We start from the raw sequence: 57,671 nt of genomic DNA, 5'->3' as shown, positions 1-57,671 counted from the left end.
TCCGGTCGTGGAAGCTCCTGCGTTCGAGTGCCTGCTCGATGTCGGTGACGACCCGGGAGAGCGGATAGGGGAGCTCCGCCTCGAGGTCGGCGAGGGCGGCCTCGGTGGCCCGCCACTCCGCCGCCAGGCGGCCGATGACGGCGCGGGCCTGGTCGGTGAGCGTCACCTTCTTGCTGCGCGCGTCGTCGCCCGCGACGGTCTCGACCCAGCCGGCCTCGCGCATCGCGGCCACCTTCTGGCTGAGCGCCGAATGCGTCCGGTTGACCGACTCGGCCAGCTCGGTGATGGTCATCGGTCCGCGGGCGTGCAGGCGGAGCAGCTCCATCACGTAGCTCGGCTTGAGCCCGTCGATCCGCTCCGCGGCGTAGATGCGGGCGATGTCGGCGTCCATCGACGCCTGGAGAAGCCGCAGCGGGCGCCAGAGGCTCTGATGGCTGGGGTCGATCTCATGGGGGTCGGCCATGAAGCCAATCGTAACAGCACTTATATAAGCACTGTTAAATGTCAGGCGCGCCGGGGCACGCGCTCGTACGCGCACCTGGCCGATCGGCCGCTTCTGGAGCGACGGCGGGTCACGGCCGGGCCGCAGCAAGGTGGCACGAACACCGGCGCGGTGCGAGGCGGACGGCTCCGCCGGGACAGATATCGCCCCACGTTGGTCCGCAGGATGACGGTGCCGGCCAGCACCACCAAGGCGATGAGGAAGGCGCTTTCAGCCACTTTCTCGCCTCCTTACAGCGACTGCGCTCTGCACGACACTCGACGCAGGAGCTATATATCCGCCACAGGGTCGCTACAGAGCTCAGGCCGCCGGCCAGTTTCTGAGCAGGACGTCCAGCGCGTCCAGGGCCCTGGACCACGACACGTCCGCGCTGCGCGGATGGGTCGCGAACCGGCCCGTCGTCTCCAGGGACACGTATCCATGGAAAGCGCCGCCCAGCAGCCGGATCGCGTCGGTCTGGTCGGGGTCCGACAGGCCATAGCCGCGCAGGAGCGCCCGCGTCAGCTCCGCGTGCCGGCCTGCCGCCCTGGTGGCCGCCGCCTCCGGGGGCAGCTCGAGCTGCGCCGCGGCGTACCTGCCGGGGTGCTCCTTCGCGTAGTCGCGGTAGGCGTTGGCGAAGGCCACCAGCGCCTCCTTGCCCGCCCGGCCGGCCAGCGCGGCGGCGACCCTGTCGGCCAGCTCCCCCAGGGCCAGCTCCCGCACCCTGATCCGCAGGTCCTGCGCGTCCTTGACGTGCGCGTACAGGGCCGCGGGCTTGACGCCGAACCCGCGCGCGAGCGCCGAGACGGTCACGTTCTGGAAGCCGATCTCGTCGGCCAGCTCCGCCGCCGCGCTGGTCAGACGCTCCGGGGTCACTCCAGCCCGCGCCATGCGCCCACCTTTCTTACAGCCTTTAAGTATTTGCATAATACCCTTAAGGAGAGCTAGCCTCGCCGCCCATGAGACCAGTCACCGAGCGGGACCTCCGCACATCGTTCATCAACTGCTCCAAGGGGGAGACCCAGCGCCTCAGCCCGCCCAAGGACCTCGCACAGAGCCCCTGGGAAGACCTCGACTTCCTCGGGTGGCGAGATCCGGGCGCGCCCGAACGCGCGTACCTGGTGGCCGAACGCGACGGCTCCCTCGTCGGGATCGCGCTGCGGGTGACGTCCGGCACGTCGCGCGGCTTCACCTCGCGCAGCATGTGCTCGCTGTGCCTGACCATGCACACCAGCGGCGGCGTCGCGCTGATGACCGCGCGCCGGACCGGCGAGGCCGGGCGTCAGGGCAACTCGGTCGGGCAGTATCTGTGCACCGATCTCGACTGCTCCCTGTACGTACGCGGGAAGAAGAAGGCCGCGGGCGACGGGGCCATCGACGAGTCACTCACCCTGCCGGAGAAGGTCGCCCGCACCCGGGCCAACCTGTTCGCCTTCCTGGCCAAGGTGTGACCGGCGGTCGGTGTGCGCGGAGTGGACGGCGGGCCAGTCCCCGGAGGGGGCGGGCTCGTGGCACAGGCCGTTGAGGGTGGCGCGGATGACGCGTTCGGCCTGGAGGTCGAAGGCCCGGGCGTCGTCGACGCGGATCAGGCCGTCGATGAGCAGGACCGCGAGACCGTGAATGGGCGCCCAGACGACGAACTCCGCCCCCGGGCGCGAGGCCGCCGGGAGGGCGCCGAGGTCGGCGAGGCGGTCGAGTTCGGCCGCCAGCACGTCGTGCGGATGGGGCGAGACGCGGGAGTCCGGGCCGGTGGCGCCCGCGCCGAAGACGAGGCGGGCCACGGCCGGGTCCTCGATCGCCCAGTGCAGGTAGCCGCGACCGAGGGCGATCAGGCGACGGTGGGGGTCGGCGGTCTCGCGGGCGACTCGTTCGCAGGCGCCCGGGTCAGCGGTCTCGCGGGCGGCTCGCTCGCAGGCGGCCGCCAGGAGGCCGCCGAGTCGGGAGAGGACCCGTTCGGACAGGGCGCGGACGAGCGTGTCGCGTGAGGCGAAGTGGTGGTAGGCGGCGCTGGGGCTGACGCCGACCCGGGCGGAGGCTTCGCGTAGCGACCAGCCATCGGCCCCGCGTTCGCGCACGAGCCCCTCTGCGGCGTCCAGAAGTGCGGCGCGCAGGTCGCCGTGGTGATACCGCCCTTTGGCCATGAGCCGATCTTAACACCGATCAGATCCGTGTTACGCTGCGCGAAAAGCCATCTCAACACTGTTCAGATTGGAGTGGGTCATGTGCCCCACCGCGTCTTCGCCGTCCGCCGGAAAGGCCGTCGTCCCGGAGGTCCGGCCGGGCCCGCCGCCGATCGTGCGGGGCGAGCCGGTCGAGGTGGCCGACGGCGTGTACGTCATCCCGGACGGCCGCGTCGAGCTCGTCCCCAACGTGGGCATCGTCGTCGGTGAGCGGGCCGCGCTGGTGATCGACACCGGCATGGGACCCCGCAACGGCGCCCACGTCCTGGAACGGGCCCGCCTCCTGGCCGGCGACCGGCGCCTGTACCTGACCGTCACCCACTTCCACCCCGAGCACGGTTTCGGCGCGCAGGCCTTCAAGGGAGCCGCGACGATCGTCTACAACGCCGCCCAGCGCGCCGAGCTGCACCGCAAGGGCGCGGCCTACCTCGACATGTTCAAGAAACTGAGCCCCGCCGTCGCGGCCGAGCTCCAGGACGTCACCCTCGTCGACCCCGACCTCGTCTACGACGGCGAGGCGGAGCTCGACCTCGGCGGCCGGACCGCGATCCTGCGCACCGCCGGCCCGGCGCACACCGCCTCCGACCAGATCGTCCTGGTCGACGACCGCGTCCTCTTCGGCGGCGACCTGTTCGAGACCCGCATCTTCCCGATCACGCCGTACTTCCCGCCCTATGACGTCGACGTCGACGGCGCGCGCTGGATCGACCTGCTCGACCGCCTCATCGCCCTCTCCCCCGAGGTCGTCGTCCCCGGCCACGGCGAGGTGAGCGACGTCTCCCTGCTCCACGACGTCCGCGACTACCTCGTCTACGTCCGCGCCGAGGTCGCCCGCCTGCGTGCCTGCGGCGCCTCCGAGGACGAGACCGCGGCGGCGATCGACCAGGCCGCCCGAGCCCGCTGGACCACCTGGGAACGCCCCGAGTGGATCGGCTTCGCCGCCCGCGCCTTCTTCCACGAGGCCGCCTCATAGCGCCTGGACCTGCGGCGACGCCGAGCACGGAGCACAGGCCGTACCGGCCGAGGTAGCGCAGGCTGTACCTCGGTTGGGGCGTACGTGGGAAAGACTCGCAGGTCCGGTGGCTGGTGTGCTGATCACCCAGCACCCGCCGCCACCGGATCCCCACGAGGTCGTCCATCATGCCTGCCCTCAGCCGCGACTCCAGGGAGCCCGGACGGCACCGTCTCCCCCAGCGGGACCGCCTGCACGAGATCGACGCGCTGCGCATCACCGCGGCCGTCGCGGTGATGGTCTATCACTACATGTTCTCCGGGCCGGTGGGCGGATCGAGCCCGCTGCGGTTCCCCGCGGCCGGCGAGATCGCCAGATTCGGCTATCTGGGCGTGGACCTGTTCTTCGTGATCAGCGGGTTCGTGGTGCTGCTGAACGCCTGGGACCGCGGCCCGGGCGCGTTCCTGGTCTCCCGGATCGTCCGCCTCTATCCGGCCTTCTGGATCGCGGTCACGATCACGACCGTGGTCTCGGTCACGCTCGGCCTGGGCCGCTATCCGGTCACGTTCGCGCAGTATCTCGCCAACCTGACGATGTTCAACTCGTTACCCGACATCCCGAACATCGACGTCGTCTACTGGACCCTGTGGGCCGAGATCAGGTTCTACGCGCTCATCTTCGCCCTGACCTGGATCGGCGTCACGCGGGCGCGGGTGACCGCGATGTCGTGGGGCTGGCTGGCCCTGACCTTCCTGCTGCAGAGCGGGGTGCTCCCGCCCTCCGCGCACACCGTCGCCGACCTGGTGGTGCAGTCGCAGTTCTCGCACTACTTCATCGCGGGCATGGCGCTGTGCGTCGTCCACCGGTACGGCCCCACCTGGCAGCTCGGCGCGATCCTCGCGCTCTGCCTCGGCAACGCCGTCCACCGCGGCGTCGAGTTCGCCGGCAAGGTCGCCTCCCGCTACCACGCCGAGATCGCGCCAGGTGTCGTGGTGGCCGCCATCATCGCGATCTTCATCGTGATGACCCTGATCGCGCTGCGCGTCACCCGCGGCCTGGGCCGGCCCTGGTTCGCGATCGCCGGCGCCCTGACCTATCCGCTCTACCTGGTCCACGCCCACATCGGCTTCATCGTCCTCACCAGGCTCGGCGACCGGGTGCCGCCGTACGTCCTGCTGATCGCCACGATGACGCTGATGGCCGCCCTCGCGTACGCCGTCCACACCCTTGTCGAACGCCCCTTGGCCCCCGTGCTGAAGCGAGCCCTGACCGCCCGGGGCAATGGCGCGGCAATCCCCGCGAATAATGGTCGGCGCAACCGCCATAAAATCGCTACATTACCGCCATATAAATCCCGGGAGGCATCATCCGATCTTCACCGGAGAACCGATAAGGTCGCCATAAATTCACCAGGGAAGTCCGTCTGACCTGGAGATTCGCGAGAGCCTACGGCGCCCGGAAATGCGGTTCGCGGTACGCGTCACCGCTTACCGAAGGGCGCGAAAGGTGTGACTCCGAACGCGATTTGAGCACCGATTTGAATGGCTGTCCAGACCCTTGTGGAGTGAATTCCGATCATCTACTGTCCAGGTGATCAAATCACTCACGCCCGCACACGGGAGGCCCCATTGCGCCGATTAACGACCGCCGTCGCTCTTTCGGCGGTGCTGATCCCCTTCCTCTCCCCCGACGCCTCCGCCTCCGCCGCGGTCACCGACGAGCCGCCCCCGGCCGAGGTTCAGGAGGTCGGCCCCGGCCAATACTTCTCCGACTCCTCCACCTTCAAGATCGCCGAAACGGACGTGTCCTTCGCCGGGATCGGCCGCCGGCACGGCGTGGCCGCCGCCAACGGCGACCTGGCCCGACCGCAGTCGGCCCCCGCCACCCGCCCCGAACTGGCCGTCTTCGGGCCCGGCTGGCAAGGGGAGTTCCTCGGCGGGGCGATCAACCGGAAGCTGGAGGTCCAGAACGGCGCCGTCGTCGTCACGAACCTGGAAGAGGGAAGTTCGACCCGCTACGACCTGAAGAGCAGCGTCTCGCTGCCGGGCGGCGGCGGTATCAACACCTACGAGGACGCCACCGGCGCCAAGCTCACCGAAACGACCAAGTGGGACGCGACCGCCGGAGCGATGCGTACCACGATGTCCGAGGCGATCTCGGTGGATCCGGCCACCCAGGACGCCGGTGACGACACCTTCACCGACGCGAGCGGCAACCCCGTCAGCGCGGCCGACCTCAAGTTCGCCTACACCTGGGCGCAGCCGGCGGGCCTGCAGAGCACCGACACCTGGCGGGTGACGAGCGTCGGCACCACCGCGTACGGCAAATCGACGGTTGGTTACGACACCCAGGGCCGCATCAGCACCATCAAGGAACCGGCCGCGGGCGAGGCTCCCGAGACCACCCTCGCGTTCACCTACGCCACGTCGACCACGGCCGGCACCTCCTCGCTCGGCGACTTCACGGGCCGGCTCAAGGAGGTCACGGTCACCGTCGGCACCGAGGCGCCGCAGACGGCGGCCCGCTACGCGTACGACCTGTCCGGGCTGCTGCGCACGGTGAGCGACCCCAGCGACGGCACCACCCAGGCGACCTACGCCTACGACGGGATCGGCCGCCTGACGTCGATCGACTCGCGCAGCAACGGCGCGTGGCAGCTGAGCTTCCCCGCGGGCAGCGCGGTCCCCCAGGTGACCTCCGCCGACGCCGACCGGCCGACCGCCGGCACGCCGATCGAGGGTTCGGGAGGGATCCCCAGCCCCGTGACCCCGGAGCCGCCGCCGGGCGACTTCATCCCGGGCGGCATCGACGGCACGCAGGCCTATCCGAAGTACTGCCCCACGGCCAAGGACTGGATGTGGTGGACCAAGATCGGCTGCGTCTCCTACGCGGCGCACTACGGCTGGCACAGCCCGAGCTGGAAGCGGACCGCCAGCGGCTTCAAGGTCATGGGCATCAACCACGACCACTGCACGCAGGCTCCGGACCGTCCCAGCGGCTTCGACTACCGGCCGGCTTGTGACTCGCACGACTACGGGTACGGGCTGATCGGCAACACGTACAAGAAGTACAAGTACTACCTCGACCGCAGCCGCAAGGCCGACGTGGACAACAGGTTCTACATCACGCTGCGCGACAAGGTGTGCGGCGGCTACTTCATCCTGGTCCGCGGGACCTGCAAGCGGATCGCCCTCGTCTACTGGGCCGCCGTCCGGGTCAAGGGCAATCCCAAGAACGGCGCGAACGCGACGTAATCCCACCCTGTGACCCCACGGGCCGGACGGCGGGATCGACCGCCGTCCGGCCACCCCCTCATGTCGGCGTCGTCACCATGGAACTCTTCACGTAAGGCGCGATATGTCATGAAATTTCCGGTCTTATCCTGCGTCATTGTGGCATTGGCGGCCACCGCGTTCGTGAGCGTGCCGGCCCACGCGGCCTCGGCGAATCTGGAGCAACAGACTGCCCAGCAGACCACGGGAACGGCGCCGACGGTGGAGCCCGAAGTGCGCACCAAGCTTGCCGCCGGCGGCAAGCTCCGGGTGAACGTGGTCACCAAGTCCCGGAACGACCTGCCCGACGCCGCCAGCAGCGGCCAGGTCCTGCGGACCTCCTCCCGCTTCCCCCTGGTCACCCTGCGCGTGGACGCGGCGGCCGTGGACCGGCTGGCCAAGCTCCCCAACGTGGTCAGCGTCACCGAGGACAAGCCCGTACCCCCGGTGCTGGCCCAGAGCATCCCCCTGATCGGCGGGGACCGCACCCGCGCCGCGGGCATGACCGGCGCCGGCAGCGTCGTCGCCATCCTGGACACCGGCGTCGCCGTCAACCACCCCTTCCTGGGCAGCCGCGTCCTCGACGAGGCCTGCTTCTCCCCCATCGACCCCGACTACGGCTCCACCAGCCTGTGCCCCGACGGCACCGCCGAGCAGGAAGGGCCCGGCGCGGCCGACAGCGACACCGGCCCCTGCGCCGACGCCGCCCTCGACTGCGACCACGGCACCCACGTGGCCGGCATCGCCGTCGGCAACGGCCAGAACCTCACCGGAGCACCACCGGCCGGCGTCGCCCCCGGCGCCGAACTCGTCGCCATCCAGATCTTCAGCAGGTTCAGCTCCGAGGACTTCTGCGGCGCCGGCGCGGCCCCCTGCGTGATGAGTTTCACCAGCGCCCAGATCGCCGGTCTGGAGAAGGTCCTGGAGCTGCGGGAGAGCGGCATCCCCATCGTGGCCGCCAACCTCAGCCTCGGCAACGGCCACTACCCCGCCGCCTGCGACGACGACCTCCGCAAAGCCCCCATCGACGCCCTCCTGGCCGCCGGCGTGGCCACCGTCATCGCCTCCGGCAACAACGGCTTCGGCGACGCCGTCAGCGCGCCGGCCTGCATCTCCTCGGCCATCGCCGTCGGCAGCACCACCGACCAGGGCACCCCGTCCACCTTCAGCAACCGCGGCCCCCTGCTGGACCTGTTCGCCCCGGGCACCGACATCGTCTCCTCCGTACCGGGCAACAAGTACGCCTCCATGAGCGGCACCTCCATGGCCGCCCCCCACGTCACCGGCGCCCTGGCCGTGATGCGCCAGGCCCAGCCCACCACCGCCGTCTCCCAACTGGTGACCGCCCTGAAGACCACCGGCAAGGTCATCACCTACACCGGCGCCACCACCCCGCGCATCCAGCTCGACACCGCCGTACTCGGCAGCACCAACCCCACCCCGGACCCCGACGCGGACCCCTGGCCGCTGCCCAACTACACCAACGGGACCGACTACGCCATCCCCGACCACGGCTACGTCGAATCGAAGATCGTGGTCAACGACCTCATCGGCAGCGCGCCCGCCTCCATCGAGGTCTACATCGACATCCACCACACCTGGCGCGGCGAGGTGAAGGCCGACCTGATCGCCCCGGACGGCAAGGTCTACCCGCTGCGGGCCCCCGCACCCAACGACAGCGCCGACATCATCCACGAGACCTATCACGTCAACGCCAGCGCCTCCCCGGTGAAGGGCACCTGGAAACTGCGCGCCCAGGACGTCGAATGGCTCGACACCGGCTACATCGACAGCTGGACCATCAGGCTGCCCTGCTTCGGCGCCTGGGACGACATCCCCATCCCCGACCCCGGCAGCACGGACTCCCAGATCGTGGTCGGCTGGATCTCCGGCAACGCCCCCTCCAACGTGACCGTCTACGTCGAGATCAACCACACCTGGCGCGGTGACCTGAAGCTCGACCTGGTCGCCCCGGACGGCAAGGTCTATCCGCTACGGGCCCCGGCACCCAAGGACGACGCCGACGTCCTGAACGAGACCTATCACGTCAACGCCAGCGCCTCACCAGCCAGCGGCAGCTGGAAACTACGCGTCGAAGACGTCGCCTCCGGCGACAAGGGCTACATCAACGGATGGACCCTGACGCTCTGAGCAGAGCGCGGCGGCTCGAGACAGGGAGCTACGTACCGAGCCGCCGCGCCCCCTCGACCAGTTCGGCGAGGTCGGCGGCCGCCGCGAAGCCGAGCCGAAGGTAGCCGCCGGGAGCCTCCGCGGCGAAGTAGTCGCGGCCCGCGCTGATGACCACGCCCCGCGCCCGCGCCGCCTCGACGGCGGCGTGGTCGTGGCCCGCGCTCATCCGCACCCACAGGTGCAGCCCTCCGGTGGGGATCTGCTCCGGCACCCAGCCGGGGACCTCGCGCGCCAGCGCGGTGACCAGCGCGGCGCAGCGTTCGCGCAACGCGTGGGCCAGAGCACGCAGGTGCCGGTCCCAGGCCGGCGTGCTGAGCAGCTCGACGGCCGCCTCCTGGAGGGGGCGCGCGATGAAGAAGTCGTCGACCCGCCGCATCGCGCGCAGCCGTTCCATCACCGGGCCCCTGGCGATGACCGCGCCGATGCGCAGGCTGGGCGAGGCGGGCTTGGTCAGGGAGGTCACGCAGACCACGGTGCCGTCGCGGTCGTCGGCGACGAGCGCGCGAGGCACCGGCGCGCCGTGCCCGAGGTGGCGCGCGAAGTCGTCCTCGACCAGGAAGGCGCCGGCCGCGCGGGCCACGTCGACCACCTGCCGGCGACGCTCGGGCGACAGGACGGCGCCGGTCGGGTTGTGGAAGGTCGGCTGGCAGTACAGCAGCCGGGCCCCGGTCGTGGCGAAGGCGTCGGCCAGCAGGTCGGGCCGGATGCCAGCGCCGTCCAGGGGCACGGGCACGGGGCGCAGCCCCGCCGCGCGGGCGGCCGACAGCGCACCCGGATAGCTGGGTGATTCGACCAGGATCGGGCTGCCGGGCGCGGCGACGGCACGGAACACCATGGAAAGGGCGCTCTGCCCGCCGCTGGTGATCAGCACGTCGTCGGAGCCGACGTCGCCGCCGGCCTGCCTGGCGAAGATCGTACGCAACGGCGCCAGGCCGGCCACCGGCGCTCGATCCCAGGCGTCCGGGCGGCGGGCCGCGCGGGCGAGAGCGGCGGCCAGCGCCTTGGCCGGCTGCAGGGAGCTGTGCAGGTAGCCGCCGGCCATCGTGATGGCGCCGGGCGGCGGATCCAGCAGGTCGCCCGCCGTCAGCGCGGGCATGCTGCGGTCCGCGAGCACGACCGTCTGCCAGGAGGTGTCCCCCACGCCGCCGGGGGACCGGTCGCGGCGCGTCGCCACGAAGGTGCCGCTGCCCGGCCGGGTCACCACCGCCCCCTCGGCGGCCAGCAGGGCGAAGGCACGCGTCACCGTCACCGGGCTCACCCCGTGCCGGCGCACCAGGTCGCGGGCGCTGGGCAGCCGGTCGCCCGCGGCCAGCCCGGCGATCTCCGCCCGCAGGCTCGTGACGAGAGCCTCAGTAGTGTTACTCTCGGACATGACATACAAGAATAACGCTTTCCCCTTTACTGCGGAAACGCTTCAGACCCTTCGCGACGACACCCCGGGCTGCGCATCGGTGGTGCACTTCAACAACGCCGGCTGCGGCCTGCTGGCCAGGCCGGTGCTGGAGGCGATGCTCGCCCACCTGCGGCTCGAAGCGGCCATCGGCGGATACGAGGCGGCCGCGGCGCGGCAGGCGGAGGTCCGCGACTTCTACGCCGCGACGGCCGGGCTCATCAACTGCTCCCCCGACAACATCGCCTTCGCCGGGAGCGCGACCGACGCCTACACCAGGGCACTGTCCGCCATCCCGTTCGAGCCCGGCGACGTCATCCTCACCACGCGCAACGACTTCATCTCCAACCAGATCGCCTTCCTGTCCCTGCGCAAGAGGTTCGGCGTCGAGATCGTGCACGCGCCGGACCACGCCGACGGCAGCGGCGTCGACGTCGAGGCGATGGCGGCGCTCATGCGCTCGCGGCGGCCCCGGCTGGTCGCCGTGACCCACGTGCCCACGAACTCCGGCCTGGTCCAGCCGGTCGCCGAGATCGGCCGCCACTGCCGCGAGCTGGAGCTGCTGTATCTCGTGGACGCCTGCCAGACGGTCGGCCAGTACGAGATCGACGTCGAGGAGATCGGCTGCGACCTGCTCACCGCCACGTGCCGCAAGTTCCTGCGCGGGCCGCGCGGCTCAGGCTTCCTGTACGTCTCCGACCGGGTCCTGCGCGCCGGCTACGAGCCGCTGTTCATCGACATGTACGGCGCCCGCTGGGTCGCGCCGGAGCGCTACCGCCCGGTCGAGACCGCCGCGCGCTTCGAGGACTGGGAGTTCCCCTACTCGGCCGTGATCGGCAGCGCGGTGGCCACCAGGTACGCCCTCCAGGTCGGCCTGCCCCGCATCGCCGAGCGCACGCCCGCGCTCGCGGCCCGGCTGCGTGACCGGCTGGCCGCCGTCCCCGGCGTCCGGCTCCTCGATCGCGGCCCGCGGCCGGCGGCCCTGGTCACCTTCGAGATCGAAGGCTGGCAGCCGCAACCGTTCAAGGAGGCCATGGACGCGCAGAGGATCAACTCCGCCCTCAGCTTCCGCGAGTTCGCCCAGTACGACTTCGGCGACAAGGACGTGGAGTGGGCCCTTCGCCTGTCACCGCACTACTACAACACCGAGGAGGAGGTGGACCGGGTCGCCGCCGCCGTCGCCGAGCTCAGCCTCGCCGCCGCCCGGCGGTGAGGGGCGGCGGGCCCGCGCTCAGAAGCAGGGTTGCCCATCCAGATCTAGACGTTTAATATCCAGGATTATGCGGATGAGCGAGGGGGTGGAGTGGGCCCTGCACAGCTGCCTGAACCTGACGTGGGTGAAGCAGGGTGAGGCCATGACCGCCGCCCGGCTGGCGGCGTTCTACGAGCTGCCCACGGCGTACCTGAACAAGCAGCTCCAGGCGCTGGCACGGGCCGGCATCGTCACCTCCACCCCTGGCCCCCGCGGCGGGTTCCGGCTGGCCCGGCCACCGGAGCGCATCACGTTGCTCGACGTGGTCACCGCGATCGAAGGGCCGGGCGAGGCCTTCCGCTGCGAGGAGGTGCTGCGGAAGGGGCCGTCCGGCTGGCCGGACGTCGACTACCGCAAGGCATGCTTCGTCTCGCAGGCCATGCGGCGGGCCGAGCTCGCCTGGCGCAAGGAGCTGGCCGGCCAGACGCTGGCCGACATCAAGGCGACGGTGGAGCGCCACTCCCCCGGCACGCCCGCCGCCACGCGCGACTGGTTCGCGAACCGTCGCCCCTGAGCGACCCCACCCCTGAGCGGCCCTGCCGCTTGGCCTAATTCTGGATATCAAATATCCAGACCATCCAGAAAAGAGGAGATGCAGCAATGCGCATGAACATTCGCAAGCCCGCCGCCGACGGCCTGAAGGCGATGTACGCGCTGGAGGCGTACATCAACTCCTCCCCCGTCCCCCGCGCCACGCTCGACCTGCTGCGGCTGCGCGTCAGCCAGATCAACGGCTGCGGCTTCTGCGTGGACATGCACGCCCGCGAGGCCCGGGAGGCGGGCGTGCCGGGGCGGCGGGTCGACGCGGTCGCGGCCTGGCGGGACACCCCGTTCTTCTCCGACGAGGAACGCGCCGCCCTCGCGCTCGCGGAGGCGGCCACGCGGGTCGCCGACAACCCCGACGGCGTCCCCGACGCGGTGTGGCAGGCGGCCGCGGAGCACTACGACGAGGAGGAGCTGGCCGCCCTGGTCATGACGATCTCCGCGATCAACGCCTGGAACCGCATCAACATCACCCTCCGCAACGCCCCGGCGTAGCGGCTTGCTATCAAGCAAACGCTTGGTAAAGTCGGTGCGTGCTGCTGGATGACAAGGTCGCGGTCGTCACCGGGGCGGGCCCCGGGCTGGGGCGGACCCTGGCGCGCCTGCTGAGCGAGGAGGGCGCCAGGGTCGTCGTGGCCGCCCGCACCGCGGCCACCGTCGAGCGGACCGCCGCCGAGGTGCCGGGCGTGCTGGCCGTGCCCGCCGACATGACCAGGACGAGGGACGTACGGCGGCTCGCCGGCACCGTGATCGACCGGTTCGGCCGGGTGGACGTGCTGGTCAACGCCGCCTTCCCCGGATCGCACCGCAGGAACGTGCTCGACATGTCCGACGGCGACCTCGAGGCCTGGCGCGCGGCCGTCGAGACGGGCGGCTACGGCACCCTGCTGGCCTGCAGGTTCATCGCGCCGCACATGGTGGCCCGGCGCTCCGGCTCGATCGTCAACATCACCTCCATGTCCTCCCGCAAGGGCTACGCGGGGCGCAGCGACTACGCCGCGGGCAAGGCCGCCGCGCACCTGTTGTCGCACTGCCTCGCCGACGAACTCGGCCCGTACGGGGTGCGGGTGAACTGCGTCGCCCCCGGCTGGATCGCCGGCGACGCGCTCGACGACTGGATGCGCACGCGGGCCGCGGCGGAAGGCGTGACGTTCGAGGAGATCCTCGCCCGCGACGTCTCGGCCATGGCGCTGCGCCGCGTCGCCACCGAGGAGGACGTGGCCCGCGCCGTCATCTACCTCGCCTCCGACCACGCCAGGGCCCTCACCGGCGCCACCATCGACGTCAACGGCGGCCAGCTGTTCACCTGAAAATGTGATCTTGTCTGCGGCCCTGGAAGTGATCACACTTCGGTTCGAAGCTCGGGCGTCGAACGAGGAGAACCTCAGTGGCCAATGCCTGGATGACCACCCCTTTGACCTGGCTCGTACGGATAGGCGCCGCGTGCGTCCTAGCCGCCCCCTCGCTGTCCCCCGCCGCCGCGTCGGCCCTGGCCACGGCCCCGGCGCCGCTCCAACCCCTGAGCCTGACGGGCCTCGGCGTGCGCGCCGGCTCCGACCCGTACACCGTGCCGCTCACGGCGGAGTACGAGCAGGTGGGCATCGGCGGGGCGCTCAGCGGGACCGACCGCGTCGCGCTGCCCGGCAACGAGGACCCGGACTGCGCCGCCCGGGCGGCCTACCTGCCGCGGGTGCCGGTCCGCTCCTGGTTCTGCTGGAACGCCGCCGCCCAGGGCGACAAGGAGGACCTCCCGCACTCCCCCTGGGTGCCGCAGGGGATGGCCACCTCGGGCGAGGCCCAGCTCGGCGGCACCCCGATCGGCAGCGATCATCGGGCGCTCATCACCAGCTGGGTCTGGCTGAACTCCCCCGACCCGGCCAACCCCGACTACCGCACCAACTCCGTGAACCTGTCGGTGGTCGACCTCGACGACCGCCGCTACCGCAACGTCCTGCCCGTGTGGGTCGACGGGCAGGGGAAACTGCGGCGCGTCTACGGCCACGGCGGCGGCCTGGCCTGGTACGGCCCCTACCTGTTCATGACCTCCAGCACCAACTGGAACGGCTACTCGGGGCCCAGCTCGACGTACAACACCATCCGGGTGTTCGACACCCGCAAGATCTACCGCAAGCGGGACGGCAGCGGCGGCGACTACAAGTACGTCATCCCCGAGGTGCGCCACTACATCACCCCCATCCGCCTGGACTACGTCTCCCTGGACCGCCACAGCTCCGGCGGCGCCAGCCTGATCGCGGGAACCTACAAGGCCTCCAGCGGCTCGACCGGCTCCCCGGCCGGCACCAAGCTGGTCCGCTACCGGTTCCAGCCTCCCCCGGACGGCGACTACCGCCTCATCAACGCGCCGGTGCAGGCCTGGGTGTCCACCGTCCCGGCCGATCCGGCCGACGCCATCAGCGACGTGCAAGGCGTCCAGTCCGACGGGGACCTCCTCTACATCAACATGGCGGCCGGCTCGCACCCCGGCCCCAACCCGAGGAGGCGCTTCGCCACCGTGAACGTCGCCACCACGCCCCGGACGATCAGCGCCCACACGAGCTGGGCGTACCGGCCGGAGGACCTGTCCCAGTGGTACGCCACCGGGGAGCTGTGGGGGCTCACCGAGGGCGAGGAGGAACGGGTCGTCTTCTCCGTCGCCATCGCCGACGTCGATCCCGCCTGAAGCCCCCTTTCGACGCCGGCGTCCTGCCCGGCGAAATCTTGATGGTCCCGGATTAACGACATCGCCATTCGCCGGGCGTCCCGGTGGAGGAACCGTCGCGCGTCTGCTGGGGTGAGGTCCGGGAGGTGACCGATGCCCCAGGACAGACCGATTCTCGTCACGGGCGCCGCTGGCAGCGTCGGAGCGGTCGGCCGGACCGTCGTGGAGACGCTGCGGCGTCAGGGGCTGCCGGTCCGGGCGCTGGTCCATCGCGAGGACGAGCGCGCCGAGGCGCTGCGGGCCACGGGCGCCGAGGTCGTCGTCGCCGACATGACGCGCGCCGCCGACGTCGTGCCCGCCCTGCGCGGCGTCGGCCGGGTGTTCTTCAGCATGAGCGTCTCGCCGTCGTACCTGGAGGCCGCCGTCACCATGGCGACGGTGGCCCGCCAGACCACCGGCATCGGGGCGTTCGTCAACCTCTCGCAGAAGACCGTCTCCGGGATGACCACCACGAGCACGGAGGAGTCGCGCCAGCAGCGCCTGCACTGGCTCGCCGAGCAGGCGCTCACCTGGTCCGGGCTGCCGCTGGTCGTCGTGCGGCCCACGGTCTTCCTCGAACACCCCTTCTTCACCCTCTTCGCCGCCGCCTCCATAGCCGAGCGGGGCGAGATCCGCCTGCCGTTCGGGGGCGCCCATACCTCGCCGGTGGCGGCGGGCGACGTGGCGGAGGTGGTCGCGACCATCCTGGCCGCCCCGTCGCCGCACGTCGGGAAGGTGTACGAGCTCACCGGACCGCGCTCGGAGGACATGAACGCCGTGGCGGCGGAGTACTCCGAGGCCCTGGGGCGGCGCATCACGTACGCGGACATGCCGCTGAAGGAGTGGATCGAACAGGACCTGCGCAAGGCGAAGCTGCCGGACCACCTGGCCGAGCACATCACCACCATGGCGCGGCTGCACGCGCGGGGCCGCTACGCCCGCCTCACCCACGACGTCGAGACCGTCACCGGACGGCCGGCGACGAGTGTCAAGAGCTTCGTCGCCGGCCACGCGGCCCTCTTCGGCGGCCCCCGGCTCGGCTCGGGGGGCCGCCGGTAGGCATCATCGAAGGATGCCGAGAAGTGCGCTGGACCGGGCGCGTGACCTGTGGGCCGCCCTGACCGGCGTCCCTGTCGCTTTTCCCGCGAGCGGGGACGTGAACGTCGTGGTGTCGCCCAGGTCGTCGTTGTGCCCGCCGGGCTGGACGGGCGTCGTCGCGCTGGACGGGGCGATCCTGGCCACCGTGCCGGACGCCGGCCTGGTCGAGCCGGTGCGGAGCGCGCTACTGGAGCTCGGTGACGCCGGCCTCGCCCGGCTTCCTGAGCGCCTGCCGGTCCTGGACGTCCTGGGGCCGGCGACACTGGCCTACCTCGACGCCGGTGACTTCGTCGCCGCGCCGGCCACCGCCGGGGTCGAACGCCTGCCGGCCGATCACCCGGCGATCCGGGCCCTGCTGGCCTCGGTGCCGCAGGAGGAGGCGGACGAGTCCGGCCTGGAGGAGATCGCCTCGGCCGCCCACGCCGTCCGCGAGGGCGGGGACGTCGTCGCGGCCGCCGGCTTCCGGCCCTGGCTGGACACGGCCGCGCACGTGAGCGTCCTGACCGCGCCGCGGCACCGCGGCCGCGGCCTGGCCCGCCTGGCGGCCTCCGCGGCGGTCGCCGGCGCGCTGGCGACCGGACTGCTGCCGCAGTGGCGGGCACGTCCGGAGCCGTCGCGGCGCGTCGCCCGCGCGCTCGGCTTCCGGGAGCACGGCGCGCAGCTCAGCATCCGGCTCTAGGACCGGTCGCAGGCCGGCGAGCCGGCCGGCACGGGCGTTTATACCTCGCGGATATACCCTCAGAGTATAGTCTCTGGCCATGAGCGTTCCCCTTGCGCTGCTCGGCCTCCTGGAGCGGGAGCCGAGCCATGGCTACGACCTGAAACGCGACTACGACACCTACTTCGGCGGGGGCAAATCCCTGCCGTTCGGCCAGGTGTACTCCACGCTCGCCCGCCTGGCCAGGGACGGCAAGATCGCCGCCGGGCAGAGCGAGCCGGGCGACGGCCCCGACCGCAAGCGCTATGCCATCACCCCGATCGGCCGGAACGAGGTCGAGCAGTGGCTGGCCGAGCCGGTCGCGGCCGAGCCGTACCTGCAGACGGTGTTGTTCACGAAGGTCGTGCTGGCGCTGATGCTGGGCCGCGACGCGGCGGGCTACCTCGACGCCCAGCGCGCCACGCATCTGCGGCGCATGCGGGAGCTCTCCGAGATCAAGCGCGGCGGCGCGCTGATCGACACGCTCCTCGCCGACCATGCCCTGTTCCGGCTGGAAGCCGATCTGCGGTGGATCGACGTCACCCAGGCCAGGCTGGGGGCGCTGGCGGAAACGGTGCGCGAACGATGATCGTCAACGCACTGCTGCGGGCCGAGGGCATCAGCCGCTCCTTCGGCAGCACGCCCGCGCTGCGGGAGGCCGGCCTGTCGGTGGCCGCGGGCGAGGTCCTGGCCATCATGGGGCCCAGCGGCTCCGGTAAGTCGACGCTGCTGCACTGCCTGGCCGGGATCTTCACCCCGGACACCGGCGAGGTGTGGTTCGACGGGCGGCGGCTCGACACGCTGGACGACGCCCGCCGCAGTGAGCTGCGGCGCACCGCCTTCGGGTTCGTCTTCCAGTTCGGCCAGCTCGTGCCCGAGCTGACGGTGGCCGACAACGTGGCGCTGCCGCTGCTGCTCGGCCGCACCAGGCGCAAGCACGCCTACGCGCGGGCCACGTCCTGGCTGGAGCGGCTGGAGCTGGGCGGGCTCGGCGGCCGGCGTACCGGTGAGCTGTCGGGCGGGCAGGCGCAGCGGGTGGCCATCGCCCGCGCGCTGGTGACGAAGCCGCGCGTCGTCTTCGCCGACGAGCCGACCGGCGCGCTCGACTCGCTCACCGGCGAGCACGTGATGGACCTGCTGGTGGGCCTGGCCCGCGAGGAGGGCGCCACCGTGATCGTGGTGACGCACGACCCCCGCGTGGCCGCCTGCGCCGACCGCGAGGTCGTGGTGCGCGACGGCAAGGTCACCGACCCGTACGCCGGCGGGGTCCTGCGATGATCCTGCTGGGGCTGCGGCTGTCGCTGCGCAGCGGCCGGGAGACGGCGGCCCGGCTGGCGCTGATCGTGGCCGGGGTGGCGGTCGGCGTCTCGGTGCTGCTGGCGACGTTGTCGCTGTTCAACGCCTTCCAGGCCACGGGCGACCGGCCCTGCTGGGAGTGCACGCGCGGCACGGCGCCCAGCGGCTGGGCCCTGGACGCCACCGGCGACGGCGCCCTGTGGAACTTCCGCGAGGACTTCTACGCGGGCCGGACGATCACCCGGCTCGACGCCGCCGCGCTCGGCGACCGCGCGCCGGTCATTCCCGGCCTGTCCCGCATGCCCGGCCCCGGCCAGTACTACGCCTCGCCCGCGCTGGCCGGGCTGCTGGACTCGGCGCCGCGCGAGCAGCTCGCCGCCCGCTTCCCCGGGACGCGGGCGGGCCTGATCGGCAGCGCCGCACTGTCCGGGCCCGACGAGCTGGTCATCGTGGTGGGTGGGACGCCGCAGCAGGTCGCCGCCATGATCGGCACCCGGCGGGTCGACACGGTCGCCACCGAGCCGGCGGTCGACCAGAGCGCGGACGTCTACCGGTTCGGGTTCGGCATCGCCGCCGTCGGGCTGGTCGTCCCGCTGCTGGTGCTGGTGGGCACCGCCACCCGGCTGGCCGCCGCCCGCCGCGAGACGCGCTTCGCGGCGATCCGGCTGGTCGGCGCCACCTCCCGGCAGATCAACGTCCTCGCCGCGGTGGACGCCGCGCTGGGCGCGCTGCTCGGCGCGCTGGCCGGCGCCGTGCTCTTCCAGCTGGTACGGCCGCTCGTGGCCGGGATCCGGGTCACCGGTTCGCGCTTCTTCCCCGAGCTGGCGGTCCCGAGCCCCTGGCAGTACGCGGCCGTGCTCGCCTGCGTGCCCCTCGTCGCGGCCGGCGCCGCCCTGTGGTCGCTGCGCCGGGTGCGGATCTCGCCGCTCGGCGTGGCCAGGAAGGCCGCCCCGCCGCCGCCGAGAGCCTGGCGGGTGATCCCGCTCCTCGCCGGGCTGGGGCTGTTCGCGGGCCCGGCGTTCCAGGACGGCAAACCCGACACCCTGCTGGCCAACGCGGGGATCGCGCTCGTCATGGCCGGCCTCGTGCTGGCCGGGCCGTGGCTGACGATGCTCGGCGCGCGCCTGGCCGCCCGCCTGACCCGCGGGGCGGCGACGCTGCTGGCGGCGCAGCGCCTGGCCGCCGACCCGAAGACCGCTTTCAGGTCGGTGAGCGGGCTGGTGCTGGCGGTGTTCATCGGGACGACGATCGCGGCCCTCGTGCCCACGGTGGTCACGGGCCAGCAGGCCGTGGCCGGCGGCACGCTCAACAACGTGCTGGGCGCCGTGCTCTGGCGGCCGGGCATCGCGAGCCTGTCACCGCGCGCGGCGGCGGACCTGCTCGCCCAGGTGCGCGCCCAGCCCGGCGTGGACGTGCTGCCGATCTACGCCAGGGCGGATCTGGAGCACCTGCGCCCGCCGCCCGACGGCTCGCCGCCCGCGACCTCCGTCGTGGAGTGCTCAAGCCTGGCCCGCTTCCCCGTGCTCGGCCGGTGCCCCGCGGGCGCGAAGGCCGTGCTGGGCCGGTTCGACCGCGTCGTCGGCGCCGACAACCCCCTCACCATCGACAGGCTCCTCCCGCTGGCCGGCCCCGCCAGCGAGTCCGCCTCCGCCGCCGGGCTCGATCTGATGGCCGTCATGATCCGTACGGGCGACGCGGCGACGCTGGAGCGGCTGCGTACTTTGGTGGCCGGCTACACCGCGCAGGCGCCGATGACCTTCGCCGAGGTCGCCCAGGTCAGGGCCGATCTGTACGCCAGAGCGGAGAGCATCGCGCTGGCCATGGTCGCGCTCACCCTGGTCGCGGGCGCCTGCAGCCTCGTGGTGGCGGTCGGCGGCGGCCTGGTGGAGCGCAGGCAGCCGTTCACGCTGCTGCGGCTGGCCGGCACGCCCACGCGGACCCTGGCCACGGTGGTGCTGCTGGAGTCGGCGCTGCCGCTCGTCCTGGCCGCCGTGCTCGCCGCCGGCGCCGGCTTCGGCGTGGCCGAGCCGGTCATCGGCCAGCTCGCGATGAAGGGCGCCTCGCCGGCGATGCCCGGGCCGGCCTACTTCGCGTCTCTCGGCGGCGGCCTGGCCGCCTCCCTCCTGGTGATCCTCACCACCCTCCCGCTGCTCAGACGCATGACCGCGCCCGACAACGCGCGTTTCGAATAGGAGTTGCGATGAAGCTGAGATCGGCCGCGCTGATCGCGCTGGCCCTGGTCGCCGCCGTGGTGGTGGCGGTGCGTGCCGACGCGCCGGCCCTGGCGGACGACGGCCGCTACTCCGCCGAGATCCGGCGCACCGAGTACGGCATCCCCCACGTGTCCGCCAAGGACTACGGCGGGCTCGGATTCGGGTACGGCTACGCCTTCGCCCAGGACAACCTCTGCGTGCTGGCCTCCTGGGTGGTGACGTTGAGGGGCGAGCGGTCCAGGCACTTCGGCCCCGAGGCCGAGTCGGACGACCCGGTCCGCCCGGTCGCCAACCTGGTCAGCGACGTCTACTACAAGAGCGTCGCCGACTCCGGCGTGGTGGCGCGGCTGCTGGCCCGGCGAGCGCCGCTGGGCCCGAGCGACGAGCTGCGCCGGCTCGTCGCCGGCTACGTCGCCGGGTACAACCGCTACCTGGAGCAGACCGGCGTGGCGAACCTGCCGGATCCCACCTGCCGGGGCAAGTCCTGGGTCGGGCCCATCACCGCGACCGACATGTGGAACAACCTCCTCGACCTCAGCCGGATGGTCGGCATCGCCGGGATGAAGGAGTACGTCGTCGGGGAATCCGAGGCCGAGGGGCCGGAGCGCAGACCCGCCGCGGGCAGCAACGCCTGGGCGCTCGGCCGCCGGGCGACCCGCGACGGCCACGGCATGGTGCTGGCCGACCCGCACTTCCCCTGGAACGGGATCCGCCGCTTCTACCAGGTGCAGCTGACCATCCCCGGCGTGCTCGACGTCTCCGGCGGCAGCCTGTACGGCACGCCGGTCGTCCAGATCGGTCACAACGCGACTGTGGCCTGGACCCACACGGTCTCCCACGCCCAGCGCTTCAACCTCTACCGGCTCGACCTCGTGGACCGCACCAGCTACCGGGTGGACGGCCGGGCCGAGCCGATGGGCCGTCAGGAGGTGCAGGTGACCCTGCAGGACGGCACCGTCGTGGGCCACACCCTCTACACCTCGCGCTACGGCCCGGTGCTGGCCGCCGGCCAGACCGGCAAGGTCGCCTACGCGCTGGCCGACGTCAACGCCGGCAACCTGCGCGCGGCCGACGAGTGGCTGGCGATGGGCAGGGCGCGCGACCTCACCCAGCTGCGCGCCACCCAGAGCGCGTATCAGGGCATGCCGTTCGTCCACACGCTCGCCACCGACGTCGGCGGGAGCGCCTACTTCGCCGACACCTCGATGGTCCCCCATGTCACCGACGCCCAGGCGGAGCGCTGCGGCAAGCCCTCCCCCATCCCCGGCCTGGAGGAGTACGTCCTGGACGGCTCCACCTCCGCGTGCCTGTGGGGCAGGGACCGCGACGCCGTCGTGCCCGGCATCTTCGGGCCCGGCAGCCAGCCGAGGCTGACCCGCGCCGACTACGTGGCCAACTCCAACAACACCTTCTGGATGCCGAACCCGTCGGCGCCGCTGACCGGCTACCCGCGCGTGTGGGGCAAGGCGCGTACCGAGCTGGAGCCGCGCCCCCGCGTCAGCCTGGACATGATCGCCCAGCGGCTGTCCGGAGCCGACGGGCTCGGCGCACCCGGCTTCACCCTGGAGACGCTGCAGGCCAGCGTGCAGGGCAAGCGCAACTACACCTTCGAGCTCATGCGCCCTGACCTGCCGAAGCTCTGCCGCAACAGCGCCCTGACCACGTCCGACGGCAAGCGGGTGGACGTGCGCGAGGCCTGCCGGACGCTGCGCGAGTGGAACGGGCGGGCCACGCTGGACGGCCAGGGGGCCATCCTGTGGCGCGAGTTCTTCCAGCGGCTGGGACGCCCCACCAAGCCGGGAGACCCCGTCTACAGCCCGTGGCGGGTGCCGTTCGATCCCGAGCGCCCGCTGGCCACCCCTCGGGGTCTCAAGAGCGACGACCCGGTCGTACGGCTGGCCCTGGCCGACGCCGTGGCCGCCTTCCAGGCCGGCGACATCCCCCTCACCCTCACCCCGGGCCAGGCGCAGCACTACTCCTCGGTCCCGATTCCCGGCTGCACCGAAGGGGAGGGCTGCTTCGACAGGGTGCGCATGCGCGGCAGGCTCGGCGCGGACGGGCGCTACCCGGAGGTGGACACCGGATCGGCCTTCATGATGGCCGTCGAGCTCACCCCGGCCGGGCCCCGTACGCGCACCATCCTCACCTATTCGCTGTCCGCCGACCCCAGCTCGCCGCACCACACCGACCAGACGGTCCTGTTCTCGCGTGGCCAGTGGGTCACCGAGCGTTTCACGGAGGCCGAGATCGCCGCCGACCCGCGGCTGAGGACGTCCACCGTGAGCGGGTGACGACCTGAGCCGTCAGCGGTCCCCGGTGAGGCCGAGGCGGGCGGCGAGCTCGGTCCGTACCGGATCGTCGCCGGGCCGGTCGATCTCGTCGAGGATGTCCAGCGCGGTCCGCCACTCCTTGCGGGCCGCCGCTTCGTCACCGGCGGACCGGTGGATGTCGCCGAGGTGGAGCAGGCACACCGTCTGCTCCACGCGGTCCCCCGCCTCCTGGAAGAGCCGCAGAGCGTGCCGGTAGCGGCTGATGGCCTGGTCGTGGTCGCCGGCGCGGTGGTAGGCGTGGCCCAGGCTGTCCAGGGCGGCCGCCAGGCCGTACGGGTCGCCGAGCGACTCGAACAGGGCGACGGCCTGCTCGCAGTGGTCGATGGCCTCGCGGTGGTGCCCGAGTTCGGCGTGCTCCCAGCCGACGGAGTTGAGAATGTCGGCGGTGCTGCTCTTGTCGCCCAGATCGCGGTACAGCTCGAGCGCCCGCTGAGCATGCGCGAGCGCCTCGCTGTGCTGCTCCTGAGCGCTGAACACCATGGTGAGGCTGTGGTTCGCCCGAGCCTGGAGCGCCAGGTCACCGAGCCGGGTGGACAGGTCGAGCGCGTGATCGAGATGCACGCGGGCGTCGTCGTACCGGCCGAGCCGCAGATGGGTGCGGGCGATGATCTGGTGCGCCCGGCACTGTGCGACGAGGTCGTCGTGGTCCCGGGCGGCCTCCAGGGCGGCCTGCTGCGTGGTGAGGATGTCCTGCCAGCGCCCCTGGCGGTTGAGGAAGTCGGCCAGCGACCAGGCCAGCTGCCAGGCGTGCGTGGTCAGCCCGGCGTCGGCGGCCCGCTTGACCGCCCAGAGCAGCACCTGGTTCTCGCGGGCGAGCCAGTCGGCCGCCTGCTGCTGGTCGCGCAGGACGACCGGGACGGCGCCGGGCGCGAGAGGCTCGGTAAGCTCGATCGCCCGCCGGTTCGGGTAGAACAGCAGGGCCGCGGCGTGCGCGGTGTGCAGGTAGTGGTCGAGCAGGCGGCGCAGCGCCGCGTCGCGCTCGGCCTCGGTGTCCTCGGCGTACGCCCGTTCGCTCGCGTAGTCGCGCAGCAGGTCGTGGAGGGCGAAGCGGCCCGGAGCGTGCTCGGTGACCAGGTGCGCGCGGACCAGTCCGGCCATGGGCCGCCGGGCGTCCACGCCCATGAGACTGGCCGCGGCGGGCGGCGGGATGTCCGGTCCCGGGTGCAGTGACAGTAACCGGAACAGCCGGGCCGCCTGCGGCTCCAGCGCGCGGTACGAGGCGGCGAACACGGTCCGCAGATCGGCCGACAGCTCGCCGGCGTCCAGCGCGTCGAGCCGGGTGGACTCCGCGCGCAGTTCCTCGGCCAGGGACGCGAGCGGGAGCCACGGGCTCATCAGGGCGCGGGCCGCGATGATGCTCAGCGCCAGCGGGAGCCCGGCGCAGCGCTCCACCAGGGCGGCCACCGCCTCCGGCTCGGCCTCGACCCGCTCGGATCCCAGGTGGTGCAGCAGCAGCCGGCGGGCTTCGGCGGGGTCGAGCACGTCCAGCGGCACGTGGCGGGCGTCGTGGCCGGCGATCAGCCCGGGAAGCTGGTTGCGGCTGGTGACCAGCACGGTGCAGGAGGGCGTGCCCGGCAGCAGCGGGACGACCTGAGCGGTGTCGCGGACGTTGTCGAGCACGATCAGCAGGCGTTTGCGGGCCGTCAGGCTGCGGTAGAGCGCCGTCTGCTCCTCCGGCCGCTGCGGGACGGCGGCGGGATCCGCGCCGAGCGCGCCCAGCAGCAGGCGCAGGGCCGTCTCCACCGGCATCGGCGCGTTCCCGGCGTCGAATCCGCGCAGGTCCAGGTAGATCTGCCCGTCCGGGAAGCGGTCCACGTGGTGGTGCGCCCAGTACAGGGCCAGCCAGGTCTTGCCGATGCCGCCGTACCCGCCGATGGCGGAGATCATCGCCACCCGGTCCGTGCCGTCGCCGGTCAGCGCGTCGTCCAGGGTGGCCAGCTCGCGCGGGCGTCCGACGAACACCGACGGCGGCGCGGGCAACTGGCGCGGCACCACGACGGCCTCGACGGGCGCGGCGGACGCGGGCGTGGTGGCCGCCGGCGGCGTCGGGGGCGTCGGGGCGGATTCGGCGGGGGCGGGGGCCACTGCGGCGGTGAGCATCTGGTGATGCAGGAGCCGCAGGTCGGGGCCGGGTTCCACGCCGAGGTCGGCGGCCAGCCGCTTGCGGATGCGCTCGTACTGCTGGAAGGCCTCGCCCTGGCGGCCGCTGCGGTACAGGGCGAGGATCAGCTGGGCGGCCGGCCGTTCGTCCAGCGGGTGTTCGGCCGCCAGGGACTCCAGGGCCCCGAGGAGGGCGGCGTGGCCGCCGCGGCGCAGCCGTACGTCGTGGTAGGCCAGGCGCGCGCCCAGCCGCTCGCCCTGCAGGACGTGCCGCTGCGCCCGCGCCCACGGGGTGTCCAGGTCGGCGAAGGGCTCGCCGCGCCACAGCTCCAGCGCCTGCTCGTACAGGAGTTCGGCGGTGGCGTCGTCGCTCGTGCGGGCCCGGTCCCGCAGATCCAGGAAGCGGTGCAGGTCCACCGCGCTCTCGTCGGCGCGCAGCAGGTAGCCGCCGCCGCTGCGGCGGATGCCGCCGTCCCAGGCCGCCGGCAGGGACGTACGCAGCCGGGACAGGTAGCTCTGCAGGGTCGCGGCCGGCCGCCGGGGCGGATCCTCTCCCCACACGCAGTCGGTCAGCTGGCTGAGGGAGAGCGGCTGGTTGACCTTCACCAGCAGCGCCGCCAGCACACTTCGCTGCCTGGCCGGCCCCAGCTCGATCGCCTGGCCGTCCACCCAGGCGCAGATCTCGCCCAGCACGCCGAAATCGATTCGTAGCACGCTTCCGTCAACCCTCCAGAGACCGGCTCAGCATCCAGACGGGGTCGCGACCCCCGTCTGGATGCTCGCATGCCAGGGGAGCGCCCCGCACCACCCTCGCGTGAGTGAGCCCGGGGACGTGCGCTCTGGGTCGTTATACTCGGTACATATGCCCCAATAAGAACAGTTTTCCCCCAGATCGACGCTGACAACCTCGGCGACGTGGTGAGGGGACGGGATGGGCGAACAGCGTACGCAGGGCCCGCGGACCATGTGGGCAGACCAGGCTTCCGAGGAGCGAAGACGGTTGCTCGCGGAGGCCGGTGACGATCTGTGGGGGATCGAGCTCCTGCGGTTCGCGCTCCAGCAGGCGGTGGCCGAGCTCGCCGGGCTGGGCGGGATGGTGCACCTCGGCAGCCCCGGCCACGGCGGCGGGCTGCGTCTCGTCGTGACCAGCGGACTGCCCCCCGCGCTCACCCGAGCATGGGAGCGCGTCGACGGCAACGGCCCGCTCGCCCCGGCTCGCGCTTTCCGGAACGCCGCGTCCGTCCGGGTGTCCATGGCGAACGCCGCCGGTATCCCCCAGCAGGGCTCCGCCACGGCCGAGGCCCGCTCCTGGCCGGACGGCACGGCGATGACGGCCGTCCCGCTGCTCGGCCCGGCAGGGCCGGTCGGCGCGCTGTCGATCGTGACGGCCTCCTCGCACGAGCCGTCGCCCGGCCGGCTGGCCTTCCTCGACCTGCTGAGCCGATGGGTGGGCGAGCGCCTGGGCAAGTCCTCCGTGCCCCCGCCCGGCTCGGCACCCGCGGGCGGGCAGGGCCGGTCCGCCGGCTCTCACCTGCCGCAGCACCTGGAGACCATCGGCACCTGGGACTGGGACATCCGGACCGGGGACGCCATCTGGAACGACGCGATGCTCACCCTGCTCGGCATCGAGCCGGGCACCTTCGACGGACGCATCGAGACCTGGATGGCCCTGGTCCACCCCGAGGATCTGCCGTGGGTGCTGGCCGACATCGACGAGGCCATCCGCGCGGGCAGGATGTACAGCACCGAGTACCGGGTGTGCCGCCCGGACGGGACGGACGCCTGGGTACGGGCCCGCGGCCGGTTGCTGGTCGACGAGAACGGCGAGCCGGCACGTATGGTCGGCACGCTGTGGGACATCACCAAGACCCATGACGACCTCGAGGCGGTGGCCGAGCCGGGGACGGGCCGCACCGAGCGCGCGGCCCTGGAGCGCTCCGCCCGCATCAAGCAGCTGACCAGGGCGCTGGCCGAGGCGGTCACCGTGCGGGACGTCGTCGAGGCCTCCGCCGAGCACATCCTGCCGGCGTTCGGCGCCGCCGGTCTCATGCTCACCTTCCTGGAGGGCGACCATCTGCGGCCGGTCGGGTTCATCGGGTACTCGCAGGAGTTCGTCGACCGGGTGACCCGGATACCCGCCGCCGGAGGGCTCCCGATCGCGCAGACCCTGCGGGAGCGCACGCCGCTGTTCATCAACTCGGTCGAGGAGTACATCGAGCGCTATCCCACGACGGCCGACCTGCCGGCGGCGGGCGGCAAGAAGGCGTGGGCCTTCCTGCCGCTGATCGCCTCGGGCCGCCCCGTCGGCAGCTGCGTCGTCTCCTTCACCGACCCGCGCCAGTTCACCGGCGAGGAGCGCAACCTGCTCACCACGCTCAGCGGGCTGGTCGCCCAGGCCATGGAACGGGCCCGCCTGTACGACAGGGAGCACACGCGCGCCCAGGAACTGCAGCGCGGGCTGCTCCCGCGCGAGCTGCCCGACCTGCCGGCGGTCACCGCCGCGGCCCGCTACCTGCCCGCCGGCAAGGACATGGAGGTGGGCGGCGACTGGTACGACGTCATCCCGCTGTCGGCGGACCGGGTCGCCATCGTCATCGGCGACGTCATGGGACACGGCGTGACCGAGGCGGCCACCATGGGCCGCCTGCGCACGGCGGTCCGCACCCTGGCCGACCTGGAGCTGCCTCCCGACGAGCTGCTCACCCACCTCAACGACGTGGTCAGCGACCTCGGCGACGACTTCTACGCCACCTGCCTGTACCTGGTCTACGACGCCACCACCCGCTCCTGCGTGCTCACCCGCGCCGGCCATCCGCCGCCCGCCGTCGTCCACCCCGACGGCAGCGTGCACTTCCCCGACGCCGACCCGAACTCGCCCCTCGGCGCCGCCACTCCACCCTTCGACACCGTACGGATGGAGCTGCCCGAAGGCAGCCTGCTGGTGCTGTACACCGACGGCCTGGTCGAATCCGCCACCCTCGACATCGACCAGGGCATCGCCGATCTCGCCAAGGCGCTGGGCGACACGGTCCCCGGGATCCCGCCCGCGGCGGCGTGCCGGCACCAGGACCGGGACGCCACCCCGCTCCATTGCGCCGAGTGCCTGGAATCCCTGTGCGACAGCCTCGTCACGACTTTGCTGCCGGTCAGGCAGGGCACCGCCGACGACGCCGCCCTGCTGGTGGTCCGCACCCATGCGCTGCCGAAGGACGACATGGCCACCTGGCCGCTGCCCGAACACCCCAAGGCCGCCGGCGAGGCCCGCGAACACGTCCGGACCCAGCTCAGCGCCTGGCACCTGGACGACCTGTCGATGACCACCGAACTGCTGGCCAGCGAGCTGGTCGGCAACGTCGTCCGCCACGCCAAGGGCCCCATCCACCTGCGCCTGCTCCGCAGCAACGTGCTCACCTGCGAGGTCTCCGACGGCAGCCTGACCACGCCCCGCATCCGCCGCGCCGCCGACACCGACGAGGGCGGCCGCGGGCTCCAGCTGGTCTCCGCGATCGCTCATCGCTGGGGCACCCGCTTCACCGACTCCGGCAAGTGCATCTGGACCGAACAACCCCTCCAGCCCGCGCCGCGCGCCCTCTAGGAGCATCTCGCTCTCAAGGCGTCGAGCCTGTCCTGCACGTGCCTGGTCTTCTCGGTGCGGTGCTGGTCCTGGTAGATGGCCAGGGCCTGGCCCCAGGCGCAGGCGGCTTCGTCGTACTGGCCGAGGGCGTGGTGGGTGTCGCCGAGGTGGGAGAGCGTGTCGGCCTCCTGGCTGGCGTTGCCGGTCGCCCGCCGCAACGTCAGGGCCTCGCGGTAGTAGTCGAGGGCCCGGGCGTGACGGCCGGTGTGGTGGGCGATGTAGCCGAGACTGTCGAGGGTCGCCGCCTCGCCGTTGCGGTCGCCATGGCTGCGGAGCAGGGCCAGCGCCTGCTCGCAGTACTCCTGGGCCTTGGCGAAGTCGCCGAGCATCGCGGTGCCCCACCCCAGGGAGTTGAGCGCGTTGGCCTCCCCCATGGCGTCGTCGATCTCCTTGTACAGCCGCAGCGCGTGCTCCAGATGGACCAGCGCCTGCGCGGGCTCGTCCCGGTGGCCCCAGGCCAGCGCGAGCGTGTGGCGGGCATGGGCCTGGCCGGCGATGTCTCCTGATCGCTCGTACAGGGCGAGGGCTTCGGCGAAATGCGACAGCGACTCCGCGTGATGCCCGGCCCGGGTGCAGGCGCGGCCGAGTAACTGGTGGACGAGGGCGTGGGCGGCCAGATCGGTCACGTGTTCGACGGCGCTGGAGGCCAGGCGCCAGGCCGAGACACAGTTCTGGAGCAGGTTGTGGGCCAGGTGGAAGGTGTCGAGCGTCCAGGCCAGTTGCCAGACGGCGACATGCAGATCGTGCTCGGCGGCCAGCCGCTGGGCGGCGAGCAGGCAGGCGTGCTCGGCCTTGAACCAGGCCTGGGCCGCCGCCACGTCCGCCAGGGCGTCCGGCAGGCAGCCGGGAGCCGGCGGCTCCATCTGGATGGCGCTGCGGCGGCGGGGGGAGAGCAGGCGGTCGGCGGCGTGCGAGGTGTGCAGGTAGAAGTCCACGAGACGGCGAACGGCGGCGGTACGGGCATCCGCGCTCAGGTCGACGCGGGCGCGGTCGATCGCGTAGAGGCGGACGAGATCGTGCATCCGATACCGGCCGGGAACGTGCTGATCCAGCAGATGGGCGGTTTCCAGGGTGCGCAGCAGCGTGCGGGTGTGCGCCACCGGACGGCCGATGAGACTGGCGACGGCGAGCACGCTCGTGTCCGGGCCCGACACCAGGCCCAGATGGGCGAAGGCCTCGGCCGCCTCAGGGCCCAGCACGCGGTAGGACGAGCCGAAGACCTCCCGCAGGTCGGTGCTGAGCTCATCGGTCTGCAGAGCGTCCAGTCGGGTGGTCTCCGCCTGGAGTTCGTCCGCCAGCGCGGTGAGCGGAAGGCCGGCGTTGATGATGGCCCGCGCGGCGACGATCCCGAGTGCCAGCGGCAGCCCCGCGCACGTCTTGATGATGTCGTCCACCGCCTCGCGTTCGGCCGCCATGCGGTCCTGGCCCAGGCGGCGTTTCAGCAGCTGGCCGGCCTGCGCGTCGGACAGCGGCGAGAGCCGCAGCAGATGGGCGCCCTCGGCCGCGATCAGGCCGGTGAGCGCGGTCCGGCTGGTCACCAGGGTGAGCGCCTCCGGAGAGGGGGGCAGCAGGGGGCGCACCTGGTCGGGTTCGCGGGCGTTGTCCAGGAGGAGGAGCACCCGCCTGCCGGCCAGCAGGCTCCGGTAGAGCCCGATCTGCTCTCCGACCGTGGCGGGCATCCGGTGGTGGGGCACGTGGAGGAACCCCAGCAGGATCCGTACCGCCTCCGACGGCGACATGGGCGTCGCGCCGGGGCTGAAGCCCCGCAGGTCCACGTAGAGCTGGCCATCGGGAAAGCGGTCGTGTGCCATGTGGGCCCAGTGCGCGGCGAGCGCGCTCTTCCCGACCCCGCCGGTGCCGGTGATCACGCAGGTCGTGGCGGTGCGCGCCGGCCCCTCGTCCGGGAGCGGGACGAGCCCGTCCAGCTCGAACAGCTCGGCTTCCCTGCCGCTGAAATGCTTGACGTCCGAGGGGAGCTGGCAGACCGGCGTCCACGGTGCGGGCCCGCTCACGGACGTGGTGCCGGCCAGGATGGCGGCCTGCAACTGCTGGAGCTCCTCGCCGGGCTCCAGGCCCAGCTCGTCGGTGAGCACCGAGCGGGCGTGCTGGAAGGCCTCCAGCGCTTTGTCCCGCTGGCCCGCGCGCGAGTGGGCGAGCATGAGCAGCCGCCACGCGCGCTCGCGCAGCGGCTGCTCGGCGACGAACGCACGCAGGTCCTCGATCACCTCGGCGGGCCGGCCGACGGCGAGCTTCGCTTCGGCCCAGTCCAGTCTGACCACGGCCAGCCGCTCCTCCAGCTCGGTCACGCGGGCCAGCATGTGACCGGAGAGCTTGGTGCCTTCGGCGGGTTTCCCCCGCCACATCGCCAGAGCCCTCTCGAACTGGACGACGGCGGCGCGGACGTCGCCCGCCTCGGCCTCTGCCCGCGCCAGCCTGATCGCCTGTTCGAACTGAAGGAGGTCCACCTCCTCGGCGCGCGCCTCGAAGGTGTAGCCCGTTTCCCTGGTGAGCAGCCGCGTGTCGAGTGACAGACTCCTGCGCAGCTGACCGATGTAGGTCTGCAGGTTGGGAATGGCCGAGGCGGGAGGGTTCTCCCACAGTGCCTCCACCAGCCGCTCTCTGGACACCAGCGTGTTGACGTTGAGAAGCAGGCTGGCGAGGACGGCGCGCGGCTTGCCACTGAGATGCACCTGCCGGCCATCGGCCCAGCTCACCCGTACCGGGCCCAAGATTGCAAAGGTCGCGTCGATCATGACCCGCTCCTCGCCTGTAGTGGCTCTGTAGCGTGCTTGTGGCACCAGCGCCGATTGTGACCCAGCGGGCAATCATGGTCGAGAGAAACGGGCCGGGAAAGATCTTTCCGGTCGGTCAGCCCGCGCCGCAGGAGACCGTCGGCCAGGTCCGGTTGCCGTTGTGCTGGATCGTCACGCCCCAGTTGTTGCCGTTGCCGTTGGGCCTGGCGGTCAGCACCTGGGCGCTGGGGTAACTGGCGGTGATGTTCCACGTCGCGATGATCATCGCCGGCGAGGGCACGTTCATCGTCACGGTCCAGTTGCTGGAGCCGCTGACGGCGACGTTGAGGTTGTAGCGGTCGCTCCACTGCTGGCCCGCGGACAACAACGCGGTGCAGCCGCCGCCGGGGTTGCCACCACCGCCGCCGCCCCCTCCTCCGGAGGAGGAGCCGTCCACCGTGATGTTGGAGTTTCCGCTGCTCTGATAGCCCTCTGTCGCGAGGATCATGTAGTCGTGGGTGCCCAGGTTCATCCCGTAGCGGGCCCATGCGTCGAAGTGGTTGCCGGCGGTGATGGTTCCGCCTGTCTTCTTCGACTGCCGGACGCTCCAGTACTGGTTGAAGGTCCGCGTGCCCTCGATGGAGGGGGCGTTGTACCGCGTCGTCTGGTAGATGTCGTACGTGCCGCCGTCGGTGGTGACCGTGCCCTTGTACGTGCCGGTGGGCCGGTAGGTGCCCCAGTTGTCGACGACGTAATACTCCACGAGCGGGTTTCTCGTCCAGCCGTAGAGGGCCAGATACGCGTTGCCGGACGGGTTGAAGCTGCCCGAGTAGTTCACGGTCCTGCGTCCGCCGGGGTTCCAGCCCTTGCCGGCGACGAAATTGCCGGTGTTGCTCCATGAGGTGCTGTAGTTGCCGCCGGATCCCAGGTTCATGGACACCGAACCGGGGCTGTCGGTCCAGAACGAATAGAAGTAGCCGTTGTTGGTGCCGGTCTGGTTGGAGGTTATGGGGGCCGCGTTGGCGATGCCGGGCGGCATCACGACGGCGACGACCAGCGCCACGACCAAGGCGCAGGCACGGCGGATGAGCATGTGCTTCCTCCTCGCGACGGACCCGAAATTATCGGAGTTGTGGCGAAAGTATCGGCGCGCCTTTGTTGGGCTGTCAACAAGGCCTGTCAGCCGACCAGACCTCGAGAAGTCATTTTTCCTGCTCAGTGGGACAAAACCCGTCGGTGAAAGTTTCGTACGCCTTCCGAAACGGCGGTTTATTCGATGGAGGGGTGTTTCCTGCCGCTTGTACAGTGGCTCCGGTCCGAACGGGGGGAGGGATCATGCGCGTGCACTATCCGCGTACCCCTCACCTGCCCTGGTCGCCCGGCGCGACCCCGGACGACCTGCGCGCGGGCGACCTGTCCGGGCTGCGCGGGCGCGAGGTCGTGGTCACCGAGAAGCTCGACGGTGAGAACACCACCCTGTACGCCGACGGGATGCACGCCAGGTCGCTCGACTCGGCCCACCATCCGTCCCGGGCGTGGGTGAAGGGTCTGCAGGGGCGGATCGGCGGACGGATCCCCACGGGCCGGCGCGTGTGCGGGGAGAACATGTACGCCCGGCACTCCATCGCGTACCAGGGGCTGGAGAGCTGGTTCTACGGGTTCTCGGTCTGGGACGGCGATCGGTGCCTGGACTGGGATCGCACGGTCGCCTTCCTGCGCGGCCTGGGGATCCCGGTGCCGCCGGTGCTGTGGCGCGGCGTCTTCGACGAGCGGGCGCTGCGGGGGTTGCGGCTGGACCTGGACCGGCAGGAGGGCTACGTGGTGCGGGCCGCCGACGGGTTCGGGCGGGAGGAGTTCGCGCGGCGGGTGGCCAAGTGGGTGCGGCCGCGGCACGTACGGACGGACACGCACTGGATGCACGCCACCGTCGTGCCGAACGCCCTGGGACCGGCCGCGGCGCTGTGGTCGGTGCGCTCGGGCGCGGACCCCGACGTGAGCGCCCTGCTGGCCGCGGTGGACCTGCCCGGACCCGGGACAGAAAGCACGACCCCGGAGACGGCAGCCCCGGAGACGGCGGCTCGGAAGGCGGCAGCCCCGGAGACGTCGGCCTCGGAGACGGCGGTCCCGCAGGCAGCGGCTCGGGAGGCGGTGGCGCGGGAGGCGACGGTCCCGCAGGCGGTGGTTCGGGAGGCGGTGGCCGAGGTGGCGGGGCGGTTGGACGCGATCGGCCGGTGTGGAGACGCCCGGCTGGCCGGTGTGCTGGCCGTGGCGGCGCACGCCATGCCGCGGGCCAGCCTGGCGGCGCGGCTGGCGGGGCCGCTCGGCATGCGGCCGGCGCGACAGGTCGCGGACCTGGTCGGGCTGCACGGTGCGCTGCACCGCCCGTACCCGGACGAGGAGCGGCGGGCCGGGCTGGGGCGCATGGCGTTGGCCGCCGACCTGGGCGTGCTGCACGCCGTGGCGGCGGCCGTACTGGCCGGACGGGCGGACGATGACCGTGACCAGGCCCGCGAGCAGGTCGAATGGTCGGCCCTGCACGCCGAGGACGCCGGACTGCTCGGACCGCAGCCGCTGGAGCCGCTACGCGGCGGCCTGCGCGAGGCCCTGGCCGGACTCGGCGCGGAGGCGGCCGACCGGTGCTGGGCGGAGGCCCGCGACTCCTGGGCCAGGGGACGCATCGCGACGGTCGAGGAGGCCGTGGCGGCGACCTGGCGGTGGCGCTCCAGGCCGTTTCCCAGGCTGGTGCAGCTGGTCGGGCCGTCGGGCAGCGGCAAGAGCACGTTCGCGGCCGGCCTGCCGGGGATCGACGCGTACCTCTCACTCGACGACCTGCGCGAGGCCCGGGGCTCGCGGGCGGACCAGCGGGCCAACCGGGAGGTGCTCGGCGAGGGCCTCGACCGGCTCGACGCCGCCCTGGCCGCCGGCGGCACCGTGGTGTGGGACGCCACCTCGCTCAACCAGCACCAGCGTTCCCTCGTCCACGCCGTGGCCCGCCGCCGCGACGCGCTGACCACGCACGCGGTCGTGCTGGTGGAGGAGGACGAGCTGCACCGGCGCAACGCCCGCCGCGCCCATCCGGTGCCCTCGCACGTGCTGGCCGCGCAGGCGCGCCGGTTCGTCCCGCCGTATCCCGGACAGGCCCATCGCACCTGGTACGTCGGGGCGCGCGGCACCGTCGACGACGTGGACGGAAGCTTGGAGGCGTGATGCGTACCAGCGAGGAGATCTACCACCGGATTCGCTGGGACCCTCGATTCGACCCGTCCCGGTTCGTCCTGGGAGTCGGCCAGCGGAACGCCGCCCCCAAGCGCGTCGCGCTGCCCGCTTTCACCCCGGGAGGCGACATCCCGTGGCACCGGGTGCTGTTCGTCGAGGCCGACGGCGAGCTGGTCTGGGACCGCGCCACGGGCCTGGACCGCGTCGACACCTGCGAGGCCGGCCGGGCACGCGACCCGCTCCGCCTGCGGCCGCCGTTCTTCACGGCCAGGACCCCGCACGCCTGGGATCCGGCGGGCGGATGGAGCGCCACCGTCGGACACGGGGGCTCCCGCTCCGCCACCGGGCACGGGGGCTCCGGCTCCGCCACTGGACACGGGCGCTTCGCCACCGGGCACGGGGGTCCCGGCCCTGCCACCGGGCACGGGCGGCCCGGCCCCGCCACCGGGCACGGGCGGCCCGGCCACGCGGCTCCGCGCGTGCTGACGTGGAACACGCTGTGGGACCGCTACGACAGCGATCGCATCGACACCGCCCGGCGCCGTCCCCTGCTCCTCGCGGCCCTGGAGGAGGCCGACGCCGACGTCATCGCCCTGCAGGAGGTCGAGCCCGCGCTGCTGTCGATGCTGCTGGCCGCCCCCTGGGTACGCGCCGGCTACACCCTCGGCACCGACCCGTACGGCCCGGACGTCGCCGACAGCGGCCTGCTGCTGCTCAGCCGCCTGCCCGTACGGGAGGCGGCCCGGCACGAGCTCGGCCCGCACAAGTCGGTGGCCGCCGTCGCCGTGGACACCGCCACCGGCGTCCTCGTCGTCGCCGCCACCCACCTGACCAGCGACCATTCCGGCGACGGGGCCGCCAGGCGGCGGGCCGAGCTGGCCAGGATCGCCGAGGGGCTGGCCGGCGTGGACGGCGACCTGATCCTGCTGGGCGACTTCAACGACGGAACGGACACCCCCGCCTCCGCGCTCGGCCTGCGCGACGCCTGGACGGAAGCGCACGGACCCGACCAGACCCCCACCTTCGACCCCGGCACCAATCCGCTGGCGGCGCTCGCCTCCCTGTCCGGCCGCGCCTCACGCCTGGACCGGATCCTGCTCCGCGGCCGGCCTCGGGTGATCTCGGCGACCCTGCGCGGCGACACGCCCACCCCCGAAGGGCTGTACGTCTCCGACCACTACGGGGTGGAGGCGGTCCTCGACCTCAGTGGTGCCGAGACCGGCGGGGTGCTCGACGTGCCGCCGACGGCGCGGACGGCCGTGGCGTGGATACCGCCGCAGGAGCTGTGGCCGGCGATCCAGGCCGTCCGCCGCGCGCACGATCCGCGGATCGACCGCTGGCCGCCACACGTCAACCTGCTGTTCGGCTTCGTGCCGGAGTCGGAGTTCGAGGCGGCGGCGCCCCTGCTGGCCGCGGCGGCCACCGAGGTCGAGCCCTTCACCGCCAGGCTGGAAGGGGTGCGTACGTTCCGGCATCGCGACCACTCGACGGCCTGGCTCGACCCCGCCGCCGGCGACCCTGTGCCCTGGGCCCGCCTTCGTCGCGCGCTCGAACGGCGTTTCCCCCGCTGCGAGGGACGCCCCGAAGGCTTCACCCCGCACCTGACGCTCGGCCGTACGGACGACCCGATCCGCCTGGCCGGGATGACGGCGCAGGTGGGAGAGCTGGTGCTGCTGTCGCGCCGCGCGGACGAGCCCATGCGCCCCCGGGCGCGCGTCGCGCTGGGCACGGGCGAGATCCGCTGGGTCACCGAGCCCGCGACCGGCGGGAAGGAGCAGCGGAACGACTCGGCCGATCGGGTGGCCAGCCGGCTGGCGGAGGAGCAGCGGAGCGGCTCGGCCGATCGGGTGGCCCGGCGGCTGGCGGAGGCGCTGCGGCCGGGCGTCGTGTCCGTCGCCGGATCCCGGCGCATGGGCTGCGAACTCCCCGGCGCGGACCTGGACCTGGTGGCCGCGCTGCCCGGCGAGACGGACATGGCCGAGGTCGAAGCCCGGGTGCGGGCCGCGCTGCCGGGCGTCGCCCGGCTGCGCCAGGTGATCGGCGCGCGGGTGCCGGGCCTGCGGTTCCGTACGGACGGGCTGGAGGTGGACCTGACCGTGGTCCCCACCGGATCGCTGCCTCCCGAGCAGGCGCCGGCCCGCCGCGCCGAGCTGGGCGAGGCGGCCGCGATCGCCTTGAGCGCGGTCAGCGACGCGGACGCGATCTGCGCCGCCGTCGACGGGCACCACGCCCGTTTCGCCGAGCTCGCCAGGCGGGTGAAGGCGTGGGCGCGGGCACGCGGCCTGGACTCGGCGCCGTTCGGGGGACTGCCCGGCCTGGCCTGGGCGGTCATGGCCGCGCACACCGTACGCGAGAGCGGCGACCTGCCCGCCGACGATCTGCTGAGCCTCTTCTTCAGTACGTGGGCCGCCTGGGACTGGCGAGACCCGATCGCCCTCGATCCCGCCCCGCCCCGGCCGGACCCGATCGCGGTGATGACGCCCAGCGCCCCCGTACGCAACTGCGCCCGCCAGGTCACCGCCGGCGGCCTGGACCTGCTCACCCAGGAGCTCTACCAGGCATGGGAGCTCACCGAGAGCGGCCGCTCCGCCGAGCTGCCCGCGCCGCCGCCCCTCCACCGGCGCCACGCCGCCTGGGCGGTGCTGACCGTACGCGCCGACGGCCCCGAGGAGCTCGACGCGACGCTCGGCCGCGTCAGAGGACGGATGCTGGACCTGCTCGCCGCCCTGGAGGAGGCCGAGGTCCGGGACGTCCACGCCTGGCCGCGCCCGTTCGAGACCGGTCCCCGATCGATTCGGTACGCCATCGGACTGGGCCGCACTCCCCCGCAGGCCGCGCGGCTCGGCGAGATCACCGGCCGCTGGGTCAGGGGCCTGCCCGGTGTCACGGTCGAACGGGCCGAGTGCGGCGCCGTACCGACCCTGACCTGACGGGCGCCGGTCAGGCGGAGGAGCGCCTGCGATACGCCCAGCCGCCTCCCGCCGCGAGCGCCACGACGCCCAGCGCCACCAGGGCGGCCACCAGCACGCCACCGCCCTCGTCCGAACCGCCGGACTCGGCGGCGGCGGGTTTGACGGTCGCGGCCTCCGTGGTGGCGGGCTCGGTGGTCGCGGGCTCAGCGGTAGAGGGCTCAGCCGTCGCGAGCTCGGACGTGGCGGGCTCAGCGGTGGAGGGCTCGGCGGCGGAAGGCTCGGCGGCGGAGGGCTCGGCGGTGGAAGGCTCGGCGGTGGAAGGCTCGGCGGCGGAGGTGTGGCGGACCCGGGTGGGGGTGCCCAGGGCGGCGATCAGTTCCCCGGTGAGCCCCTCGTCGTCGTCACGCCGCACGGGCCGGTCGCCGGCCGGCAGCCGCTGGTTGCCCGAGCAGCTGGACGTGGCCAGCGCCTCGTCGCGCCCGCCGGCGAACACCAGGTGGCGGGAGCCCGCGGCGAAGTCGTACCCGCAGGCCGGGCCCTCCTTGCGGGTGGAGACCCGGAACCACTCGCGAGCCTCCCCCTTGTAGACGTGGTCGGCGCGGAGGACGGCGATGACGTGCCCTCCGCCGCTCTGGTCCGGGCTCACGCCGACCCGCGTCACCGTGCCGGTGAACACGGCGACCGCGTCCTCCATCCGATCCTTCGCGGTCCGCTCCACGCACTGGCAGGCGGACGCCGTTCCGCCGGTGAAGATGATCAGCCCTGCCACGAGCGCGAGCAGGGCGAGAACGCGTGATGTCATGCCCTCTTGACGTACCGCGCCGAAGATCGGTTCGCCATCGCCCGTGGCCCGGCCTCAGTACCGGCCCTGGCAGCCCCTGCAGCCGGGCGGCGGCACCGGCCGGGCATCGCTCCGGCGCGAGCCGTGTCTTCCCACGAATTTTCCCATTTACGAGATCCCAGTTATTTGTTAACAAGGTTTATTAACGAATAGACCAGCCTAGCGAGGGACCCCATGGCGCGCTCTCGGCTCATCCTCATCCTGTTGTCGGCCTGCGCACTGCTGGCGAACGCCGGAGGTGTGGCGCTGGGAGCGGCCGCGCGGGCCGTACCGGCGACGACCGCCCTGACGGGATACAAGATCCAGTCCTCGGCGAAGGTGGCCGACTCCGGGGCCACGATCTCCACACCCGGTTACGCGGCCACCGGCTGGTATCCGGTGGGCCCCCGCTCGACCGTGCTGGCCGGGCTGCTGCGGAACAACGTCTACCCGGACCCGTTCTACTCCACGAACATGCAGTCGATCCCGACGGCGGACTTCGACGTGCCGTGGTGGTACCGCTCCGACTTCACCCTCGGCGACGAGTCCGGACTGCGGACCTTCCTCGACGTCAGCGGCGTGATCTCCAGCGCCGACGTGTGGGTGAACGGCACCCAGGTCGCCACCGCCGCCCAGGTGGCCGGGGCTTACACCCGCAACGAACGGGACGTCACCGCCCTGGTGCACCCGGGCGTCAACTCGGTGGCCTTCCGCGTCAACCCGAACAACCTGGACAACCACCTCACGATCGGCTGGATCGACTGGGTGCAGCTGCCGCGCGACGACAACATGGGCATCTTCCGCGACGTCCTGATCAGGCGCAGCGCCGACGTCTCGCTGCGCGACGCGCACGTGATCACGAACCTCGCGGTGCCGGCGCTCGACCGCGCCGACCTCACCATCAAGGTCTACGTCCGCAACGCCACCGGCAGCGCCGTGAACGCCACCGTCAGGGGCACGATCGGCTCGCTCGAGTTCTCGCAGGACGTGGCGCTGGCCGCGAACCAGACCAAGCGGGTCACGTTCAACCAGACGCTGGTCGACCCGCAGGTGTGGTGGCCGCACACGATGGGCGCCCAGCCGCTCTACGACCTGAACCTCACGGCGACGGCCGGCGGCGTGGAGAGCGACACGCTGACCCAGCGCTTCGGGGTGCGCAAGGTGGAGTCGGGCAAGAACGCGAGCGGCCGCCGCTACTACAAGATCAACGGCAGGCCGATCCTGATCAGGGGCGGCGGCTGGTCCCCCGACATCTTCCTCCGCAAGAACCTGGGCTATCTGGAAGACAGGATCCGCTACGTGAAGGACCTCGGTCTCAACACGATCCGCGTCGAAGGCCACCTGGACACCGACGAGCTCTACGACCTGGCCGACAGGTACGGCATCCTGACCCTGCCCGGCTGGGAGTGCTGCGACAAGTGGGAAGGCTCCTTCAGCAGCTCCGACTACCCGATCGCCAAGGCGTCCATGCAGGCGGAGGCCACCCGGTTACGCAACCACCCCAGCGTGATCTCGTTCCTGATCGGCTCGGACAACCCGCCGCCGGCCCAGAAGGAGAGCAACTACCTCGACGCCCTCACCGCGGCCGAGTGGCAGCTGCCGATCGTGCCCGTGGCCTCCGACAAGTCCAGCCCGCAACTGGGCAACTCGGGCATGAAGATGCCCGGCCCGTACGACTGGGTGCCGCCGAGCTACTGGTACAACAAGCGCGAGGGCGGGGCGTTCGGCTTCAACTCCGAGACCAGCGCGGGCCCCGACGTCCCGACGCTCGACTCGCTCAAGCGGATGATGACCACCGCGCAGATCGACTCGCTCTGGCAGAGCCCGAGCGCGACGCAGTATCACCGCTCGCCGTCGAGCACCTTCGACGACCTGACCATCTACCACAACGCCCTCAGAGGCAGGTACGGCGTGCCGTCCGGGCTGACGGACTACATGAAGAAGGCGCAGCTCGCCCAGTACGAGGCGGTCCGAGCGCAGTTCGAGGCCTACGGCCGCAACTTCACCGACTCGAGCAACCCGTCCACGGGCGTCATCTACTGGATGCTCAACAGCGGCTGGTCCTCGCTCCACTGGCAGCTCTTCGACTACTACCTGGACCAGGGCGGCTCCTACTGGGGCGCCCGCGAGGCCAACAAGCCGTTGCACGTGCAGTACTCCTACGACAACAAGTCCGTCGTCGTGGTCAACTCCGGCACCTCGGCCGCCTCGGGCCTGACCGTCAAGACGGACGTGTTCAACATGGACGGGTCCGCCAGATACGCCAACACCGCGACGGTCAGCGTCCCCGCCGACGGGGGCAAGGCCACCGCGGTGACCGTACCGGCCGTCAGCGGTCTCTCCACGACCTACCTGGTACGGCTGACGCTGCTGCGCGACGGCCAGGAGATCGACCGCAACGTCTACGCCCTGTCCACCTCGGACGACGTGATCGACTGGGCGAACAACGACTGGTACTACGTCCCGACCTCCCGCTACGCCAACCTGACCGGCCTCAACGGCCTGGCCCAGGCCCCCGTCACCGCCACCGCCTCCACGCCCTCCGACGGCAGGGTCACCGTGACGATCAAGAACACCGGCACCGGCGCCGTCCCCGCCTTCATGCTGGACGCCGACGTGCTCGACGCGGCGGGCAAGCCCGTGCTGCCGATCCAGTGGTCGGACAACGCGATCAGCCTCTGGCCGGGGGAATCCAAGACCCTCACCGCCACGTACCGGGCCTCCGACCTGACCGGCTCGCCGAGCGTGCGGGTGGCCGGGTGGAACACCGCTACGCTCACCGTCCCGGCCGGGCAGCCCGACACCCAGAACCCGTCCGTGCCCGGCAACCTGCGCACCACCGGCAAGACCTCGTCCAGCGTCACGCTGGCCTGGGACGCCGCCACCGACAACGTCGGCGTCACCGGCTACGACGTCTACAACGGCGCCGCCCTGGCCACGACGGTCACCGGCACCACCGCCACGGTCTCCGGGCTGGCGGCCGGCACGCCGTACACGTTCACGGTCAAGGCCCGTGACGCGGCGGGCAACTCCTCAGGACCGTCGAACGCCGTCACCGAGACCACCGGCACCGGCCCCGCCGTCCACCAGGCGGAGGACGCGACGATCTCGCAGGGCGTGGTGGAGTCCAACCACGCGGGCTACACCGGCACGGGGTTCGTGAACTACGACAACGTGACGGGCAGCTATGTGGAGTGGACGGTGAACGCCGCGACGGCCGGGCCGGTCACCCTGGAGTTCCGCTTCGCCAACGGCACCACGGCGAACCGGCCGATGGCCATCGCGGTCAACGGCACCTCGGTCACCCGCGACTTCAACGGCACCGGCGCCTGGACCACCTGGCAGACCGTCACCCTGACCGCCGACCTGGCCCAGGGGGTGAACAAGATCAGAGCCACCGCCACCACCTCGAACGGAGGCCCCAACGTCGACCGCCTCTCGGTGGGCTGACCCCGCCGCTCAGCGCTCGGCCCGGCGCCGGAGCAGCTCGGCGGTGTCCTGGTCGGCAGGCAGGAACGCCTCCAGGTGCAGCTCGGCGAGCGTGACGTCGGTCGCCGTCGCGAACGAGGTCAGCGTGGTGATGAGGCGCAGCTCCCCGTCCGCCGAAGCCAGCCTCATGGGGACGGAGAAGCCGAGATGCTCGGGCCCGACCGGCGCCTGGGGGACGTACCCGGCCAGTTCGGCGACGAAGTCGTCGAGGCGCGGGTCCGGGCTCCGGCGGGCCCTGGCACGAAGGTTCTCGATGACGTGCCGGCCCCATTCGGCCAGGTTGCTCACCCTGGGGGCCATCCCGTCCGGATGGAGCATGAGCCGCAGCATGTTGACCGGCGGTTCGAGCAGCTCGGGCGCCGCGCCCTCGGTGAACACCTCGACGGCGTCGTTGGCCGCCACCACCCGGCCGTACGGTGCGATGACGAGGGCCGGATACGGCAGGTGGCCGTGCAGGATCTGGTCGAGGGCGGCCCGGACCGGCCGCAGCGCCGACTCCTCCAGGCCCGACTCGGCGAACACCGGCGCGTAGCCGGCCGCGGTGAGCAGGTCGTTGCGCTCCCGCAGCGACAGCCCGAGCGACTCGGCCAGCCGGATCACGATCGCGCGCCCCGGCCGGGAGCGGCCGCTTTCGATGAAGCTCAGATGGCGCTGGGTCGTGCCGGCCAGCGTGGCCAGTTCGAGCTGGCTGACCCGGCGAAGCCCGCGCCAGCGTCTCAGCTCCGTGCCGACGCCGTGCTCCATGGTTGTGCTGCTCACCGCTCCGTTCTATCCGGTCTCCGTGCGGGCCCGCGATTCCCTCCGGGGAATTGCCGGCCACCCTGGCCGCCCCGCACGATCGTGCCCACTCAAGCAGAGCCGGAAGGACATCAGATGAAGAGCTACCGCCTTGTTCCCGGACGTGGCCTCGCCGGGCTGACGCTCCACGACCGCGACGAGCCCGAACCCGGGCGCGGGCAGGTCGTGGTCAGGATCCGCGCGAACTCCATCGGGTTCCGCGACCTGCGGGTGCTGTCCGGAGACTACCCGCTGCCGGTCACCCCCGGCGTGGTGCCCGGCTGCGAGGGGGTGGGAGAGGTCGTGGCGGTCGGCGCGGACGTCACCCGGGTCAAGCCGGGTGACCGGGTGGCGGCCACCGTCTTCCCGCGCTGGCTGGACGGCCCGTTCCGGCGCGAGGACGCCGCCCAGCTCGGCACCATGATCGACGGCGTGCTGACCGAGTACGCGCTGCTGAGCGAGGACGGCGTCGTGCACCTTCCCGGGCACCTGTCGTACGAGGAGGCCGCGGCGCTGCCGCTGGCGGCGGTGACCGCGTGGAACTCCCTGACCTCCGGCGGCACCCCGCACGCCGGCTCGACCGTGCTGACCCTCGGGTCGGGCGCCGTGTCGCTGTTCGTCCTGCTCTTCGCCAAGCTGGCCGGGGCCCGGGTCATCGTCACCACGTCCGGCCCGGCCAAGGCCGAGCGGCTGAGGGCGCTCGGGGCGGACGAGGTGATCAACTACCGGGAGAACCCGGACTGGTGGAAGGAGGTGCACGCGCTCACCGACGGCCGGGGAGCCGATCGCGTCGTCGACGCGACGGGCCCGCTGGAGCAGTCGCTGCGCTCGGTCTCGGCCGGGGGCGAGGTCGCCTTCGTCGGCTACTGGCTGTCCGGCGCCGAAGGGGCCACCCCCATCGACCCCGCCACCCTGTTCATGGCCGGTTCGGTGCTGCGCCGGATCGCCACCGGCAGCCGGGCCCAGTTCCTCGAGCTGAACCGGGCCGTCGAGGCGCACCGGCTGCGCCCGGTGATCGACCGGGTGTTCCCGTTCGAGCAGGTCCCGGACGCCTTCGCCTACTGCGAGTCAGGCGGCGGCTTCGGCAAGGTGATCATCAGCCACGCCTGACCCGCTCGCTCAGTCGGCCGTCCAGATGCGGCCGCGCAGGTCCATGCCGCGGATGACCTGGACGCGGAAGGGGTCGAGACGCAGGACGTGCAGCTTGGGGTCGGCCGGTGAGCGCCAGAAGCCGCCCAGGTCGTACCCGGCGCCCCGGGGGCTGGTGGCGCGGTAGAGGTCCCACACGCGCCGCCGCACGTCCAGGTCGTCCACCCACCTCGCCACGGCGTCGACGGCGACCGAGTTGTTCCCGGGCTTCCAGTAGGAGAACGAGGTGTGCGGGTTGCCGGCCAGGTGAGCCGCCTTGACCGGAGTCCGGTAGGTGGCCAGCCAGCCCAGCGGCCGCCCGTCCACGTTCTCCCAGATGGGGATGAGCACCCGGGTGCGCGGGCGGTTGCGGGCGTCCACGGTGACCATGGTGGCGTACACGGTGGCGCCGACGATGGCGTTGAACTCGGCCTCGATCTCGCCGAAGGACGTCATCGGGCGGCTCCCTTCCGCAGGCCGACGGCGCTGACCGCGACGGCCAGGGCCGCGGCGGCGATCGGCACGGCGAGCGCGGTGCGGTAAGCGCCGAGCAGGTCCCCCGCGTCCGCCACGGCGACGATCACCGTGGTGCTGGCCGCCAGCCCGAGCGCCGCACCGAACTGGAAGGAGGTGTAGAGCAGCCCGCCGGCCAGGCCCTGCTCGCTCTCGTCCACGCCGTCCGTGGCGACGATGGTGAGCGGGCCGTACGCCAGGGCGAAGGCCACCCCCAGGAGGATCATGGTGGGGAACATCGCGAGGTAGACGGTGTCCGTGCCGATGGGCAGGAACAGCACGTACGAGAGCACGGCGAGCAGCAGCCCCGCCAGGATGACCCGTGCGTTGCCGAACCGGTTGACCAGCCGCGGGGTCAGGGTCGGGGCGAGGACGGCGTCCGCGCCGACCGCGAGCATGGCCAGGCTGGTCTGCAGCGAGGTCCAGCCGCGCACCTCCTGGAGATACAGGACCGCGATGAACTGGAAGCCGAAGAAGGCCCCGGAGAACAGCAGCCCCGCGAGGTTGGCGCGGACGAGCCGCGCGGAGCGCAGGATGCCCAGCCGCACCAGCGGCGCGGCGGAGCGGCGTTCGATCACGAGGAAGAGCGCGACCAGGGCCACCCCGGCGACGAGCGCGCCGGCGGTCCACCCGGCGTCCACGTGGGCGGCGCGCTCGACGCCGAGCACCAGCAGCATGATGGCGGCGGTGATGGTGACCGCGCCGGCGAGGTCCAGCCTGCGCTCCCGGGAACGTTCCATGGGACTGGCCGGGATCAGGGGCACCGCCAGGACCAGGATGATCAGGGCCAGCACGGCCGGCGCGAACAGCACCCAGCGCCAGTCCACGGCGGCGAGCAGGCCGCCGAGCACCAGGCCGAGCGAGAAGCCGCCGGCGGCGGTGCCGGAATACACCAGGAGCGCCTGGTTGCGCCGTGGCCCCTCCTCGAAGCTCGTGGTGATGATGGACAACCCGGCGGGGGTCATGACCGCGGCCGCGACGCCCGCCACGAAACGGGCGGCGATGAGCATCCAGCCCTCGCCGGCCAGCCCGCCCAGGGCGGAGACGACGAGGAAGACCGCCAGCCAGGCCAGGAACATCCGGCGGCGGCCGAACAGGTCGGCCGCCCGGCCGCCGACCAGCATGAACCCGCCGTAGCCCAGCACGTAGGCGCTGATCACCCACTGCAGCTCACCCGTGGACAGGCCGAGATCGGCCCGGATGGCGGGCAGGGCCACGTTGAGCATCGCGACGTTGATCCCCTCGAGGAAGATCGCACCGCACAGGACGAACAGCATCCCCCAGGCCTTGGGGGTCATGCGCAACGACGACCGTGAAGAAGAGTGCGTGGTTGTGGACACAGGACCGACTCCTATGGTTCTTTTTCGTAACAAAGGAATCTTGCGTGACCATGGGGAAGCAATGGAAGACGGCACTTCAAAGGCACTCGGTTACTGCACGGGAACCGAGGACGACCAGGTCGTCCAGTGGGACACCCGCGCCGACTGCGACGTGCGGAAGATCCTCGACCGCGTCGCCGACAAATGGTCGCTGCTGGTCATCGCCCTGCTCGACCGCCGTACGATGCGCTTCTCGGAGCTGCGCCGCGCCATCGACGGCGTCAGCCAGCGCATGCTCACCGTGACGCTGCGCCAGCTGGAGCGCGACGGGCTCGTGACCCGCACCGTCTATCCGGTGGTGCCGCCACGGGTGGAGTACGAGCTGACCGCGCTCGGCTTCTCGCTGCACGAGGTGATCAAGTCGCTGGTCGTCTGGACCGAGGAGCACCAGCGGGAGATATCCGACGCCCGCACCGCGTACGACGGGAGGACGGCCGAGGAGGAACTGCTCCAGGCCCCCATGGCGCGCTGATCCTGCGCGGATCTACGCCTCGGGGCCGAAGACCCCGGGCCAGGGGGCCGGTTTGACGTTCTTCATCGTGAAGCGCGAGGTGATGTTCCTGATCCGCGGGATGGTCATGACGTGGGTGCTGAGGAAGGTCTCGTAGGCGGCCAGGTCGGCGACGGCCACGCGGACGAAGTAGTCGGGGCTGCCGAACAGCCGCCGCAGCTCGATGACCTCCGCGGCCCGCGCCAGGGTCTGCTCGAAGCGTTCGACGGTCTCCGCGTCCTGGGCGTTGGCCTGGTGGGCGTGGCCGTCGGCGCGGCGCTGCCCGCGCCGATCAAGGGCCTGGAGTTCGCCCTGTGCGCCCTGTCACCGTGCTCACCCTGGACGCGTTCCGCTCCCGGCGGGAGATCCCCTCGGTGCTGCTGGCGGGGGCGAGCGTGGCGGTCGCCCTCGCGCGCGCCCCTGACCCCCCGGTAGGTCCAGGGCAGCGGCAGCCGGGGCAGCCCGAGGCCCCGCGAGGAGTCGCCTCGCGGGGCGGCGGATGCCGGTGCGGCGGCGGACCTCCTACTCGTCGTCGTCATCCGGAGGGACCGGGGCGGGCGGGATCGCGGCCAGGGCCGGCGCCACCGTGACGGCGCCGGCCGTAGCGGTCGATGGGGCGGAGAGCGAGAGCGGACCGATGAGCGCGGCCGCCACCAGGGTGGCGGCGACGAGCAGGCGTTCGAGCATCAGAGATCACTCCGTGAGGTGATGAGCACCCAGCTGATGCGGGCTGACGGAGCGTCGACATGGGCTCCCGGGAAGCGCCAGTACGGCGCATGAAGCACTTCTCACGCTAGCGGGCGCGGCCCGCGGCGTCTCCCGGCAGGAGGCAAAGCCTTCCCCAGGCCCGAGCCCGGCCGGTTCGGGGGTGCCGCCCGGCTTCCCCCTTCCCCGGCCTCCCGGTGGGGTGCTCAGGGCTTCTCCTCGAGGAACCGTACGAGGTCCTTGCGCTCGTTCTTGCCGTTGAGGGTGAGAGGGAAGAAGGGCAGGACGCGGCAGATCGCGGGCACCTTCGCCGGCTCCAGGCGCTGCGCGAGCTCGCGCAGGACCACATGGGGAGCGAGGTCGCCCTCGACGATGATCGCGAGATCGTGCCGCTCGCCAGGAGGCACCACCGCGGCGGCCCGGACGCCCGGGATGTCCATCGCGGCGGCCTCGATCTCGATGGTGCTCATCCGGGTGCCCTTGCGCTTGAACATGTCGTCGCGCCGGCCCTCGAAGTAGAGGTAGCCGTCCTCGTCGAGGAAGCCGTAGTCGCCGGTGTGCAGGCGGGTCTCGCCGGTGGCCGCGTCGCGGCGGTAGACGCGGGCGGTCAGTTCGGGGGCGCGCCAGTATCCTGCCATCACGTTGGGCCCGGCCACCACGATCTCGCCGGTCTCACCGGCGGGCAGCGGCGAGCCGTCGTCGCCGAGGATCAGCACGCGGGTGCCCGGCAGGGGGCGACCGACCGAGTCGGGGCGTTCCCGCTCCAGCTCCGGCTCCATGATGGTGACCCGTTTGCACTCGGTGACCCCGTACATCCGCACCACCCGGGCGCCCGGGAAGCACTCGCGCAGGCCCTCGATGGTCGAGGCCGGCAGCGCGGCGCCGGTGCTGGTGAACATCCGCACGGTGGGCACGGAGCCGGGGGCGCGCCTGCCCAGGGTCGTGAGCATGGCGCCCAGCGAGGGCACGATCGGCACGACGGTCGCGCCGCACTCCTGCAGCTGCCCCAGCAGCGCCAGGTCGGAGCCTTCACCTGCCAGCACCAGCTCCGCGTGGCCGAGGGCGGCCAGGAAGATCTGGTAGAGCCCGTAGTCGAAGGACATCGGCGACCGGCAGAAGACGACGTCCCCGGGACGGTAGCCGAGCACGGCGTTGATGGCCGACGCCGCGAACGTCACCTGCGCGTGCGGGCCCACCACCGCCTTGGGGGCCGCCGTGCTGCCCGAGGTGTACATCAGGACCGCGACGTCCTCCGGCCGGACCTCGGCCGGCCCGCCCGGGACGGGGCGTCCGGCGAACGCCTCCACCTCCTTCCAGAGCTCGTCGATCCCGTGGACGGGCACCTCGGCGGTCTCACGCAGTGCCTCACCGGCTCCGATGACCAGCTTGGGCTCGGAGTCCTCCATGACGGACCTCAGGTGGTACGCCTTCATCCCGGGGTTCAGGGGCACGAAGACGATCCCGTGCCGCGATGCGCCGTAGAGGATGGGGACGATCTCGCGCAGGTTGGGCAGCTGCACGATGATCCGGTCGCCGGGTTCGACGCCGGTGGCCGCCAGCCACGCGGCGAAAGCTCGGCTGAGCTCGGCGACCCGCCGGTAGCTCCAGCCGCCGCGGGCGTCGCGCACCGCGATCCCGTCCGGATTCATGGCGGCCGCCTCGTCCAGCAACTCGTGAATGAGCCGCGGCCGCGGAGAATGCGCTGTGGAATTCAACCCGTTCAATATGTGCCTCCCGCCTCGAGCCGGGGAAAGGAATTTCTCCGGCAGCCGGGACGCATGCGCGTGCCACCGGAAGCCGGCCAGGCCGATTCCGAAGCTACGCTCGGGCCCCGGCGAGCTGACCCCCTATACCCCCCCTATCTAGGGGTCCCCGTGCCGCGTAGGCCCCCGGATCCGGCGGGCCCCACCGGCTCTTCCGACCGCCACCGGGGCGGCGGGCCCCGGCCCGGCGAGCCCCGTAGGGGTGCCGCCAACTCACGCCATAGATGATCTTGGAATTCTGTGCAATGTTCACAACCTCGGGGGCGGGAGGACTGGTTCACCTGCGGCGGTTTCCGGAGATTCCAGATGCGACAACGTCGCAAGAGGAGCGGTCTCGGTGGATTACCGCCGGCCTATTTGGTACGTTCCAGCAAACAGCCGCCCGAAAAGAGACGGGCTTCATCGCCCCAGTTGAGCACCCTTGCGGCGGAGAATCACCGGGCCCACGGTTTACGGCTATTGGCATTCCGGACTACAGTGATCCACGCCTGTCCGGAGCCGCCCCGTCAAGGCGGCCTTTCCTTGACTCGGACCAGCGCATAACATTACCGTGACGGTTTGGCGCCCGTTTGCGATTTGGTCAGGGTGCAAGGTCTGCCGGACGGTGTGTTTTCGCAGCACACCGGCGACGCAAGCCGCTGATACGCATGATGGAGACGTGGCCGCACATGTTACAGGAATTCACGGGCGCAGGCGAGGGCGCGAAAGGCGCTGCCGTACTCAATCTTTATCGGATTGTCAGTGAAATCGCGGTGAACCACGGGAAACCCGTCCCCGCGCCGCCGGGTCTGCTTTCCCTGCCGGGCGGCCGCGCCGCCGGAGGGCCGTCCGCCGTCCGGTCGTAGCGTTGCCGCGGGTCATCGACTTCGAAGGGGGCAGGGAATCCTTTCCGTTCTCACCCATGGCGACCGCCCTCCGGTGGACGCCTCCCAGCTACCGGACCACCGCCCCGGCTCGGCCGCCGGCGGTGGTGGCCGTGTCGTGCGCGCCCACCGCTTCCCGGGAGCGGCGGGCCGCACCTCGGACGATGCCCGCCGCGGCGGGGCTCCGGCCGTACCGCACGGCTCTTGCGAGGACCTGCGGTCGTGGCCCGGCAGACCGCCGTCACCCGCTGCCGCGCCGAAGCCCGGCCGCCGCGCCGCCGCCAAGCGGCCGGCGACGCCTTCACCGCCCGCGGGCGAGAGGGGCCGGGCCGCTGCCACGCCACGCCGAAAACCTCGGCTCGAACGTGACGAAGCCGGCAATCCGAAGACCCCTGGACTGCTCCCGGTCCGCTTGCTGATTGAGCTTCCTCTACAACCAAACAGGTGAAGGAGAGTCGATGCAGTTCGCCGAACGCGAATCAGAAATCACCCTCCTCAATACCATGCTCGCGGAGAGTGAGCATGGCTGGGGAAGAATTGCGATGATAACCGGCCCTCCAGGGTTCGACAAGAGCCGGGTGCTGCACGCGTTCGCCGACTCGGCGGTGCGGTCGGGCGCCACTCATCTGAGCGCCATCTGCCTACGGAACGAGCAGAACATCTCACTCGGCGTCATCCACCAGGTTTCGCAGAGCCTCAGTGCCGCGCTGGGCGAGATGCCTCCCGCATTGAAGCTGCTGCAGGAAGCCGTATTCAACGCGGGACCGCGCGGGATCCGGCCGGAAGACCTCAATTGGATCGGCGTCACGCACGGTCTGTGGGAGATCATCACCAATCACGCGCGGCACGGTGCGGTATTGATAACGATCGAGGACGTGCAATACGCGGATTCGGTTTCGCTGGATATTCTCCTGCATTTCATAAATCGGCTTCATGCCGCGAACGTCTTCATGGTTTTCACGGTGAACGAAGGACCGGACGGGGTGCCGCTCAGGATTCAGAGCGACCTCATGCACCATCCGCAGTGCCGCCGCATCAAAGTGGCGCCGTACTCGCCGGGCACCGTTTCCCGGATCGCTCAGCTCCGCCTCGGGACCCAGCCCGACGACCCGCTGGCGGAGGCGATCCATCAGATCAGCGGCGGAAACGCCCTCCTTGTGCGCTCGCTGATCGAGGACCGGCACAACGCGGGCGACGACCAGGCCGGCCTGGTGGTCGACGACGGCTTCTCCGGATCCGTCCGTACGCTGCTGAACCGCATCGGCAGCACACCCCTACGGGTCCTGCGCGCCGCCGCCGTGCTGGACGCGTCGGCCTCTCCCCCGCTGCTGGCCGAGATGCTGCACATCAAGCAGCCGGCCGTGGTCCGCACCCTGGAATGGCTGGCGGAGATCGGCCTGCTGGGCATGGACGGCTTCCGCCACCCCGCCGCCAGGGAGGCCGTCCTCGACTCCATGGAGCCGGACCTCCTCAAGGAGCTCTACGCACGCGCCGCCCAGTTGCTGCACGCGACCGGCGTCCAGCCCACCGTGATCGCCGACCACCTCGTCGCCGCCAGCACGAAGCACGAGCCCTGGGCCCTGGACGTCCTGCGGGAGGCCGCCGACCAGGCGCTGGCCACCGACGAGTACGAACTCGCCGTGCGGTATCTCCGGTACGCGGCGGACCTGTGCTCCGGGGCCGACGAACGCGTCCAGGTCACCCTGGCGCTGGCCAAGGCCACCTGGCGGATCAACCCCTCCACCGCCACCATGTACCTCCCCATGCTCGTGCAGGCCGCGCGGGACGGCGGGCTGCCCGCCAAGGACGTGCACTGGCTGCTCACGTGCATGCTCTGGCACGGCCAGTACGACGAGGCCGAGGAGCTGTTCGCGCTGCTGGAGCAGGCGGAGCAGGGCGAGGGCCAGGAGGCGGAGGGAGCCCACGCGTGGCGCCTCGCGGCCGACCACTGGCTGGCCGGCACGCACCCCCCGGTCCTGCACCGGTTGCGGGGAACGCACAAACCGTCCCCCTTACGCGAGGGCAGCGAACGGCATCCGGCCCATTCGTACGCGCGGACGATCTCCGCACTCGCCGCCAACCTGCGCGACGGCGAGACCGAGGCGGCCCTGAGGACGGCGGAGAAGGTCCTGCACTCCGTCCAGCTCGAAGGCTGCAACATCGAGCTGGTCGAGGCGGCCCTGTTCTGCTTCGTCTATTCGGACCGCACCCAGGAGGCGGCCGCCCTCGCCGAGAACCTGTACGCGGTGGCGGAGCGGCGCTCCTCACCCACGTGGCTCAGCGTGCTCGCCGCCTTCCGCGCGCACATCGCCGAGCACAAGGGAGAGATGCTGGAGGCCGTCGAGTGGGGAGAGCTCTCCCTGCGCATCCTGCCTCCCAGGAGCCTGGGCGTGCTCGCGGCGCTGCCGCTGGCCAGCCTCATCGAGGCGCACACCGAGATGGGCGAGTATCAGAAGGCCGAGCAGTACCTCCGCCATCCCCTGCCTGAAACCGTTTACCAGACCCGCTACGGGCTGCACTACCTCTTCGCGCGGGGCCACTACAGAACGTCGGTCGGCCAGGCGCACGCGGGCCTCAGCGACTTCCTGAAGTGCGGCACGCTGATGCGCTCCTGGGAGGTCGACACGCCGCTGCTCGTCCCGTGGCGGCTCGGGGCGGCCGGGGTCTCGGTCGTGCTGAAGAACAACGCCCGCGCCCGCAAGTTCCTTGAGCTGCACCACGCCACGCCGCACGGCCACAGCCCCCGGATCCGGGGGTTCGCGCTGATGGTGCTGGCCTCCGCCGAGGAGGTCGGACGCAGGCCGCCACTGCTGCGCAAGGCCGTCGACATGCTCCAGGATTCCGGCCACAAGATGGAGCTGGCGCACGCGCTGGCACGCCTCAGCCACTCCCTGGCCGCCCTGGGCGAGACGGACAAGGCCCGGCTCATCGGCCAGCAGGCCGACCGGGTCGGCCAGCGCTGCCACGCCGAGCCCCTGCGCAGGTCGGTGGCGAACGCCTTCGACAGCGAATTCGGCGTGATGACCGCCGGGAACGATCAGAACGCCCTGAGCCCCGCCGAATATCGGGTCGCCTCGATGGCGGCGCTCGGCTACACGAACCGGGAGATCGCGACGAGAGCTCATATCACCATCAGCACGGTGGAGCAGCACCTCACCCGCATATATCGAAAGCTCGGCGTGAACGGCCGGAATGACCTTCCGCGGCTGTTCTCGTCGAAAGAGCTCGGCTCGTCGAACGGAAATGTGCTGGTCGCGGAGAATTCCCGGCACCTTCCCGGCTCGGCGTCCGTGCCCGGGTGACGGCCTTATGAGTCATGCGGGATCCGCCGCTCGGGCACGTCCCGTTTGCGGACCACCACGATGGCCCAGCCGACCTCCCCCCGGTCGACAGCGGCCTGCACTTCTTCGCACGACGAGGAGAAGGCGAGCATTTTGTCCCGGGCCTCGGCGTCGGCCAGTTGTCCGGCCCGCGCCCGGGCCGCCTCCGCGTTCCCCTCGAACGTCTGCCTGAGGAAGCCGGTCACATTGACCACCGAACTGATTTCGAAGCCGGCCTCCTCCAACGCGGAGTGGTATTCGAGAAGCGTGTAACCGTCGTTCCACCCGAACTTGTCGTAGACCTCGGTCCGGGTGCGCTCGCTTATCCTCGTCTGCGGCCGGTAGAAATCACTGAACGCGAAGATTCCGCCGCTGCGCAGCACGCGGCGGATCTCCGCATAACTGCGCGGCAGGTCCGGCGCCTTGTGCAGCGCGCCGTGGCTGACGACGTGGGTGAAAGTGCCGGGCTCGTAGGGAAGTCGCAGCACCGACGCCCGCCGGAAGCCGACGTCCAACCGCTGCCGCTGGTTGGTGCACAGATCCTGGGCGAACCTGACGTACTCCTCGCTCTCGAAGATCCCCTCACCTCGGCAGCCGAACCACTGGGCCAGGTAGACCAGCAGGCATTCGCAGTCGTCGCCCACCTCCAGCACCGTGCTCGCTCCGTCGATCCCCGCCTCGGCGGCGAGAAATGCGGCGGTCTGCTCCACGGTCGTCCGATAGTCGTCCCGGCCATTCTCCCGGAAGTCTTCGGCTGGATAGTCGGCTGCACGTACCGCGCCATAGCCCTTGAAATTCAAAAAGGTATGACTGCTCTGGTCGTACATGTCTCCGACTTCCCTCCGACAATAAGGGTGGCCCGCGGCCGTGGCACCGCACCGGTGCCCGCCGACGCGAACGCACCGAGGATCAATCGCGTTCGTCTCGCGAAGACTCTTGTCTATACCTCGAAGAGTGCCCGGATTCTCTCATGTACTCAATGGTGCTATCCCCCCTTTTCCGGTTCGGCCTTCCGTACCCCGGATGCTCATGAAGGATTTTGCGCCTCACGCAGCTTGATGAACGCGAGAATCCCCATTACTAGCATGATGAACGCGCCGGCGAAAGCGGCGATCTGCATTCCGTCTACATAGGCGTCACGGGCCACGGAGGCCAGCGCCGTGCCCACCGCCTGAGGGAGCTCGCCGGCGACCGACAGCGCGCCGCCGAGGGTCTCGTGCGCCACCGCGGCGTCCTCGGGCGGGACGCCGGCCGGCAGCTGCGCCGCGAGGGCACTGCGATAGACGGCCACCCCGATGCTGCCGAGGATGGCCGCTCCGAGCGCCTGCCCGAACTCGGTGGAGGACTCGAACAGCCCCGAGGCGGAGCCCGCCTTCTCGGGCGGCGCCGTGGCGACCACCATGGTCGAGGCCAGCGCCTGCACCGATCCGATGCCCCAGCCCAGCAGGAACAGCCCGCTGAACAGCAGTGGCAGGTTGACGTCCGTGCTCAGCTGGGAGATCAGCAGGAAGCCGATCGACCCGAAGACCATGCCGGAGCCCATGATCGTACCGGGCCGGAACCACCGGGTGAGCGCCGCTCCGAGCACCGAGCCGGCCGCCGAGCTGACGGCCGTCGGCACGGTCATCAGGCCGGCCACGATCGGCCGCATCCCGAGCACCGACATCAGGTATTGCGTGATGAAATAGAACGTCCCGACGAGGGCGAACACCGCGAGGGTGGCGGTGATCAGGGACACGGTGAACGTGTGCCGGCGGAAGAGCGCCAGGTCCAGCATGGGGTCGGGCAGCTTCCGCTGCCTCTGCAGGAACAGGGTCAGGAACGCCAGCCCGATCACGGCGCTGATCCACATCGTCAGGGAGAAGTTCTGCTCGGCGACCATCTTCACCGCGTAGACGATCGGCAGGGCGGCGAGCAGGACGAGGACCGCGCTGAGGATGTCGAACTTCCCCGGATTGGGGTCACGGTATTCCGGCAGGAGCGGGCCGAGCGCCAGTAACAAGATCATGATCGGCACGCTGATCAGGAAGACCGCTCCCCACCAGAAGCTCTCCAGCAGCCACCCGCCGACGATCGGCCCGGCCACGCTGCCGAGAGTGAAGATCGCCGCCCAGATGGCGATGGCCATGTGGAGCTGGCGGCCGTCGGTGAACATCACCCGGATGAGGGCCAGGGTCGGCGGCATCAGCGTCGCCGCCGCGGCCCCCTGCAGGCCACGCGCCACAATGAGCAGCTCGGCGCTGGGCGCGTACGCCGCGATGGCCGACGTGATGCCGAACACCACCGCGCCCACCAGGAGCAGCCGCCGCCGGCCGATCCGGTCACCCAGGTTGCCCATCGGAATGAGAAGCCCGGCCAGCAGGAAGGCATAGATGTCCACGATCCACAGCTGCTGCGTGCCGCTCGGTTCCAGCTCGGCGGTCAGTGACGGGAGCGCGAAGAACAGCACCGTCACCGTGATGGAGATGAGCAGTACAGGCAGCATGAGGATCGCCAGGCCGGTCCACTCCTTCCACCCCGCTTTGGCGCCGCTTTCGGCGATATCCATTCACACCCCTCTCATACTGTGTACGTAACATTTACAGTACACCATATGTCAGCTTGCCGGAGGGCCTCGTCAAGCAAATATTGACTCCTTGTGCAGGTTGGCGCTGCACGTCATAGCTGCTCACGGATATCTCCTGACTGACGCCTCTGCTTGAAAAATATTTTCGTCACAGCCGCCCTCCTTTCTTTTCGTCACACAGAGCACGTGATATAATTTCATCACAATGGAAGATCGTGATGAAATCAGGCGGCCATGCTGACGTGTGTGCAGTGCGGGAAAGAGCTCACGGCGCCTCCCCGCGGGCGCAAGCCCCGTTACTGCTCGCGCTCGTGCCAGGCTCGCGCCTACCGGGCCCGCCTCGACGCGCGTACCGGCCAGGGAGCCTTGCGGGAGAAGAAGAAGGAGGAGCAGCCTTCGCCTCCCCGTCCGGCACGGCCCGCCACCAGCGGGCGTGTCGATTCTCAGCGGACCGACGCCGGTCTCTCCCGGGAGCGGATCGTGTGGACCGCCATCCGGATCGCCAATGCCGAGGGCCTGGAGAGCATGTCCATGCGGCACGTCGCGAACGTGCTCGGCGTCAAGGTGATGTCGCTGTACAACTACATCGACGGGAAGGACGCGCTGATCGACCTCATGGTCGAGGCCGTGTTCAGCGAGGGCGGGGACACCGGACCCCACACCCCCCGAGGCTGGCGGGCCGAGCTGGAGGCCGCGGCCCGGTGGGAGTGGGCGCTGTACTCGACGTATCCGTGGGTCCTGGAGGTCATCGCGACGGTCAAGCCGCCGCTCGTCCCCAGCCTCCTGGCCCGCTTCGAGCGCGGCCTGGGCGCGTTCGACGGCCTCGGCCTGGACCCCGTCATGACCCATCGGATCTATCTGGGCGTCAGCGGCATCGCGCAGGGGCTCGCCCTGCTGCGGGTGAGCGAGATCGCATCCGAACGGCGCGGCGGCGGGATCTCGCTCAGCCAGTGGCGATCCGTGAAGGTGCCCGCGATCCTCGAGGAACTGGGCGCCGACCGCTATCCGCGGCAGGCCGCGCTGCGGAACCGCCCGGAGGTCCTCACGGACCTGGAGGAGATCTTCGAGTTCAGCCTCCAGCGCCTGCTGGACGGCATCGCCCGGTTCCTGGAGGGGGAGTCGCCCGCTCCCCCTCCACAGTGGCCCCGCTCTGGTCAGCCCTCGGCCGAGGATCATTGACGGCGCCCCCCGCGCCCCGGTCGGGCTGGTCCTCGGCATCTGCGTCGTTCGCCGCTCACGCGCCGTTCGAACCGGACGGCTTGAGCCATTCCTCGACGGCCTGCGCGATGGACCCCGCCTCGCCCTCCAGCATCGTGAGGTGGTCGCCGCGGACCTCGCACAGGTCGTGCTTCAGATGCCAGGACGCCCGCCAGTTGCCTTCCCTGGACCGTTCGCCGTCGGGGCCGGAGGGCAGGGGGGTGTCCGGTCTGAGGAAGAGAACGGGGGTTTCGATGTCCTCCACCACCGTCTGCCTGAAGAGCCGGTAGTAGCGCCCCATGGCCGTCATCCTGGTGTCGCTGAAGGGCCCGTACACCTCCGCCCGGTCGAACATCCCCTCCAGCATCTGACCGCCGAGGTCATCGATGACGTCGCTGTCCGGCAGGAACGTGTCCAGCAGGATGAGGCCGTCCGGGCGCACCCCGTTCCGCTCCAGATAGGAGACGGCCGCGTGCGCGAAGTTACCGCCGCCGCAGTAGCCCATCACCACGAACGGGTCGTCGCCGGCCGCCTCGCGGATGGATTCCGCCCACATGCGCACCACGACGTCCACGTTGTCGGGAAGGCTGTCGTCCGGGGCGTATCCGGGCACCTGCAGCGCGTACAGGTCGCGTACTCCCTGGAAGTGCACGGCCAGCCGGGCGAACTGGGCCGCGCCGCCCAGCGCCATCGGCGTGCTGAAGCAGAACAGCTTCGGCCGCCCTGGCCCCGAGGCCAGGGCCAGCGGCGGGTAGGCGCGGTCCAGCTCGTCCAGCGTCCGGAACATCGGCCGGAGCCGCGCCGCGGCCTCCAGCATGTCCAGCCCCTCCTGCAGCTTCCCGGCGGGGGCCGCGGCGCGCACCAGCGAGCTGAGCGATCCGCCCCCGTCCGGCTCCGCCGCTCCGGAGTCCCAGCCGGCGCCGTTGTCGATCGCGATCTCCTCCGCGAGGTGCCGGGCCAGCGCCGCGGCGGTGCCGTAGTCGAAGACCGCCGTCGCCGGCATCCGCACGCCGGTCGCCTTGTTCAGTACGTTGCGCAGCTCCATCGCGGTCAGCGAGTCGAAGCCCGCTTCGAGGAAGTTCTGCTCCGCCCGGATCGCCTCCGGCTCGCTGTACCCGATCACCTTCGCCGCGCACTCGCGCACCATCAGGGTCAGCTCCTCGACCTGCTCGGCCGGCGACAGCCCGGCCAGCCGCCGCTGCACCGCCGACCCGTCGGCCGCGGCCTGCCCGGCGTGGGCGGTGCGGCGGGCGGGAGCACGGACGAGCCCGCGCAGGATCGCCGGGACGCCGTCGTGGCGGTTGCCGAGGATGTGGGTGTTGATGGGGATCGGGAGCAGGTGGGGTCGGGGTGTGGTGAGGGCGGTGTCGAGGAGTTGGTTGCCTTGGGTGGTGGTGATGCGGTGGTAGCCGGCTTGTTCGATGCGGGTGATGTCGGTGGTGGTGAGGTGGGCGCTCATGCCGCTGGGTTGGTGC

The 57,671-nt window shown here is 71.5% G+C and carries 40 protein-coding genes and 2 pseudogenes (1 of these 42 running past the window's edge); 25 read left to right on the top strand and 17 right to left on the bottom strand.

Translation table 11 applies throughout. The features are described from left to right. Both ACFKCF_RS35285 and ACFKCF_RS35280 read right to left on the bottom strand, forming a co-directional pair. Positions 1-463 carry the 5' portion of a MarR family winged helix-turn-helix transcriptional regulator gene (locus ACFKCF_RS35285; RefSeq protein WP_394499620.1) on the bottom strand. 38 nt of this gene lie to the left of the window's left edge, so the window shows 463 of its 501 coding nt (coding positions 1-463); the start codon lies at positions 461-463; its stop codon lies off the left edge, out of view. A 339-nt stretch (positions 464-802) separates the two neighbouring features. Continuing rightward, positions 803-1,372 (bottom strand): TetR/AcrR family transcriptional regulator, encoded by a 570-nt coding sequence (locus ACFKCF_RS35280; RefSeq protein ID WP_394499619.1) that lies wholly within the window; start codon positions 1,370-1,372, stop codon positions 803-805. Between the two features lie 68 nt (positions 1,373-1,440). On the opposite strand from ACFKCF_RS35280, the gene ACFKCF_RS35275 reads away from it, so the two are divergent. Beyond that, positions 1,441-1,932 (top strand): FBP domain-containing protein, encoded by a 492-nt coding sequence (locus ACFKCF_RS35275; RefSeq protein ID WP_394499618.1) that lies wholly within the window; start codon positions 1,441-1,443, stop codon positions 1,930-1,932. Here the strand turns inward: ACFKCF_RS35275 and ACFKCF_RS35270 are convergent. Beyond that, on the bottom strand, positions 1,864-2,622 hold the full coding sequence (locus tag ACFKCF_RS35270) for a TetR/AcrR family transcriptional regulator (RefSeq protein WP_394499617.1): 759 nt from the start codon (positions 2,620-2,622) through the stop codon (positions 1,864-1,866). The two genes, ACFKCF_RS35275 and ACFKCF_RS35270, sit on opposite strands and share 69 nt — an antisense overlap. A gap of 79 nt (positions 2,623-2,701) precedes the next feature. On the opposite strand from ACFKCF_RS35270, the gene ACFKCF_RS35265 reads away from it, so the two are divergent. The 4 genes from ACFKCF_RS35265 to ACFKCF_RS35250 all read left to right on the top strand — a co-directional run bounded on the left by ACFKCF_RS35265 (position 2,702) and on the right by ACFKCF_RS35250 (position 9,036). Further along, entirely contained in the window at positions 2,702-3,634 is a 933-nt protein-coding gene (locus ACFKCF_RS35265; RefSeq protein ID WP_394499616.1) for an MBL fold metallo-hydrolase, read from the top strand. A 167-nt stretch (positions 3,635-3,801) separates the two neighbouring features. Beyond that, on the top strand, positions 3,802-5,040 hold the full coding sequence (locus ACFKCF_RS35260; RefSeq protein WP_394499615.1) for an acyltransferase family protein: 1,239 nt from the start codon (positions 3,802-3,804) through the stop codon (positions 5,038-5,040). Between the two features lie 201 nt (positions 5,041-5,241). After that, entirely contained in the window at positions 5,242-6,867 is a 1,626-nt protein-coding gene (locus ACFKCF_RS35255) for a phospholipase A2 (protein WP_394499614.1), read from the top strand. Between the two features lie 138 nt (positions 6,868-7,005). Continuing rightward, positions 7,006-9,036, top strand: coding sequence for a S8 family serine peptidase (locus ACFKCF_RS35250; protein WP_394499613.1), 2,031 nt, complete (start codon positions 7,006-7,008; stop codon positions 9,034-9,036). A 28-nt stretch (positions 9,037-9,064) separates the two neighbouring features. On the opposite strand, the gene ACFKCF_RS35245 is transcribed toward ACFKCF_RS35250, so the two are convergent. Beyond that, positions 9,065-10,447, bottom strand: a complete 1,383-nt coding sequence (locus tag ACFKCF_RS35245) for a PLP-dependent aminotransferase family protein (protein ID WP_394499612.1) — start codon at positions 10,445-10,447, stop codon at positions 9,065-9,067. On the opposite strand from ACFKCF_RS35245, the gene ACFKCF_RS35240 reads away from it, so the two are divergent. The 11 genes from ACFKCF_RS35240 (at position 10,446) to ACFKCF_RS35190 (ending at position 22,553) form a co-directional block, all read left to right on the top strand. After that, positions 10,446-11,678: an aminotransferase class V-fold PLP-dependent enzyme gene (locus tag ACFKCF_RS35240; protein WP_394499611.1), complete on the top strand. Its 1,233-nt coding sequence runs from the start codon at positions 10,446-10,448 to the stop codon at positions 11,676-11,678. The two genes, ACFKCF_RS35245 and ACFKCF_RS35240, sit on opposite strands and share 2 nt — an antisense overlap. Before the next feature lie 73 nt (positions 11,679-11,751). Continuing rightward, on the top strand, positions 11,752-12,231 hold the full coding sequence (locus ACFKCF_RS35235; protein WP_394499610.1) for an RrF2 family transcriptional regulator: 480 nt from the start codon (positions 11,752-11,754) through the stop codon (positions 12,229-12,231). 92 nt (positions 12,232-12,323) lie between these two features. Further along, a complete protein-coding gene (locus ACFKCF_RS35230; protein ID WP_394499609.1) occupies positions 12,324-12,755 on the top strand; it encodes a carboxymuconolactone decarboxylase family protein in 432 nt (143 codons plus the stop codon). Between the two features lie 38 nt (positions 12,756-12,793). After that, complete coding sequence (locus tag ACFKCF_RS35225; RefSeq protein WP_394499608.1) at positions 12,794-13,570, top strand: SDR family oxidoreductase; 777 nt, start codon at positions 12,794-12,796, stop codon at positions 13,568-13,570. Between the two features lie 92 nt (positions 13,571-13,662). After that, the gene (locus ACFKCF_RS35220; protein ID WP_394499607.1) at positions 13,663-14,940 is read left to right on the top strand and encodes a hypothetical protein; all 1,278 of its coding nucleotides are present in this window, start codon (positions 13,663-13,665) and stop codon (positions 14,938-14,940) included. A gap of 132 nt (positions 14,941-15,072) precedes the next feature. Continuing rightward, positions 15,073-16,017 (top strand): NAD(P)H-binding protein, encoded by a 945-nt coding sequence (locus ACFKCF_RS35215; RefSeq protein ID WP_394499606.1) that lies wholly within the window; start codon positions 15,073-15,075, stop codon positions 16,015-16,017. A 13-nt stretch (positions 16,018-16,030) separates the two neighbouring features. Continuing rightward, on the top strand, positions 16,031-16,735 hold the full coding sequence (locus tag ACFKCF_RS35210; protein ID WP_394499605.1) for a GNAT family N-acetyltransferase: 705 nt from the start codon (positions 16,031-16,033) through the stop codon (positions 16,733-16,735). Between the two features lie 79 nt (positions 16,736-16,814). After that, positions 16,815-17,342 (top strand): PadR family transcriptional regulator, encoded by a 528-nt coding sequence (locus ACFKCF_RS35205; protein WP_394499604.1) that lies wholly within the window; start codon positions 16,815-16,817, stop codon positions 17,340-17,342. Then, positions 17,339-18,031 (top strand): ABC transporter ATP-binding protein, encoded by a 693-nt coding sequence (locus ACFKCF_RS35200; RefSeq protein WP_394499603.1) that lies wholly within the window; start codon positions 17,339-17,341, stop codon positions 18,029-18,031. The genes ACFKCF_RS35205 and ACFKCF_RS35200 overlap by 4 nt, the downstream gene beginning before the upstream one ends. Then, complete coding sequence (locus ACFKCF_RS35195; RefSeq protein ID WP_394499602.1) at positions 18,028-20,241, top strand: FtsX-like permease family protein; 2,214 nt, start codon at positions 18,028-18,030, stop codon at positions 20,239-20,241. Before ACFKCF_RS35200 ends, ACFKCF_RS35195 begins: the two co-directional genes overlap by 4 nt. An 8-nt stretch (positions 20,242-20,249) precedes the next feature. Beyond that, on the top strand, positions 20,250-22,553 hold the full coding sequence (locus tag ACFKCF_RS35190) for a penicillin acylase family protein (protein WP_394499601.1): 2,304 nt from the start codon (positions 20,250-20,252) through the stop codon (positions 22,551-22,553). A gap of 12 nt (positions 22,554-22,565) precedes the next feature. Here the strand turns inward: ACFKCF_RS35190 and ACFKCF_RS35185 are convergent, their stop codons facing one another. Then, a complete protein-coding gene (locus tag ACFKCF_RS35185; RefSeq protein WP_394499600.1) occupies positions 22,566-25,406 on the bottom strand; it encodes a BTAD domain-containing putative transcriptional regulator in 2,841 nt (946 codons plus the stop codon). Between the two features lie 286 nt (positions 25,407-25,692). Between ACFKCF_RS35185 and ACFKCF_RS35180 the strand changes: the two genes are divergently transcribed. After that, positions 25,693-28,287, top strand: a complete 2,595-nt coding sequence (locus tag ACFKCF_RS35180) for a SpoIIE family protein phosphatase (RefSeq protein WP_394499599.1) — start codon at positions 25,693-25,695, stop codon at positions 28,285-28,287. Here the strand turns inward: ACFKCF_RS35180 and ACFKCF_RS35175 are convergent. Together ACFKCF_RS35175 and ACFKCF_RS35170 are read right to left on the bottom strand one after the other, a co-directional pair. Then, complete coding sequence (locus ACFKCF_RS35175; protein ID WP_394499598.1) at positions 28,284-31,040, bottom strand: BTAD domain-containing putative transcriptional regulator; 2,757 nt, start codon at positions 31,038-31,040, stop codon at positions 28,284-28,286. The genes ACFKCF_RS35180 and ACFKCF_RS35175 overlap by 4 nt on opposite strands. A gap of 154 nt (positions 31,041-31,194) precedes the next feature. Then, positions 31,195-32,151: a glycoside hydrolase family 11 protein gene (locus tag ACFKCF_RS35170; protein ID WP_394499597.1), complete on the bottom strand. Its 957-nt coding sequence runs from the start codon at positions 32,149-32,151 to the stop codon at positions 31,195-31,197. Positions 32,152-32,393: 242 nt separating this feature from the next. Between ACFKCF_RS35170 and ACFKCF_RS35165 the strand changes: the two genes are divergently transcribed. Both ACFKCF_RS35165 and ACFKCF_RS35160 read left to right on the top strand, forming a co-directional pair. Next, on the top strand, positions 32,394-34,265 hold the full coding sequence (locus ACFKCF_RS35165; protein WP_394499596.1) for an RNA ligase family protein: 1,872 nt from the start codon (positions 32,394-32,396) through the stop codon (positions 34,263-34,265). Further along, positions 34,265-37,204 (top strand): poly(A) polymerase, encoded by a 2,940-nt coding sequence (locus ACFKCF_RS35160; protein ID WP_394499595.1) that lies wholly within the window; start codon positions 34,265-34,267, stop codon positions 37,202-37,204. Before ACFKCF_RS35165 ends, ACFKCF_RS35160 begins: the two co-directional genes overlap by 1 nt. Positions 37,205-37,214: 10 nt before the next feature. Here the strand turns inward: ACFKCF_RS35160 and ACFKCF_RS35155 are convergent, their stop codons facing one another. Further along, positions 37,215-37,988, bottom strand: coding sequence for a hypothetical protein (locus ACFKCF_RS35155; protein ID WP_394499594.1), 774 nt, complete (start codon positions 37,986-37,988; stop codon positions 37,215-37,217). Between the two features lie 213 nt (positions 37,989-38,201). Here ACFKCF_RS35155 and ACFKCF_RS35150 point away from each other — a divergent pair, with 213 nt between their 5' ends. Further along, positions 38,202-41,456: a glycosyl hydrolase 2 galactose-binding domain-containing protein gene (locus ACFKCF_RS35150; RefSeq protein ID WP_394499593.1), complete on the top strand. Its 3,255-nt coding sequence runs from the start codon at positions 38,202-38,204 to the stop codon at positions 41,454-41,456. A 9-nt stretch (positions 41,457-41,465) separates the two neighbouring features. Here the strand turns inward: ACFKCF_RS35150 and ACFKCF_RS35145 are convergent, their stop codons facing one another. Further along, a complete protein-coding gene (locus ACFKCF_RS35145; RefSeq protein ID WP_394499592.1) occupies positions 41,466-42,254 on the bottom strand; it encodes a helix-turn-helix domain-containing protein in 789 nt (262 codons plus the stop codon). A gap of 114 nt (positions 42,255-42,368) precedes the next feature. Between ACFKCF_RS35145 and ACFKCF_RS35140 the strand changes: the two genes are divergently transcribed. After that, positions 42,369-43,382 carry an NAD(P)-dependent alcohol dehydrogenase gene (locus ACFKCF_RS35140; protein ID WP_394499591.1) on the top strand — a complete coding sequence of 338 codons (1,014 nt, stop codon included), beginning with the start codon at positions 42,369-42,371 and terminating at the stop codon, positions 43,380-43,382. A gap of 9 nt (positions 43,383-43,391) precedes the next feature. On the opposite strand, the gene ACFKCF_RS35135 is transcribed toward ACFKCF_RS35140, so the two are convergent. Together ACFKCF_RS35135 and ACFKCF_RS35130 are read right to left on the bottom strand one after the other, a co-directional pair. Beyond that, the gene (locus tag ACFKCF_RS35135; RefSeq protein WP_394499590.1) at positions 43,392-43,856 is read right to left on the bottom strand and encodes a pyridoxamine 5'-phosphate oxidase family protein; all 465 of its coding nucleotides are present in this window, start codon (positions 43,854-43,856) and stop codon (positions 43,392-43,394) included. Next, a complete protein-coding gene (locus tag ACFKCF_RS35130; protein ID WP_394499589.1) occupies positions 43,853-45,211 on the bottom strand; it encodes an MFS transporter in 1,359 nt (452 codons plus the stop codon). The genes ACFKCF_RS35135 and ACFKCF_RS35130 overlap by 4 nt, the downstream gene beginning before the upstream one ends. A gap of 103 nt (positions 45,212-45,314) precedes the next feature. Between ACFKCF_RS35130 and ACFKCF_RS35125 the strand changes: the two genes are divergently transcribed. Further along, positions 45,315-45,764 (top strand): winged helix-turn-helix transcriptional regulator, encoded by a 450-nt coding sequence (locus ACFKCF_RS35125; RefSeq protein WP_394499588.1) that lies wholly within the window; start codon positions 45,315-45,317, stop codon positions 45,762-45,764. Between the two features lie 12 nt (positions 45,765-45,776). Here the strand turns inward: ACFKCF_RS35125 and ACFKCF_RS35120 are convergent. The 3 genes and pseudogenes from ACFKCF_RS35120 to ACFKCF_RS35110 form a co-directional block, all read right to left on the bottom strand. After that, positions 45,777-46,001 (bottom strand): annotated as a pseudogene (locus ACFKCF_RS35120) (Lrp/AsnC ligand binding domain-containing protein); the annotation flags it as partial. 303 nt (positions 46,002-46,304) lie between these two features. Beyond that, a complete protein-coding gene (locus ACFKCF_RS35115; protein ID WP_394499587.1) occupies positions 46,305-46,469 on the bottom strand; it encodes a hypothetical protein in 165 nt (54 codons plus the stop codon). A gap of 224 nt (positions 46,470-46,693) precedes the next feature. After that, a complete protein-coding gene (locus tag ACFKCF_RS35110) occupies positions 46,694-48,202 on the bottom strand; it encodes an AMP-binding protein (protein WP_394499586.1) in 1,509 nt (502 codons plus the stop codon). Between the two features lie 1,369 nt (positions 48,203-49,571). Here ACFKCF_RS35110 and ACFKCF_RS35105 point away from each other — a divergent pair. After that, a pseudogene (locus tag ACFKCF_RS35105) lies at positions 49,572-50,009 on the top strand (AAA family ATPase); the annotation flags it as partial. A 66-nt stretch (positions 50,010-50,075) separates the two neighbouring features. Next, positions 50,076-52,415: a LuxR C-terminal-related transcriptional regulator gene (locus ACFKCF_RS35100; RefSeq protein WP_394499716.1), complete on the top strand. Its 2,340-nt coding sequence runs from the start codon at positions 50,076-50,078 to the stop codon at positions 52,413-52,415. A 5-nt stretch (positions 52,416-52,420) separates the two neighbouring features. Here ACFKCF_RS35100 and ACFKCF_RS35095 read toward each other — a convergent pair whose 3' ends face one another. After that, positions 52,421-53,260 (bottom strand): class I SAM-dependent methyltransferase, encoded by an 840-nt coding sequence (locus ACFKCF_RS35095; protein ID WP_394499585.1) that lies wholly within the window; start codon positions 53,258-53,260, stop codon positions 52,421-52,423. 200 nt (positions 53,261-53,460) lie between these two features. After that, positions 53,461-54,981 carry an MFS transporter gene (locus ACFKCF_RS35090; protein WP_394499584.1) on the bottom strand — a complete coding sequence of 507 codons (1,521 nt, stop codon included), beginning with the start codon at positions 54,979-54,981 and terminating at the stop codon, positions 53,461-53,463. 264 nt (positions 54,982-55,245) lie between these two features. Here ACFKCF_RS35090 and ACFKCF_RS35085 point away from each other — a divergent pair, with 264 nt between their 5' ends. Then, positions 55,246-56,178, top strand: coding sequence for a TetR/AcrR family transcriptional regulator (locus ACFKCF_RS35085; RefSeq protein ID WP_394499583.1), 933 nt, complete (start codon positions 55,246-55,248; stop codon positions 56,176-56,178). A gap of 55 nt (positions 56,179-56,233) precedes the next feature. On the opposite strand, the gene ACFKCF_RS35080 is transcribed toward ACFKCF_RS35085, so the two are convergent. After that, on the bottom strand, positions 56,234-57,671 hold a 1,438-nt coding region (locus ACFKCF_RS35080; RefSeq protein WP_394499582.1), incomplete at its 5' end, for a thioesterase domain-containing protein.

This window comes from Nonomuraea sp. JJY05 (genome assembly GCF_043496855.1).
Classification (GTDB): domain Bacteria; phylum Actinomycetota; class Actinomycetes; order Streptosporangiales; family Streptosporangiaceae; genus Nonomuraea.
This window is presented reverse-complemented; position numbering and strand designations above follow the sequence as displayed.

Bases quoted from the DNA above. Each gene is read 5' to 3' on its own strand.
- ACFKCF_RS35280 (WP_394499619.1), bottom strand. From the start codon at position 1,372: ATGGCGCGGGCTGGAGTGACCCCGGAGCGTCTGACCAGCGCGGCGGCG.
- ACFKCF_RS35275 (WP_394499618.1), top strand. From the start codon at position 1,441: ATGAGACCAGTCACCGAGCGGGACCTCCGCACATCGTTCATCAACTGC.
- ACFKCF_RS35270 (WP_394499617.1), bottom strand. From the start codon at position 2,622: ATGGCCAAAGGGCGGTATCACCACGGCGACCTGCGCGCCGCACTTCTG.
- ACFKCF_RS35265 (WP_394499616.1), top strand. From the start codon at position 2,702: ATGTGCCCCACCGCGTCTTCGCCGTCCGCCGGAAAGGCCGTCGTCCCG.
- ACFKCF_RS35260 (WP_394499615.1), top strand. From the start codon at position 3,802: ATGCCTGCCCTCAGCCGCGACTCCAGGGAGCCCGGACGGCACCGTCTC.
- ACFKCF_RS35240 (WP_394499611.1), top strand. From the start codon at position 10,446: ATGACATACAAGAATAACGCTTTCCCCTTTACTGCGGAAACGCTTCAG.
- ACFKCF_RS35245 (WP_394499612.1), bottom strand. From the start codon at position 10,447: ATGTCCGAGAGTAACACTACTGAGGCTCTCGTCACGAGCCTGCGGGCG.
- ACFKCF_RS35235 (WP_394499610.1), top strand. From the start codon at position 11,752: ATGAGCGAGGGGGTGGAGTGGGCCCTGCACAGCTGCCTGAACCTGACG.
- ACFKCF_RS35230 (WP_394499609.1), top strand. From the start codon at position 12,324: ATGAACATTCGCAAGCCCGCCGCCGACGGCCTGAAGGCGATGTACGCG.
- ACFKCF_RS35220 (WP_394499607.1), top strand. From the start codon at position 13,663: ATGACCACCCCTTTGACCTGGCTCGTACGGATAGGCGCCGCGTGCGTC.
- ACFKCF_RS35215 (WP_394499606.1), top strand. From the start codon at position 15,073: ATGCCCCAGGACAGACCGATTCTCGTCACGGGCGCCGCTGGCAGCGTC.
- ACFKCF_RS35210 (WP_394499605.1), top strand. From the start codon at position 16,031: ATGCCGAGAAGTGCGCTGGACCGGGCGCGTGACCTGTGGGCCGCCCTG.
- ACFKCF_RS35205 (WP_394499604.1), top strand. From the start codon at position 16,815: ATGAGCGTTCCCCTTGCGCTGCTCGGCCTCCTGGAGCGGGAGCCGAGC.
- ACFKCF_RS35200 (WP_394499603.1), top strand. From the start codon at position 17,339: ATGATCGTCAACGCACTGCTGCGGGCCGAGGGCATCAGCCGCTCCTTC.
- ACFKCF_RS35195 (WP_394499602.1), top strand. From the start codon at position 18,028: ATGATCCTGCTGGGGCTGCGGCTGTCGCTGCGCAGCGGCCGGGAGACG.
- ACFKCF_RS35190 (WP_394499601.1), top strand. From the start codon at position 20,250: ATGAAGCTGAGATCGGCCGCGCTGATCGCGCTGGCCCTGGTCGCCGCC.
- ACFKCF_RS35170 (WP_394499597.1), bottom strand. From the start codon at position 32,151: ATGCTCATCCGCCGTGCCTGCGCCTTGGTCGTGGCGCTGGTCGTCGCC.
- ACFKCF_RS35165 (WP_394499596.1), top strand. From the start codon at position 32,394: ATGCGCGTGCACTATCCGCGTACCCCTCACCTGCCCTGGTCGCCCGGC.
- ACFKCF_RS35160 (WP_394499595.1), top strand. From the start codon at position 34,265: ATGCGTACCAGCGAGGAGATCTACCACCGGATTCGCTGGGACCCTCGA.
- ACFKCF_RS35155 (WP_394499594.1), bottom strand. From the start codon at position 37,988: ATGACATCACGCGTTCTCGCCCTGCTCGCGCTCGTGGCAGGGCTGATC.
- ACFKCF_RS35150 (WP_394499593.1), top strand. From the start codon at position 38,202: ATGGCGCGCTCTCGGCTCATCCTCATCCTGTTGTCGGCCTGCGCACTG.
- ACFKCF_RS35140 (WP_394499591.1), top strand. From the start codon at position 42,369: ATGAAGAGCTACCGCCTTGTTCCCGGACGTGGCCTCGCCGGGCTGACG.
- ACFKCF_RS35135 (WP_394499590.1), bottom strand. From the start codon at position 43,856: ATGACGTCCTTCGGCGAGATCGAGGCCGAGTTCAACGCCATCGTCGGC.
- ACFKCF_RS35130 (WP_394499589.1), bottom strand. From the start codon at position 45,211: ATGACCCCCAAGGCCTGGGGGATGCTGTTCGTCCTGTGCGGTGCGATC.
- ACFKCF_RS35125 (WP_394499588.1), top strand. From the start codon at position 45,315: ATGGAAGACGGCACTTCAAAGGCACTCGGTTACTGCACGGGAACCGAG.
- ACFKCF_RS35115 (WP_394499587.1), bottom strand. From the start codon at position 46,469: ATGCTCGAACGCCTGCTCGTCGCCGCCACCCTGGTGGCGGCCGCGCTC.
- ACFKCF_RS35095 (WP_394499585.1), bottom strand. From the start codon at position 53,260: ATGTACGACCAGAGCAGTCATACCTTTTTGAATTTCAAGGGCTATGGC.
- ACFKCF_RS35090 (WP_394499584.1), bottom strand. From the start codon at position 54,981: ATGGATATCGCCGAAAGCGGCGCCAAAGCGGGGTGGAAGGAGTGGACC.